Genomic DNA, 56,706 nt, shown 5'->3' on the forward strand with positions numbered 1-56,706 from the left:
GTGCGGATCGCGGGCGCGGGCGTGATGCGGAAGCGCTTGCCGGAGAGGTCTCCCACGTCCTCGATCGGCTCGCGCGTCATCAGCTGGCGCATGCCGGTCATGGCGAAGCAGGGTCCGACGGTGCCGGTGGCGGCGGGAAGCTTCTCCAGCATCTCCTCGGCGGGCGCGCTGCGCAGGATCGCGGCCGCGCCCGCGATGTCGTCGACGAGGAAGGGCGCGTGCAGGGCGGCGATGTCCGGCACGCGGGTCGTCACCTCCGCCGTCGTCAGGAAGGCCATGTCGAGCGCGCCGGTCTGGAGCTGCTGGAGCATGGTCGATTCGTTGCCGAGCTGCCCGGAGGGAAAGACGACGACGGAGAAGCGTCCGTCCGAGAGCTCGGAGAGCGTCTCGCTCATGGCGGCGGCTTCCTGGTTCCAGACGTGCGCCGGCGGGGTGATCATGCCGATGCGGAATTCGCGGGTCTCCTGCGCCTGCGCGCCGCCGGCGAGGCCGACGGTCGCGAGGACGACGGCGAGCGCCGTGCTGGTGAGATGCTTCATGGTCTTTGGCTCCCGTTCTCGTCTCGATCCCGCATTCTTTCGCGGGGTTCCCCTCTGCCGACGGGCCGCTCGACGAGCGGCGTCGTCGTTCAGCGTTGGCCGTCGCGCACCGTGATGCCCTCGGGCGTCAGCCCGCCGATGCGGGCGTGGACGCGCCCGCCGGTGGTCATCACGAGCACGTAGGCGAGCTCGTCCGGTCGAGGCCCGTCCGGGACGCCGACCTCCATCGCGTCGAAGTGCGAGCGCACGTAGGAGGCGTCGACATGGGTGATCGGCACGTCGAGCCGCGCGCCGACGGCGCCGACCTTCTTCGTCGAGGGCACGATGGCGAGCGCGCCGCCCAGCGCCTCGCGCATCGCGTAGCCGCCCGGCACGTGCCAGAGCGCGCCGTGCTCGATCTCGCCCGCGACGCCGACGATGGCGCCCTTGCCGTAGCCCTGGATCGCCTTCGGGTCGCCGCCGAGCGCATCGATGAGCTTCTTCGCCATGGCGACGCCGAGCGGCTTCAGGTCGTCCATGAAGCCGGCGATGTCCGGTGCATAGCCGCCCGCGAAGGGGTTCGCGATCACGGTGAGGATCGCGCCCTTCTTCTGCGGCTCGGCGGCCGCAGGGCCGCCCTCGTGCCGGATTTCCTCGATGATCAGGACGTCCTTGCGGACGGCGATGTCGGCCACGGCAGCATCCCCCTCTTCGTGTTCTCGTCGTCGATCCGCCGGAGCGGCGGGTTCCCCACCACGCGCGCGACGCCGCCGAGCACGACGAGTGCGCCCGCGATCAGCCCCGCCGCGACGTAGTCTTCGGCCATCCGCTCGCCCGCGTCGAGGGCGGATTCGACCTCTTTCGCGGACAAAGCTCCCACGCCGACGGTGACGAGCCGCTCGCCGAGATCGGAATCCGGCGAGAGCGTCGATGCGGGCGCGCGCCGCACCGCCGGGTGCCCGGGCAGGTCGACCGCATTGGCGATCAGCGTCGCGGCGACGTCGGCGACGGCGGCGGACGTGGCCACGACCGTGACGCTGTCGGCGATGCCGAGCGAATGGCTGCGCCCGTGCCGGCCGCTCGTCGCGATCCCGCGGATGGGCGATTCCGGCCCGACGACGAGGTCGCCCGGGCTCCGCGGCGTGCCGGGATCGACGGCGATGCGCGCCGTCAACGGCTCGGCCTCGGGGGCGACGTGGAGCGCGATGTCGCCGCCGTCGTTGACATAGGCGCGGGAGATCGCCGGGTCCGCGGTGATCGCCGCGAGCACGGTCTGCGCGACCGCGCCCGCGACGCCCGCCATCGGCGTGACGAAGGCCGGCCGGAAGCGCGCGGCCGCCGCCCACATGATCCGCGCCGTCTCGCCCCTCACGGGCGGCTCGCCCGCGGCGACGGGCCGGCGCAGGATCGGCAGCTCGGCGACGAGTTCGTCGAGCACCGTCTCGAACCGCGCGATGGCTCGGGCGTAAGCCGCCGCCACCGCGTCGTCCGGCCCGAACGCCTCGGCGACGACGTCGATCGGTCCGTGATGCAGGTGCAGGCGCCGCCCGTCCGGCAGGATGCGGTGAGCGGCGCGCTGCATCAGCGGGTCCCCCGGTCGCCGGCCAGCGCCTTAGGCGAAAGGGCTTTGGGGAAATGCCGCGCGTCGAACGGCCAGGCCTCGCCGTCCGCAGCGGGCAGGGCGACCTGCCGCTCGACGTCGCCGAGCGAGGAGAGCGGCCGCACCGCCTCCACGTAGCCGCCGAGCGCGCGGTAGTCCTCGAGAGTCATGGTGAACTCGATCGGCGCCACCAGCGCCGGCGTCGGCACGTAGCCGAAGGCGTTGTCGGGCAGGCGCGTTACGTCCACCATGTAGGTGATGCCGCCGCCCGGCCAGACGTAGACCTCCGCGCCGCCCGAGGTGACGCGGGTGAGTGCGTCCTTCACCGAGCGGGTGAGCCGCACGGGATTCTCGGTGACGCCCGCGCGCAGCGAGCCGCCGGCGCCGCCGATGAAGAGCACCGAACACAGAGCCGGCTCGCAATTCTCCTGCACCCGCTCGACGCTGGCGCGCACCGCCTCCGGCATCGGCGTCTCGACGGGGCTCAGGGCTCCGTCGAGCACGAAATAGGCCGCGTGGTCGCCGGTGGTCGAGACCATGAGCAGCGTCGTGCCGGGGCGTGCCACCTTCGGATCGAAGGGCTCGAGGATGGTCAGCGGGTCCTCGATGTTCGTGCCGCCCCAGCCGGAGCCCGGCTCGGCGACGCGGAAGTAGCGGCCCGGCGTCGAGCGGCGACCGCGCAGCTTGATCCCCGTCGGGGGCACGTCCAGCAGCTTGCCGGCCTGGTGCTCGGAGAGGACGCCGGTGATGTGGTCGTCGACGACGACGACCTCGTCCACGTGCTCGAACCATTGCTTGGCGAACATGCCGATCGCGGCCGAGCCGCAGCCGACCCGCATGCGGTGCTCGACGACCCCGTCGATGATCGGCGGCGCGCCGGCCTGCACCACGATCGAGACGCCGTCGTCGACAGCGAGCTCGACGGCCTGCTTGTTGCACAGCGCGAGCAGCGCCTCGCAGGTCATCCGGCCCTCTTTCTTCGAGCCGCCGGTGAGATGATGCACGCCGCCGAGCGAGAGCATCTGCGAGCCGTATTCGCCCGTCGTCACGTGCCCGATCGGCTCGCCGCCGTAGCGCACCAGCGCCCGCTCGGGCCCGAGATGCCGGTCGGTGTCGATCTTCGCCTTGACGCCGCAATAGCTGAAGATGCCCTCGGTCACGACCGTGACCATGTCGACGCCCTCGACCCGCGAGGACACGATGAAGGGCGCTGGCTTGTAGTCCGGATAGGTGGTGCCGGCGCCGATGGCGGTGACGAAGCGGGACGGGGAGGGGGCCAAGGCGCCGTCCCACTCGGCGCCCTCGCCGAGGAACGGCGTCACCGCGTCGCCGTGCTCCACCGCGCGCTCCAGCATCACCAGCGGATCGACGCGGGTGAGGACGCCCTCCACGTTGGCGTAGCGGTCGCACGCGCCCGAGCGACCCTCCGCGATGTAGCAGAGGACGGGGCAGGCGTCGCAGCGGATCTTGCCGGGGGGCGGGGGGGCGACCGTCCCGGCCCCGTCGATCTCGGGAGCGTCGCGGCTCATGGCCGGCCTCCCGCGGCACGGGCGGCGGCCAGCGCCGCGTGGATCTTGTCGGGCGTCGCCGGCAGGTCGCGCACGAGAACGCCCGTCGCGTCGCGGATGGCGTTGAGGATCGCCGGCGCGGTGGGGATCAGCACCTGCTCGCCGATGCCCTTGGCGCCGAACGGGCCGTGGGCGTCCGCCTCCTCGATCAGGATCGAGGTGACCCGCGGCATGTCGCCCACCGTGGGGATGAGGTAGTCGTGCAGGTTGTCGGTGCGGCCGGGGATGTATTCCTCCATCAGCGCGAGGCCCAGCCCCTGCGCCGAGCCGCCCTCGATCTGGCCCTCGATCAGCGTCGGGTTGACGGCACGTCCGACGTCGTGGGCGCAGACCAGCTCGAGCACCCGCACGCGGCCGAGCTCGATATCGACCTCGACCTCCGCGAGATGTGCGCCGAAGCCGAAGGCCGCGTAGGGCTCGCCCTGGCCGTTCGCGTCGAGCGGCGAGGTCGGCGGGTCGAAGGTCTCCTCCGCGCAGAAGGCGAAGCCGTCGGCATCGGGCTCGCGCGCCGCGAGATCGAGGCTCGCGTCGTCCGCGCGCAGGACCGTACCCTCGAGGGAAAGCCGCGCGTTCGGGCCCGCGTTGAGGCGGAGCAGCAGCGTCTCGCGCAGCCGCGCGCCGGTGCGCAGGGCGGCGGCGCCGGAGACGAAGGTCTGGCGCGAGGCGCTGGTCTTGCCGGCGTCCGGCGTCAGATCGGTATCCGCGCCGACCAGCGCGACCTGCCCGACCGGCAGCCCCAGCGCGTCGGCGAAGATCTGCGCGATCACGGTGTTCGAGCCCTGCCCGATATCGACGGCGCCCTGGTGCAGGACGAGCCGTCCGTCGGGCGTCAGCCCGGCGCGTATGGTGGAGGGGTTCGACATCGAGGTGTTGCCGCAGCCGTACCACATGCCCGCGACGCCGACGCCGCGGCGCAGTGGACCCGTCGTCGTCGCGTTGAACGCCCGCGCCGCCTCCCGCCGCTCCCGCCAATGCGGCACCAGCGCCTCGAAGCAGGCGCGGATGCCCACCCCCTGGGCGAAGACCTGGCCGGTCACGGTGGGTTTGCCGTTCGCCAACGCGTTGCGGATGCGGAAATCCAGCCGGTCGATGCCGAGGGCGTCGGCGAGCTCGTCGAGCAGCGTCTCCTGCGCCACGGCGGCCTGCGGCACGCCGAAGCCGCGGAAGGCGCCGGCGGGGACCGTGTGGGTGTGGATCGCCGCCGTGCGCGCCTCGTAGTTCGGAATCAGATACGGCCCCGAGGCGTGGACCGGCACGCGGTTCGCCACCGTCGGCCCCCAGGAGGCGTAGGCGCCGGTGTTGAAGGTGCCCTCGAAGTTCATGGCGTGGAGCGTGCCGTCCGCCTTCGCGCCGATCCGCGCGGTGATGGCGGAGGGATGGCGCTTCGTGGTGGATGCCATCGATTCGGTGCGCGAATAGACGATCCCCGCGGGCCGCCCGGTCACCCAGGCGGCGAGCGCCACGAAGGGCTGGAGCGAGAGGTCGAGCTTCGACCCGAAGCCGCCGCCGACCGCGGTGGGGACGATGCGCACGGCATCGACCGGCAGCGCCATGATGGCGGCGAGGTCGTCGCGGTCCATGTGCGGCGCCTGGGTGCAGGCCGACACCTCGATACGGTCGCCGACGCGCCGGGCGAAGCCGGCTTCGGGCTCGATGTAGGCGTGCTCGACGAAGCCCGTCGTGTAGGACCCCTCGACGACGACGTCGGCCTCGGCCAGCGCCGCATCCGCATCGCCGCGGCGCACGAAGCCGCGGACGAGGACATTACCGGCGCGGGTCTCGTGGACGAGGGGCGCGCCCTCGGTGCGGGCGACCGCCGGCGTCAGGACGGCGGGAAGTTCCGTCCAGGTCACGGGGAAGGTCGCGAGGTCCAGCGCGCGCACCGCGTCCCGCGCGCCGACGATCGCCGCCACCGCCTCGCCGCGGAAGCGCGCCACCCGCTCGGCGAAAACGGGCTGGTCCGCGAGCGGCGGGATCACGCCGTGGATATTGCGGCCGGGGATGTCGGCGGCGGTGAGGATCGCCTCGACGCCGGGGTTGGCGCGTCGCCAGGCGTCGAGATCGCCGAGCGCGAAGGCGGCGTGGTGGTGCGGGCTGCGGATCACCCGCACGAGGAGCGTGCCCTCCGGCCAGGCGTCGGCGCCGAAGACGTCCGTGCCCATCACCTTGGCGCGCCCGTCGAGGCGGTCGATACGCGCCCCGACGGCGGCGCCCGCTTCGGCGCCGAACGCGGGCGCGAGGGTCGCGCCCGCCGCGCAATCGAGCACGGCGTCGACGATCTTGGCGTAGCCCGTGCAGCGGCAGAGCACGCCGGCGAGCGCCTCCTCTACGTCCGCGCGGGTCGGGTTCGGGTTGGTGCGCAACAGCGCCTCGGCGCTCGTCAGCATGCCCGGCGTGCAGATGCCGCATTGCGCTGCGCCGCGCCGCCAGAACGCCTCCTGCAGCCGCCCCGGGCGCCCGCCCTCGGCGAGTCCCTCCACGGTGACGATTTCGACGCCGTCGCAGCGTGCGGCGGGCACGAGGCAGGCGCAGACGGCCTCGCCGTCCAGGATCACCGTGCACGCGCCGCAATCGCCGGCGTCACAGCCGACCTTGACGCCCTCGATCCGCAACCGCTCGCGCAGCACGTCCGACAGGCGGGCGGTGGGCGGGACGCGCAACGTGTGCGGCTTGCCGTCGACGGTGACGCTCACCTGCGGCTCGGCGGCGGCGGCGGTATCGCGATGCGACAGCGAGGTCATCGGGCGGCCTTTGCGCAGGCGGCGAGCGTGCGGCGCACGAGCGTGATCGCCGCCTCGCGGCGATAGCCGGCACGCGCACGCACGTCGTCGATGGGGGAGAGGGTGTCGGCGTCGCTCGGGAGAACGGCATCCGGCGCCTCGGAGAGCGGAACGCCGACGAGGCGTGCCTCGAGGTCCGGGAGCCGCCGTGCCACGGGCGAGCAGGCGCCCACCGCGACGCCGGCCTTCGCGATCGCGCCGGTCTCGTCGGTGTCGACGACGGCGGACACCATGGCGATCGAGATGACGAGATAGCGCCGCGCGCCGAGCTTCAGGAACCCCGCGCGGCTCGTTGCCGGGCGGTCCGGCACGAGGAGCGCGGTGACGATCTCGCCCGGCGCGAGCGCGACACTCCGCACGCCGGTGACGAAGTCCCCGAGCGGCACCACCCGCCGCCCGTCCCGCCCGGCGATCTCCACGGACGCGTCGAGCGCCATCAGCGCGACCGTGCCGTCGGCGGCGGGCGAGGCGTTGACGACGTTGCCGGCGAGCGTGCCGGCGTTCTGGATCTGGATCGCGCCGACCTCGCGGCCGGCGAGCTTCAGCCCGTCGAAGAAGGCGGGGAGGGGGGCGCGGACGACATCGCTCCAGGTCGTCGCCGCGCCGATGCGCCAGTGATCGCCGTCGCGGGCGATGCCGCGCAGGCCGGGGATGCGGGCGATGTCGAGGAAGGCTGCGCGGGCGGCGGCCTCGCCGAGGCTCGGATAGACGTCCGTGCCGCCGGCGACGATGCGCAGGGCGGCGTCCGTGGACAGCAGGCCCACGGCCTCGTCGATGCTCCCGGGTCGAAGATAACGGCTCATCGCGCACCCTCGAAGCGCGCCCCACGCACCGGCCGAACGCCCTGCGGGGAGGCGGATGATCGTCTGTGTACGACCATTCTAGGGTGGAGCATTCCAGACCCTCGACCCGCTGGCAAGCGCTTTTCCGTGGGGTGAGAGAAATTCGTTCGCGCTGCTCCCGACCCGTCCCCATGGTGCACGAATCCACGGCAGAGGGCCATGCCGTATGGGTTTCATCCGCCGATCCGCGACCCGAGGAGATCGCCTCGGCGAGCCGGGTCCGGCCTCCGGCGCCGTCGGCGGAGCCGGTGGCGAAAGCGGCGGCGCGTGTCGCGAATATTGTTTGTGTACGGACGAATTTTCTGCCACGATGCCCCCGTGCGACACGGGAGACACGACGATGCGCGCCGAGACCGCCTTCGAAACCGCCGCCGAGGTCATGGATCGCCCCGATTGCCACCTCGAGACCGCCACCGAGGTCGAGCACTACACCGATCGGCTCTTCCGCTTCCGGACGACGCGGCCGGCCTCTCTGCGCTTCCGCTCGGGGGAGTTCGTGATGATCGGGCTGCCGGGCGGCGAGAAACCGGTCTTTCGCGCCTACTCGATCGCCAGCCCCGCCTGGGACGACGCGCTCGAGTTCTACTCGATCAAGGTCCCCGGCGGGCCGCTGACCGAGCGGCTGCAGAAGATCGTCCCCGGCGATCGCCTGTGGGTGAAGAAGAAGCCCACCGGCACCCTCGTGCTCGACGCGCTCGCGCCGGGAAGACGGCTGTGGATGCTGTCCACGGGCACCGGCGTCGCGCCCTTCGCGAGCCTGCTGCGCGACCCGGAGACCTGGGAGAAATTCGAGGAGGTGATCCTCACCCAGAGCTGCCGCACCGCCGCCGAGCTGCGCTACGCCGAGGAGATCGTCGCCGCGCTCGCCGAGGACCCGCTCGTCTCGGAATTCGCCGCGGGCCGCGTGCGGCTCTACACGACGGTGACCCGCGAGCCGCATCCGCGGCCGATGCGGATCACGGCTGCGATCGAGTCCGGGCGGGTGTTCGCGGACCTGGGCATCGCCCCGTTCGCGGCGCAGACCGACCGCGTGATGATCTGCGGTTCGATGGAGATGCTGCGCGACTGCCGCGCGCTGTGCCTCGCCGCCGGCCTGACGGAGGGCTCGAACGCCCGCCCGGCGGAGTTCGTCGTCGAGCGCGCCTTCGCGGGCTGATCCAACGCGATCGGGCCGCGCCTCAGCGCAGCCCGTCCTCGCCCTTCGCCTCGTCCTTGGTCAGCCCGCCCACCCGCGGCAGCGGGCGCCCGGAATCGGCGACGGCGATGGCGACCATGATCTCGTTCGCGCGGGGCGCGTCGTTCACCCGCACCTCCATCCCGTCGAAGTGCGAGCGCACGTAGGCCGCGTCCTTGTGGCCGAGCGGGATGTCGAGGGGCTGGCCGGGGCCGCCCATCTTCTTCGAGGAGGGGACGAGCGCGGCACCCTTCTCCACCGCCGCGCGCAGGGGCTTGCCGAGCCGCGGATGCAGGATCGCGGCGGCGTGCTCGAGCTCGCCGTTCTCCCCCACCATCGCCGCCTTGCCGTAGCTCTCGATCGCGGCGGGCGCGACGCCGAGCGCGGCCACCGCGCGCCGGCCGAGCAGGTCGCCCAGTTCCTCGCCGATGGCCATGAGCGCCTCGAGATCCTCGACGTAGCGCCCGGCGAAGGGGTTCTCGATGATGGCGACGGCGGCGGCGCGGCGGGTCGGGGGCGCGATCTCGCGACCCATCTCGCGGCGGGTCTCCTCGACGACGACGACGATCTTGCGGATGTTCGCGGGCATGCTCGGTCTCCTCGTCCGCTCGCGCCTCAGGATACGACCGGCGCGCGGGCGGCCGGCGGCGTCGAGCGCGAGCGCCGCGCGCGGATGTTCCCGTCGATCATCACCATGCCGATGCCGGGGATGTCGCCCACCGCCATGGCGCCGAGCACGTCGGCGCCGGAGGACGCTTCGGGACGGTCGAGGAAGACGATGTCGGCGCAGCGCCCGGGCTCGAGCAGGCCCACGTCCGCGAGCCGGCGCTTCCTCGCGACGTTTCCGGTGGCGAGGCAGAGCGCCTGCTCGGCGGGCAGGCCGCCGAGGCTCGCGAGCAGGGTGACCATGCGCAGCATGCCGTTGGGCTGCACGCCCGAGCCGGCGGGCGCGTCCGTGCCGATCAGCATGTCGGCGAGGCGCCCGGCCGCGCGCACCGCCTCGAGGCAGGCGAGCGCGGCCTTCTCGTTGCCGTTGTGGACGACCTCGACGGCGCCGGTCGCCTTCTCGCACAGCACGCGCACGTCGGCCAGCGCGATGGAGGTCGGCCCGCCGTTGATGTGGCTCACCACGTCGGGCTGGGCTTCCAGCACGTCGTCACGGTCGACGAAGTGCGAGCCGGCGATGGAGGGGCCGCCCGTGTGCATGATGCTCTCGAGCCCGAACTCGCGGCACCACGCCGTCACCCGTGCCGCATCCGGCCCCTTGGCCACGGTGCCGAGCCCGATCTCGCCGATGTGGCGGATGCCGGCCGCGGCGAGCTGCTCGTACACCTCCCGCCCGAAGGCGAGCTCGGGCACCGGCGCGCCGGCCAGAACCTTCGCGCCGGCGGGCTTGAAGTTCTGGAAGCAGCGCTGCGCCGTCATCGCGAGCGCGACGACGCCGGCGGCGTCCTTGGGCCGCCCGGGCAGGTGCACCTCGCCGGCGGAGAGGAGCGAGGTGACCCCGCCGTTGACGCCCATCTCGATCCAGCCGAGCTGGTTCTGGCGCGGCGTCCAGTCCCCGAAGACCGGGTGGCAGTGCGAGTCGATCAGGCCGGGGCAGACGGCGGAGCCGGCGGCGTCGATCTCCATGGCGGGATCGGCGCAGTCGAGATCGGCGGCGCGGCCGATGCCGGCGATGCGCCCGTCGACGACGACGATCGCGTCCGCGTCGAGGATCGGCCGCGCGAGATCGCCCGAGAGGACGAGGCCGAGGTTGCGGATGACGATCTTGCCCGAAAACGGGCCTGAGGCGACCTCGGCGGCCATCGGCGTATCTCCCGAGTTTGTACGTACTCGAACGAGATCATGCGCCGCCGACGCGCCGGAGGCAAGCGCTCGATCGCGGCGATGCGCGCCGCCGGGACCGCGCTACCGGAAGCTTTCGGATATCGCGCGCAGGTGGTTCATGCCGCCCCCCGACGGGCCGGCGGCCCAGCCGCTTCCCCCGCTTCCCTCGGAGGGGCGCGGCGGCGGTGCCGTCGGCTCGGAGCCGTCGGCGAGGCGCATGCCGACGAATTCGCGGCGCCCATCGGGATGGACCCGATAGGTGCGGTAGAGCGCCTCTCCCGCCCAGGTCGTCTCCCCCGTGGGGCTCGGGCGCATCATCACGAACCCGCCGGAGCGCTGGAAAGCGATGTCGGCCGGGTCGAGCGCAGGCGCTGTCGCAGTGGCGACGGGCTCCGGCGGCGCGGCCATCCGTATCGCGACCACGCCGGCGACGGCGAGGATCGTCGCGGCGGCGATCCCGCCGAGCAGGATCGGCCGACCGAGGAGGGCCGGTCCCCGGCGGGCCTTCGGCGCCGAGCGGCGCTCCTTCGGGCGGCTCGTGATCACCGCCGTCCAGTACTCGCTCATCGCCGTGGCGAAGGCCGCGCGGACCGATGCAGGCGTGCGCGCGAGCGCGGCGACGCCGTCGCCGAGCGGGGCCTCGCCGTAGGATTCGACGAGGCGCGGCGGCGCGTCGTCGCGCTCGGCGACGACGATCACCGCGCCGCCGCCGCTCGCCACGAAGCCGGAGATCAGGCGCGCGCCGTCGCGGGCGCGCCGCTCGTCGGCATGCGCCTCGATCGCGCACCAGGTCGCCGGCGCCAGCCCGTCGACCGGCGGCGCGTCGTAGCGCACGGCGACGACGAAGGTCGTCTCCCCGCCGCGTGGCTCGCGTGTGCCCGTCTCGTGCTCGTGCTCCGCCATGGCGCACCTCTCGGGCCCGCGCGTGTGGCGGCGCGGGCGTGCTCCAGGGGAACGCTAGCACCGATACCTTGCGTCGACCTTGACGCGCTCCGACCAATGTGCCGCGGCGGCGCGCGCGCTCAGACCATCACGGCGCGGCGCACCGCCTCCCGGTCGAGCGTCGAGGCCGGGCCGGAGAGCACGACCTCGCCGCGGTCGAGCACGACGATCGCGTCGGCGAGCGCGGCGGCGAAGTCGAAATACTGCTCGACGAGGACGATCGCCATGTCGCCGCGATCGCGCAGGGTCTCGATGGCGCGGCCGATGTCCTGGATGATCGAGGGCTGGATGCCCTCGGTGGGCTCGTCGAGGATGAGGAGCGAGGGGCGCGTCACCAGCGCGCGGCCGATGGCGAGCTGCTGCTGCTGCCCGCCGGAGAGATCGCCGCCGCGCCGGCGCAGCATGGACTTCAGCACCGGGAAGAGCGTGAACACCTCCTCGGGCACGCGCTTCTCCGCGCGCCCGTCGAGCGCCGCGAAGCCCGTGCGCAGGTTCTCCTCCACGGTGAGCAGCGGGAAGATCTCGCGCCCCTGCGGCACGTAGGCGATGCCGCGGCGCGCGCGGGCGAAGGGCTCGAGCCGCGTCACGTCCTCGCCGCGCCAGGTGACGGTGCCGCCCGAGACCTTCACCTGCCCGACGAGGGCGCGCATCAGCGAGGTCTTGCCGACCCCGTTGCGGCCCATCACGCAGGTGACGCGGCCGGGCTCGGCGGCGAGCCCCACGCCGCGCAGGGCCTGGGCGGCGCCGTAGTGCAGGTCGATGTCGCGCGCGTCCAGCATGTGCTCACCGTCCGAGATAGACTTCGATGACCCGCTGCTCGGCGGAGACCTGGTCGAGCGAGCCCTCCGCGAGGACGGAGCCCTCGTGCAGGACCGTGACCTTCACCCCGAGCGCCCGCACGAAGCTCATGTCGTGCTCGACCACGACGACGGTGTGGTCGGCGTTGATGCGCCGCAGGAGATCGGCCGTCATCTCCGTCTCGGCGTCCGTCATGCCGGCGACGGGCTCGTCGACGAGGAGCAGCGACGGGTCCTGCGCGAGCAGCATGCCGATCTCGAGCCATTGCTTCTGGCCGTGCGAGAGCGCGCCGGCCGGCTCGAAGCGCCGGTCCTCCAGCTTGACGATCTCGAGGATCTCGGCGATGCGCCGCGCCTCCTCGGCGCTGCGGCGGTGGAAGAGCGTGGCGCGCACCCCGCGCTTCCCGGCCAGCGCCAGGACCAGGTTCTCCTCGACCGAGACCATCTCGAACACGGTCGGCTTCTGGAACTTGCGGCCGATGCCGAGCTCGGCGATCGCCGCCTCGTCGAGGCGCGTGAGGTCGTGCACGCCGCCCAGCAGGACGGTGCCCGTGTCCGGGCGCGTCTTGCCGGTGATCACGTCCATCATCGTGGTCTTGCCGGCGCCGTTGGGGCCGATCACGGCGCGCATCTCGCCGGGCTCGAGCACGAGGGAGAGGGCGTTGAGCGCCCTGAAGCCGTCGAAGGAGACGCTCACCGCGTCGAGGTAGAGCAGCGCGTCGGTGACGCGCGGGGCGGCGTCGCGGGGCTTCTCGAGCATCGTGGTCATCCGTCCTACTCCGCCGGCTGCGCGGACGTCGCCCGCGGCTCGCCGGCCCGCCGGCCGAGCCGCAGGCCGCGCAGGGCGCCGAGGATGCCCTTGGGCAGGAACAGCGTCACCGCCACGAACAGGAAGCCGAGCACGAACAGCCAGATCTCGGGATAGGCGCCCGTGAGGAAGCTCTTCGCCCAGTTCACCAGGAAGGCGCCGAGCGCGGCGCCCGACAGCGTGCCGCGCCCGCCGACCGCGACCCAGACCACCGCCTCGATCGAGTTCGCCGGCGAGAACTCGCTCGGATTGATGATGCCCACCTGCGGCACGTAGAGCGCCCCTGCGAACCCGGCCATCATGGCGGACACCGTGAAGACGAACAGCTTGAAGCGCTCGACTCGGTAGCCGAGGAAGCGCGTGCGCGTCTCCGCGTCGCGGATGGCGACGAGCACGAGGCCGAGCTTCGAGGTGACGATCGCCTGGGCGAGCAGGAGCCCGCCGGCGAGCGCCAGCGCGGAGAGCGCGAACAGGGCCGCACGGGTCCCGTCGGCCTGGAGCGAGAAGCCGAGCACGTCCTTGAAGTCGGTGAGCCCGTTGTTCCCGCCGAAGCCGAGCTCGTTGCGGAAGAACGAGAGCATGAGCGCGTAGGTGCCCGCCTGGGTGATGATCGAGAGGTAGACCCCCGTCACCCGCGAGCGGAAGGCGAGCCAGCCGAAGACGAAGGCGAGCAGGCCGGGCACGAACAGCGCCATGAAGGCCGCATAGGCGAAGACGTCGAAGCCCCACCAGGCGAGGGGCAGATCCTCGAAGCTGAGGAACACCATGAAGTCCGGCAGGACCGGGTGGCCGTAGACGCCGCGCGGGCCGATCTCGCGCATCAGGTGCATACCCATGGCGTAGCCGCCGAGCGCGAAGAACGCGCCGTGGCCGAGCGACAGGATGCCGCAATAGCCCCAGACGAGATCGAGCGCGACCGCGAGCAGCGCGTAGGTCAGCCACTTGCCGAGGAGCACGACGGTGCCGGTCGGGACGTGCAGCGCGTGCCCCGGCGGGAACGCGAGGTTGGCGATCGGCACGAGCGCGGCGGCGGCGACGAGGATAAGGACGGCGGGCGCGATGTGCGGCGCCATCAGCCGGAAGAGGATGGGCTTGCGGGTCATGGCGCGTGTCCCTCCTCAGCTCTCGACCGCGCGTCCCTTGAGGGCGAACAGGCCCCGCGGGCGCTTCTGAATGAAGAGGATGACGGCCACCAGGATGACGATCTTGGCGAGGACCGCCCCCGCCAAGGGCTCGACGAGCTTGTTCGCCACCCCCAGCGACAGCGCCGCGACGAAGGCGCCCCACAGGCTGCCCACCCCGCCGAAGACGACGACGAGGAACGAGTCGATGATGTAGCTCTGGCCGAGATTGGGCGAGACGTTGTCGATCTGCGACAGCGCGACGCCGGCGACGCCCGCGATGCCGGAGCCGAGCCCGAAGGTCATCGCGTCGATCCAGGGCGTGCGGATGCCCATCGAGGCGGCCATGCGCCGGTTCTGCACCACGGCGCGCATGCGCAGCCCGAAGGACGTCGCCTTCATCGCGACGAGCAGCGTGAAGAAGACCGCCAGCGCGAAGACGACGATCCACACCCGGCTCCAGGTCAGCGCGATGCCGAAGAGTTCCAGGGAACCCGACATCCAGGATGGGTTCGTCACCTCCCGGTTGGTGGGCCCGAAGAGCGAGCGCACGGCCTGCTGGAGGATCAGCGACACGCCCCAGGTCGCGAGCAACGTCTCCAGCGGACGGCCGTAGAGATGGCGGATCACGAGCCGCTCCAGCACCACGCCGACGAGCCCGGCGGAGAGGAAGGCGAGCGGCAGGGCGACGAGCAGCGACAGGTCGAGGAGCCCGGGCGCGAAGGCGCGCATCAGCTCCTGCACGACGAAGGTCGCGTAGGCCCCGATCATCACCATCTCGCCGTGGGCCATGTTGATCACGCCCATCACCCCGAAGGTGATGGCGAGCCCGATGGCGGCGAGCAGCAGCACCGAGCCGAGCGACAGGCCGAAGAAGACGTTCTGCACGTGGCTCTGGATAGCGAGCCGCCGGTCGATGGCGGCGATCGCCTCCGAGGCCGCCTCCCGCAGAGCGTCCGGCGCGTCGGCGGGCAGCCCGAGCAGCAGCGCCCGCGCCGAGGCGTCGCCCCGGGCGGCGAGCCGCTCGATCGCCGCCATGCGAACGCCTTCCGATGCGCTGGCGTCGGCGATGGCGAGGCCGGCGAGCGTGTCGTCGAAGGCGCGCTGAACGGTCGGGTCGGCCTCGTCGGCGCGGGCCTGAGCCAGCGCGTCGCGCTGGGAGAGGTCGCGGGCGCGCAGGATCGCGGCGGCCGCCTCGATGCGCCGCCGCGGGTCGGGCGCGCGCAGGGTGAGGCTCGCCATCGCGGTCTGCACCGATCGGCGCACCGCGTTGGAGATCCGCACCTCGGTGGTGGCGCCCGGCGTCGCGACCGGCTCTCCCGTGAGGGCGTCGAAATGGGCGCCGGACGCGTCCTTCCAGAGCACGCGGCGGCCGGCCGTCTCGAACACGAGCCGGCGGTTCTCGAGCGCCGTCAGGATCTCGGCGGCGCGCGGATGGCCCGACGCCGCGAGCGCGTCGATCGCCGCGAGCGTCGCGGGGAACTGACCGCGGGTGAAGCCCGCGAGGATGGTCGCGACCTCGTCGGGCGACGCCTGCGCTGCGGCGGGGGTCGGTGCCGTCAGCGCGGCGGGCGCGAGGACGAGCGTGAACGCGAGGAGGACGAGCCGCACGAGGCGGATCGGCGTCCGGGCGAGATGCGCCATGTGTGCGGCCTTCGCGAGATGCCTCTGATCGGTCGGCGGAGGGCGGCGCCCGCGTGGGCGCCGCCCGCCTCGGGCGAGGGTCAGGACCCGCCGCACGAGCCGGTGGCGACGTTGAAGTTGCCGCAGCTCATCGGGGCCTGCCAGTCTGACATCAGGTCCTTCGAGCCCTCGAGATGGTCCGACCACGCGTCGCCCGGAACGAGGCCGGCGGTCTCCCACACGACGGCGAACTGGCCGTCGTCCTGGATCTCGCCGACGAAGACCGGCTTGGTGATGTGGTGGTTGGGCATCATCGCCGAGAGGCCGCCGGTGAGGTTGGGCACGGCGACGCCGACCATCGCGTCGATCACCGCGTCCGCATCGGTGGTGCCGGCCGCCTCGACCGCCTTCACCCACATGTTGAAGCCGATGTAATGGGCCTCCATGGGGTCGTTGGTGACGCGGTTCGTGTCGCCGGTGAAGGCGTGCCAGGCCTCGATGAAGGCGCGGTTCTCCGGCGTGTCGATCGACATGAAGTAGTTCCACGCCGCGAGATGGCCGACGAGCGGGCCGGTGTCGATGCCGGCGAGCTCCTCCTCGCCCACCGAGAAGGCGACGACGGGGATGTCGGTCGCCGCCACGCCCTGGTTGGCGAGCTCGCGGTAGAAGGGCACGTTGGCGTCGCCGTTGATGGTCGAGACCACCGCGGTGCGCTTGCCCTCGCCGCCGAAGCGACGGATGTCGGAGACGATGGTCTGCCAGTCGGAATGACCGAAGGGCGTGTAGTTGATCAGGATGTCCTCGGGCGCCACGCCCTTGGCCTGGAGGTAGGCCTCGAGGATGCGGTTCGTGGTGCGCGGATAGACGTAGTCGGTGCCCGCCAGCACCCAGCGCTCGACGCCCTCGACGTCCATCAGGTAGTCGACGGCGGGTATCGCCTGCTGGTTCGGCGCGGCGCCGGTGTAGAAGACGTTGCGCTGGCTCTCCTCGCCTTCGTACTGGACCGGGTAGAACAGGATCGAGTTCAGCTCCTCGAAGACCGGCAGGACGGACTTGCGCGAAACGGACGTCCAGCAGCCGAAGGTCGCGGCGCAGCCGCCGGTGATCAGCTCGCGCGCCTTCTCCGCGAAGAGAGGCCAGTCGGAGGCGGGATCCGTCACGACCGCCTCGAGCGGACGCCCGAGCAGGCCGCCCTTTGCGTTCTGCTGCTCGATGAGCATGAGCATGACGTCCTTCAGCGTCGTTTCCGAGATCGCCATCGTCCCCGAGAGCGAGTGCAGCACGCCCACCTTGATCGGCTCGCCCTGGGCGAGGGCGGGCACGCCGCGGAACATCGAGGCGCCGGCGAGCGCCGCGCCGAGGCCGAGCACGTGTCTACGCGTGAAGGTCATGGAAGCCGTCCCCCTGTCGTTGCATTCGAGCGCCGCCCCCCGCGGCGTCTCGTCGGCGTTGCGCTGCAAGAGGGAGGCCAGCGCCGACGCCTCCGGGTTTCCCCTGGGTTCGCCGCCGAAACGGGCAGGATCGCCCGGGACCGTTGCGCAACGGCTGCGCTGTTGCACAGGGAAGCGGCGGTGCGCGGGAGGGGCACGGCGAGGCGCCGTCACGACGGCGCGTTCACGACAAGGTGTCTTCCGGGCGCGGGCGCGGCCCGCCAGGATGGGGGGGACACGCCGGAACCGGGAGCCTCGCATGACCACGCCGCAGCACGACCCGCTGACGATCCTCGTCCTCTACGGCTCGGTGCGCACCGCGCGCCGCGGGATCGGCCTCGCCCGGCTCCTCGTGGGCGCGATCGAGGCGCGGGGCCATCGCGCGCTCCTCGCCGACGCCGCCGAGATCCCGCTGCCGTTCCTCGACCGCATGTACAAGGAGTTCGCCGCCGGCGAGGCGCCCGAGCCGATGGAGCGGCTCGCGGGGATGATTCGCGCCAGCGACGCGGTCGTCGTCGTCTCCGGCGAGTACAACCACGGCATCCCGCCGGCCCTGAAGAACATGCTCGACCACTATCTGGAGGAATGGTTCTTCAAGCCCGCCGGCATCGCCTGCTATTCCGCCGGGCGCTACGGCGGCGTGCGCGCGGCGATGCAGCTGCGCATGACGCTCGCCGAGCTCGGCATGCCGACGATCTCGTCGCTGCTGCCGGTCCCGCAGGTCCAGGACGCGGTCTCGCTCGAGGGCGAGGACCGCACGCCCTTCCTGGCCAAGGCGCTCGCGAAGTTCCTCGGCGATCTCGAGTTCTGGGCGCTCGCCGCACGGGCGCGCAGGCGGGAGGCCGGGACGCCTTACTGATCCGCGTCGGATTCGACCAACCCGCGCAACGGAATCGCCACCCGGGTGGGGCACGATCGGGCGAGAGGATCGACGACAGGAGACCGCCCATGGATCTCGGCACGCTCGCGCCCGGCGACATCGTCCTGCTCGCCGTCGCCGGAGCGGGGCTCCTGCTCCTCGTCGTCGCGCTCCTCGGCGGGCGGATCGGCTTCGAACTCGACTGGCTCGACGCCGACGGGGACGGCGGCGGCGACTGACGCCGCGCGTCACGCCAGCCGCGAGCGAGCGATCCGGTCGAGCAGGCTCGCGCCCACGGGCAGGACCGCGTCGTCGAAGACGAAGCCCGGATTGTGCAGGGGCACGTCCCCGCCGTGGCCGATCCAGACGTAGGCGCCGGGCACCACGCGCAGCATGTCGGCGAAGTCCTCGCTCGCGACGCTCGGCGGGTAGGCGGTGTTCACGCCCGCCTCGCCGAGGATCTCCCGTGCCGCCGCCGCGGCGGCCGCGATCGCGCCGGCGTCGTTCTCGAGCACGGTGAAGACCTCGCGGACCGACACCTCGATCTCCACCGCGTAGGCCTGCGCCAGGCCCCGCGCCAGCGCCTCCAGCCGGTCGACGAGGACGCCGCGGGTTCCGTCCGAGAAGTAGCGCAGGGTCCCTCCGAGCCGGGCCTCGTCGGGGATGACGTTGTAGGCCGCGCCCGCCGCGATCCGGGTGATGGAGAGGACCGCCGGCTGGAGCGGGTCGACGTCGCGGGCGACGACGCTCTGGGCGGCCTGGGCGAGTGCGGTGGCGACGAGGACGGGATCGCGCGCGTGGTGCGGTATCGCGCCGTGGCCTCCACGCCCGCGCACCAGGACGTCGAAGAAGCTCGCCCCGGCCATGCCGGCCCCCGGCGTGATCCCGACCGAGCCGAGCGGCAGGGCGGGAGCGTTGTGGAGGGCGTAGACCTCGTCACAGGGAAAGCGCGCGAACAGCCCGTCCGCCAGCATCGCGCGCGCCCCGCCGAGCCCCTCCTCGGCGGGCTGGAAGATCAGCACGACGCTGCCGGCGAAGTCGCGGTCCTGCGCCAGCGCGCGCGCGGCGCCGAGCAGCATCGTCGTGTGCCCGTCGTGGCCGCAGCCGTGGAAGAGACCCGGGCGCGTCGAGCGGAAGGGGAGGTTCGTCGCCTCCTCCATCGGCAGCGCGTCCATGTCGGCGCGCAGCCCGATGCCGCGCGTGCCGGGCCGCGCGCCGCGCAGCACGCCGACGACGCCGGTGCCGCCGACGCCCTCGTGCACCTCGTCGACGCCCCACTCGCGCAGGAGGGCTGCGACGCGCCCGGCGGTGCGCGTCTCCTCGAAGCCGAGTTCGGGATGCGCGTGGAAATCCCGCCGGATCGCGGTGAGCGCGTCGGCGAAGCCCGCGATGGCGGGCGGGATCGTCGGGGTTGCGGTGCTCACGGGGCGTCTCCTGTGGACGGGGGCGCGAAGGCGGGACCGTTCGGCGCGAGCCGCAGGCCCGGGCGCAGGCGGCCGAAGGGGAGGTCGGCGGGTTCGACCGGCATCGGGCCGGGCGCGGCGGCGACGAGGATCGCGGTCGCGATCGGCGCGAAATCGGCGCGGAAGTGCACCGAACTCTTCACGCAGACGATGTCCGTCGCTTCCGGCGCGATGCCGACGTAGCGGAACATCGCCCGGTCGGCGGCCTGCGCCTTGTGCGAGGCGACGACGACGCGCACGCCGCCGATGCGCAGCGCCGCGCTCGGGCCGAGCCACATCGTGGTGCCGCCGTAGTAGGGTCCGTCGGCCACGAAGACGCCGTCGGAGAGCCGTTCGACGATCGCCTCCGCCGCGAAGGGCAGATCGCCCGGGAGCCCGCTGCCGGGGAGCGAGAGGCTCATCCGCGCGCCTTCCCCCGCCGCGTGCGCCGCCGCGGCGGCGGCGGGGTCGACCATCACGCCGATGGCCGCGCTCGGCACGCCCGCGGCGACGAGGGCCCGGAGCATGCCCGTGGTGTTCGCGTCGCCGCCCGCGCCGGGATTGTCCTGCGTGTCCGCGATCACCACGGGCCCGCCCCGCTCCGCGACGATGGCGCCGGCGCGGGCGACCGCCGCGTCGGGGGCGAGCGCCTCGCCGGCGAAGGCGTCCTCGGCCGCGAGGAAGGCGGTCTCCAGCGCCTGCGCGGCCGCCGCGGCGGTCGCGGCGTCCGTCGCGTAGGCGAGGACGCCGGGGCCGCAGTCCGGGATGTCGGCGGCGGGAAAACCCATCATCAGCGAGAGCGCCGCCACGGCCGGGTCCGCCTCGAGCGCGTCCAGCCCCGCGTAGAGCGTGCGGGCGGGCTCGACGAGCGAGCATTGCCACGGCACCGGCACCAGGAAGGGGAGGGGGCGGAAGACGCGCGCCAGCCGCTCGCCCGCCATCAGCCGCCCGAGGAGGGCCGCCGCGCGCTCGCCCGTGCGTGCCATGTCGACGTGGGGATAGGTGCGGTAGGCCACGAGCGCGTCCGCGGTCTCGACGAGGCGCGGTCCGATGTTGCCGTGCAGGTCGAGGCTCGCGACGATCGGCACGTGGGGCCCCACCAGGGCGCGCACCCGCGCGACGATCTCGCCCTCGCCGTCGTCGAGATGCTCGGCGACCATGGCGCCGTGCAGGTCGAGCAGCACGCCGTCGAGGGGCGCGGCCGCCTGCGCCTGCGCGATGCGGGCGAGCAGGCGTTCGGCGATCGTCTCGTAGGCGTCCCGCGTGACGTGGGCCGACGGGCTCGCCGCCGCCCACAGCGTCGGCACGATCTCCCAGCCGGCCGCCTCGGCGGCGGCGACGGCCCCCGCCATGCCGACGTTGACGCCGCGCGTCGCCGCGATCGCGTCCGCCCCCTCCGACAGGGGCGGCCAGCCGCCGCCGTGGCGGAAGGCGTCGAGATCCGCTTTCGTCGCCGCGAACGTGTTCGTCTCGTGCATGAAGCCGCCGATGGCGACCCGCCTCGCGCCGGCTCCTGTGGCCTTCCCGGTCATCGGCGCTGTTCTCCCGACGTGAGTCGTTGGCGGATCGCTTTCCCGAGAGGAAGGTAGCGTCGACGCACCGGCACGTCGATGTCGGGGGGTCTGCGCGTGCGCCAATACGCATTCGGTCATGCGCGTATTTCGCCGCGCGCCCGGCTCGGTCTAGCCTACGCTCGCGTGAACGACCGGGCGGAGGGCACCGCGATGGCCGACATCCATCAGATGACCGCAGCCGAGCTGACGGCGGCCTACGCCGCGGGACGCTGCTCGCCGGTGGACGTCGCCGAGGCGGTCATCGCCCGGCGCGACCGCTTCGAGGGGGCGATCAACGCCTTCGTCCACGTCGACGACGCCGCCGCGATGGAGGCGGCCCGCGCGTCGGAGGCGCGCTGGCGTGCCGGCGTGCCGCTCGGCCCCGCCGACGGCGTTCCCGCCACGATGAAGGGCAACGTCGCCGTCGCCGGATGGGAGATGCGGCGCGGCTCGCGGGCGCTGCCACCGACCACGCCCGACTTCGACGCGCCGGCGACGCGGCGCCTCCGGGAAGCCGGCGCCGTTCTCGTCGGCTACACGAGCCTGCCCGAACTCGGCTGGAAGGGCCTGGGCGACAGCCCCGCCCACGGCGTCACGCGAAACCCCTGGGACCTCGCGCGCACCACGGGCGGCTCGTCGGCCGGCGCGGCGGCGGCGGCGGCGCTCGGCATCGGCGTGCTGCACGTGGGCACCGACGGGCTCGGCTCGGTGCGCATCCCCTGCGCCTTCTGCGGTCTCGCCGGCCTCAAGCCGACGTCCGGCCGCATCCCCGCCTTCCCGGCCTCGCCGATGGGCGTGCTCGCGATCCTCGGGCCGATGGCGCGCACGGTCGCCGACGTCGCGCTCCTCTTCGAGCTGATGGCGATCCCCGACGCGCGCGACACGCTCGCCACCGGCGAGGCGCCGCCGGCGGCCCGGGCGCTGCTCGGCCGCTCGCTCGCGGGGCTGACCGCGGCGTTCAGCCCGACTCTCGGCACCGCGAAGTTCGTGGACGCGGACGTCGAGGCCGCCTGCCGCGCGGCGCTCGCGCCCCTCGAGGCCGCGGGCGTGCGGGTGAGCGACGGCGATCCCGGCATCGAGGACCCGCTCGACGTCTGCAACGTCTTCTGGCTCGCGGGCTCGGCCAGCCTGTGGGCGAAGATGCCCGAGGACCGCCGGCACCTGTGCGATCCCGGCTTCGCCGCCTCGGCGCAGGCCGGGGAGCGGCTGCCGGCATCCGCCTACGTGGACGCGCTCGCGGCGCGCCAGGCCTTCGCCGAGCGCATGCGCCGCTTCCACGACGGGGTCGACCTCCTGATCACGCCGACCATGCCGATCGGCGCGCCGACGGTGGAGGGCCGCCCGACCGGTATCGGCGTGCCGGAGCGCTTCGAGGGGCCGTGGAGCGACTGGTCGCCCTTCACCTACCCGTTCAATCTCTCCGGCCAGCCCGCCGCGACCGTGCCCGTCGGGCTCACCCGCGAAGGCCTGCCGATCGGCCTCCAGATCGTCGCGCGCCGCGGCGAGGACGCGCTCGTCCTCGCCGCCGCCGCCGCGGTGGAGGCCGCCGTGAATTTCCCCGCGCTCGATGCACCGCGGGGGAGAGCCGATGGCGTGCCGCTTGCATGACCATCGTCACCGGATGGGTGATCGGCGCGCTGGGGAGGACATCGCGCAAGTCTCCGATCCGTCTGCGGCTCGTCCGCACACGAACGAACCAAGAGGGGAACCGACGATGACCTTCAAGCTGACCAGGCGCGAGCTGCTCGCGGGTGCCGCCGCGACGGCGGGCATGACTGCCTTACCTTTCGGCATGGGCCGCGCGCGGGCCGCGCCGAGCGGCATCCTCAAGGTGATTCCGCACGCCTCGCTGACGATCCTCGATCCGGTGGCGACGACGGGCTACATCGTCCGGAACCACGGCTACCTGATCTACGACACGCTGTTCGCGCAGGACGCGAACCTCGACGTCAGGCCGCAGATGGCGAGCGGCGTCGAGGTCTCCGACGACGGGTTGACCTACCGAATCTCGCTGCGCGACGGCCTCGCCTGGCACGACGGCAGCCCCGTCACGGCGGAGGATTGCGCGCTCTCGCTGATCCGCTGGGGCCAGGTCGACGGCATGGGCCGGCGGCTGTTCTCCTACATGGAGAGCTGCACGCACGACGGTACCGGCACGATCGTGCTGACGCTCTCGCGTCCCTACGGCCTCGTGCTGCAGTCGATCGGCAAGCTCTCCACGAACGTGCCCTTCATGATGCCCAAGCGCTTCGCCGAGAAGCCGACTTCCGAGCGCCTGACGGCGGAGGAGCAGGTGGGCTCCGGGCCGTTCCGCTTCGTGGCGAGCGAGTTCCGCCCGGGCGCCCGCGTCGTCTACGAGCGCAACCCGGACTACGTCCCGCGCGACGAGCCCGCGTCCAACGCCGCCGGCGGCAAGGTGGTGCATCTCGACGGCGTCGAGTGGATCAACTTCCCCGACCCGAACACCCAGCTCAACGCCCTCATGACCGGCGAGGTCGACTACTGGGAGCAGGTGCCCGCGGACCTCGCGCCGATCGTCGCCGGCATGCCCGGCGTGAGGGTCGAGAACTTCAACCCGCTCGGCAACGTGGGCATGGCGCGCTTCAACAGCCTGGTCGGCGCGAGCGCCAATCCCGGCGTGCGCAGGGCGATCGTGAGGGCGCTCGATCAGACGGCGCTGCTGCAGGCGGCGGTGGGCTCGCCGGACTACTACAAGGAGTGCTTCTCGGTCTTCCCCTGCGAGACGACCTTCGCCAACGACGCGTCGTCCTCCTTCATCCAGGAGCCGGATCTCGAGGACGCCAAGCGTCTCCTCGCGGAGAGCGGCTACGACGGAGAGCCCTTCGTCGTGCTGGCGACGACCGACATCCCGGTCCAGACCAACTACATCCAGGTCATCGTCGACACGATGCGCCGCATGGGCATCAACGTCGATGCCCAGGCCATGGACTGGGCGACCGTGCTCCAGCGCCGCGCCAGCAGGAACCCGGTCGAGGACGGCGGCTGGAACATGTTCGTGACCTGGTGGGAGGGCGCGGACCTGCTCGACCCGGTCGTGCAGTTCGCCATGTCGGCGGCGGGTGACGGCGCCTGGGTCGGCTGGGCGCAGGACGACGTCATCGAGGGGCTGCGCACCGAGTTCGCCGAGGCCGGCTCGATCGACGACCAGAAGGAGATCGCGCGCAAGATCCAGTCGCGGTTCTTCGAGCAGAACTTCCACGCGGTGCTGGGCCAGTTCTTCACGCCCACCGGCTATCGCGACAACGTCTCGGGGATCCTCGAGGCGCCGCCGTTCTTCTGGAACATCCAGAAGAGCTGAGGGACCGGCTCCCCGGCGGTGGCGCCGGGGAGCCTCTCCCGTCCGACGCGGCGAGGAAGCGATGCGTACGCCCCGAAACGACCCACGCGAGCCCGCGATGCCGGCTCTCCCCTCTCCCGAGAGAGCGTTCTCCCGGAGAGGGGCCGGGGGTGTCGGGCGTGCAGGATGCGCGCGCCGCCGATGCAGCCCTGCACGGGCGACGTGCCACACCGAAGAACCGCGCCCTCCCGCCCGACGCCCCCAACCCCTAGCTCCTCTCCACGAGGGAGAGGGGAACTCCGTCGCGTGTTCCGTCACGCGTCGAGACTGGTGAGGACCCCCGATGCCCCTGCTCGTCCTGCAGCGCCTCGCGTCCACGATCCCCGTCCTCCTGATCGTGGCGGTGATCGTCTTCCTGATGCTGCGCGTCTCCGGCGATCCCGCCGCGATCCTCGCCGGTGATACCGCCACGAGCGAGCAGATCGAGGCCGTGCGCCAGGCCTTCGGCTTCGACCGGCCGATCTGGGAGCAGTTCCTCGGCTGGATCGGCCAGGTCCTCCAGGGCGACCTCGGCGAGAGCCTGTTCACGGGGCTTCCCGTGACGACGCTGATCGCCCAGCGCATCGAGCCGACCCTCATGCTGGCGCTCACCACGATCGTCTTCTCGGTCGCCGTCGCGGTGCCGCTCGGCGTGCTCGCCGCCTGGCGCTCGGGCACCTGGATCGACCGGGCCGTGATGGTCTTCGCCGTGCTCGGCTTCTCGGTTCCGGTCTTCGTCCTCGGCTACGGCTTCATGTACTTCTTCTCGATCCAGCTGCGGCTCCTGCCGGTGCAGGGCTACACGAGCCCCTTCACCGATTTCGGCGCCTTCCTTAAGGGCATCATCCTGCCGACGCTGACGCTCTCGTGCATCTACATCGCGCTGATCGCCCGCATCACCCGCGCGAGCGTGCTGGAGACCCTGAACGAGGACTACATCCGCACCGCCCGCGCCAAGGGCCAGATCGAGCGGATCGTGCTCTTCCGCCACGCGCTGCGCAACGCGGCCGTGCCGATCGTCACCGTGATCGGGCTCGGCGTCGCGCTCCTCATCGGCGGCGTGGTGGTGACGGAGAGCGTCTTCAACATTCCCGGCCTCGGCCGCCTCGTCGTCGACGCCATCACCCGGCGCGACTACCCGATCATCCAGGGGCTGATCCTGTTCTTCGCGCTGATCTACGTGGTGCTGAACCTGATCATCGATCTCGCCTACACCCTGCTCGACCCGAGGATCCGCTATTGACCGCCGTTCTCGACAAGATCGCCGAGGGGGCGATCCCGCCGGGCGACGCGCCGACGCCGGCTCCCGGCGCGCCCGTCTCCGGCCTCGCCGGGACGCTCAAGCGCTACCCGCTCGCGGCCCTCGCCGCGCTCGTCCTCGCGCTGATCGCGTTCGGCGCCCTCTTCGCGCCGCTCGTCGGCACGACGGACCCGACGGCACTCGACCCGGCGAACCGCCTCCAGGGTGCATCGGCGGCGCATTGGCTCGGAACCGACCATCTCGGCCGCGACATCTGGAGCCGGCTCGTCTACGGCGCGCGGGTCTCGGTCGTCGTCGGTCTCGCGGTGGCGGCGCTCGCCGTGGTGATCGGTCTCGTGATCGGCCTGTTCACCGGCTTCATCCGTTGGCTCGACCCGATCGTCATGCGTGTCATGGACGGGTTGATGGCGATCCCGGGCATCCTCCTCGCCATCGCGCTCGTCTCGGTGTCGGGCGCGAGCATCCTCACCGTCATCGCCGCGATCGTCGTGCCGGAAGTGCCCCGCGTCGTGCGGCTCGTGCGCTCGGTCGTGCTGTCGGTCCGCGAGGAGCCCTACGTCGAGGCCGCGGTCTCCGTGGGCACGCCGCTGCCCAAGCTCCTGTGGCGCCACGTGCTCCCCAATTGCGTGCCCCCGCTCATCGTGCAGGCGACCTACGTCGCCGCCTCCGCCATGCTGACGGAGGCGATCCTCTCCTTCCTCGGCGCCGGCACGCCGCCGATCGTGCCCTCCTGGGGCAACATGGTGGCGGAGGGGCGGCTGCTCTTCCAGATCGCGCCGATGAACCTGCTCTATCCCGGCATCGCGCTCGCGATCACCATCCTGGCGGTGAACATCCTCGGCGATGCCCTGCGCGACCGGCTCGACCCGAAGCTCGCCAAGCGCGTCGGCCAGCGGTGAGGAGGACACGATGACGACGACCGAAGGGAACGCCCCCGTCCTCTCCATCCGCGACCTCGCGGTGGCGCTCCCCGCCGGCGCCGACCGGCGCTGGGCGGTCGAAGGCGTGAGCTTCGACGTCGGCCCCGGCGAGATCGTCTGCGTCGTCGGCGAATCCGGCTCCGGCAAGTCCGTCACAGCCTTCTCGGTCATGGGCCTCCTCGCCAAGGGCGAGCTCCACGCCGAGCGCGGCGAGATCCTGCTCGAGGGCGAGGACGTGCTGAAGGCGTCGCCGGAGCGCCTGCGGGACCTGCGCGGCACGCGCATGGCGATGATCTTCCAGGAGCCCGCGACCGCACTCAACCCGGTCATGACCATCGGCGACCAGATCGACGAGGTGCTCCAGATCCACACCGAGCTCTCGCCGGCCGAGCGCCGGGAGAAGGTGATCGCGATCATGGAGGCGATGCACCTGCCCGATCCGCAGGCGCTCTACGATCGCTACCCGCATCAGCTCTCGGGCGGCCAGCGGCAGCGCGTCATGATCGCCGCGGCGATGGTGCTCGACCCCGTCATCCTCATCGCCGACGAGCCCACGACGGCGCTCGACGTGACCACGCAGGCGCAGATCCTCCAACTGATCAAGGAGATGCAGGAGCGCCGTCGCACGGGCGTGCTCTTCATCACCCACGATTTCGGCGTCGTCGCCGAGATCGCCGACAAGGTCGTGGTGATGCGCCACGGCGAGGTCGTGGAGCAGGGGCCGGCGCGGGAGATCTTCGCGAACCCGAAGGTCGACTACACCCGCATGCTGATCGCGTCCGTGCCGAGCCTCGAGCCGCCGACGCGCACGGCGGCGTCGGGCGAGGTCGCCGTGCGCACCCGCGATCTCGTCAAGGGCTACGGCGGCAGGAGCTGGCTCGGCCGCGCCACGCGACCCTCCGTGCTCGCGGCGAAGGACGTGAACATCGTCGTGCGCCGCGGCGAGACGCTGGGCGTCGTCGGCGAATCGGGCTCGGGCAAGTCGACGGTGGCGCGCTGCATCGTGCGGCTCGTGGACCCGACCAGCGGGGCGATCGAGATCGCCGGCGTCGACATCGCCGGCCTGTCCACGCGCGCGCTCACGCCCTACCGCCGGCGCGTGCAGATGGTCTTCCAGGACCCCTACCGTTCGCTCAACCCGCGCCGGACGGTCGGGGCGTCGGTGATGGAGGGGCCGATGAACTTCGGCCTCTCCCGCGAGGACGCGCTCGCCCGCGCCCGGCGCCTGATGGGCCTCGTCGGCCTCTCGCCGGACGCGCTCGACCGCTATCCGCACCAGTTCTCCGGCGGCCAGCGCCAGCGACTCGCCATCGCCCGCGCGCTCGCCATGGAGCCCGACGTGCTGATCGCCGACGAGGCGGTCTCCGCGCTCGACGTCTCGGTGCAGAAACAGGTGCTCGAGCTCCTCGACCAGGTGAAGCGCGAGTTCGACCTCGCGCTGCTGTTCATCACCCACGACCTGCGCGTCGCCGCCCAGATCTGCGACCGCATCGCGGTGATGCGCCGGGGCGAGGTGGTGGAGGAGGGGCCGACGCGCGAGCTGTTCCTGAACCCGCGGCACGAGTACACCCGCACGCTGCTGGCGGCGGCGCCGGGGCGGCATCTCGGGCATCCGCAGGCGGCGGAGTAGGGGCTCGGGCGCGATCGTCGACGGCGGCGCTGCGTGAAGGTCAGCTCCCGATGAAGCCCGGCGCAGCGGCGTTCGGCATGTCGTCTGCCACGTCCTCCTGTACAGCCAGCTCAGGCGACGCGGCGAGGTCACGCACCAGGGCCACCATGCGGTGAATGGCGGCGGGATTGACCGTCGTCTGCAGGTCGCCATGAGCGACGGCGTTCCGCGACGCGGCCATCTCACGAAGGAATGCCGCGTCGCCAGGCAATACGATCCCTTCGGCCGCGAGATGCTCGACGATCCGGGCGGGCGATTGCGCTCGGGCGAACGTCTCGGGCCGGCGCCTGCGCACGAGGGCTTCGAGAGCAGACCAGGCGAGCATGACCGCCGCGGGCGGCGCCACACCTGCGATCTGCGAGACGCTTTGCAGCACGGCGTGAATTTCGTCGTCGGCGACACTGGGCATGGTCGAGGCCGGCGACGTGCGGTCGAGCACCACATGCAGCTTCCAGCCCGGTGCGGCTTCGAGAGCTTCCCTCAGCGCCGCCATGCGCGACGCGCTTTCCGAGCGCTCGCTCACGATTTCGATCACGAGCTTCGGGTCACGACCGACGGCGATCGCGTCTGGGCGCCGGGCGCGTAGCGCCGCGGGCAGCAGCGAGTTGTCGGGCCCGACGATCACGTCGTAGCCCTCCGCCGAGAGCCGCCGGCCCGCGGCGGCCAGCAGCTCGGCTTGCGTGCGCGAGCCAATCGTCACCGGTTCAGCTCCTCGTTCAGATCGGTCGATATCCGTATGTAGAGTGCGGGCTTGGGGCCGGCCATGCAAGCTACGAGCGTTTCGCTCGGATCGGTGAACGTGAAATCGCGATCGCGCTCGAATTTCTGGATGACGATGCGCTCGACCTGATCGTCGTCGAGATAGACGTGCCTCCGCAGAGCGTCGAGCGTGAGCTTGATGATGTTGTCGATGTCGCCCACCATGCGGTCTTCCGGAAAATAGTACATCGTCACCGCAAGAGGTTGGTCGGTGGCGAAATGCCCCTCCGGGAGCTTCCGAGCGCTAGCGTCACGCACCTGCTCCCGCCACGCCTGCCGCGCAGCGGAGTTTGCGCGTTGAAAGGAGACGGGCGTTCCGAGCACGATGAACTCGAACGGAAACTCGGGCTCCACCCTTCGGTCCTATGCTCGTTCAGCGGTCGCCCGCCTTGGTCGATCGACATCTCATATTGCATTCAGGACGTATGTCAATCTTGTACCGGGTTGCCACCTGTGGTGCCCCGACGGTCGATCGTGCCGGGCGCATACCCGAACGCCAACACCGGGCTTTCCGCCGTCTCGATCCACAGGCTCTTCGCCTGGGTGTACTCCGCCATGACCTCGGCGCCCGACGAGCGGCCGAAGCCGGAGCCGCGCATGCCGCCGAACGGGGCCTGGACGGAGAGCGTGCGGTAGCCGTTCACCCACACCGAGCCCGCCCGCAGGCGGCGGGCCACCCGCAGGGCCTTGGCGCCGTCGCGGGACCAGACGGCGCCGGCGAGGTCGAACTCGGTCGCGTTGGCGAGCGCGACCGCCTCCTCCTCGCCCTCGAAGGGGATCACGGCGAGGACCGGGCCGAAGATCTCCTCGCGCGCGATGGGCATCTCCGGCGCGACGTCGGCGAAGATGGTCGGCGCGACGAAGTAGCCGGGGCCCTCGCCCAGCGCCGCCGGTCGCCCGCCGCCCAGCACGAGCCGCGCTCCGGCGTCCCGCGCGGCGGCGATGGCGGCACGCACGCTCGCGTATTGCCGTGCGTTCTGCAGCGGCCCGACCTCGGTCGCCGGATCGAGCGGATCGCCGACGCGCAGCTTCGCGGCACCCTCGACGAGCCAGCTCAGCACCCGCTCGTAGACGGGCCGCTCGACCAGGAGCCGCGAGCCGGCGGTGCAGCTCTGCCCGGCGGCGGCGAAGATCGCGCCCTGCGCGCAGGTGGCGGCGCCGGCGAGATCGGCGTCGGCGAAGACCACCATGGCCGACTTGCCGCCGAGCTCCAACAGGGAGGGCCGCCCCGCCGCGGCGGCGAGCGCAGCGACCTTGCGCCCGCTCGGCACCGAGCCCACGAACACAGCCTTGCCGCAGCGCGGATCGGAGACGAGCGCGGCGCCCGCCGTGTGCCCGAAGCCGGCGACGACGCCGACCGCGCCCGCCGGCACACCCGCCTCGATCAGGAGGCGGCCGAGCATGAGCGAGGTGACGGGCGTCCATTCCGACGGCTTGAGGATCGCCGCGTTGCCGGCGGCGAGCGCCGGGGCGAGCTGCCAGCCCGCCGTGAAGAGCGGGGCGTTCCAGGGCGTGATCTGCACGATCGTGCCGAGCGGCTCGGGCGTGACCAGGGTCAGGTGCCCCGAGGCGACGGGTACGACGCGGCCCTCGATCTTGTCGGCGAAGCCGGCGTAGTACCGGAACATCTCCGCCACCCGCCCGGCCTCCGCCCGCGCGTCGCGGATCGGCTTGCCGGCGACGAGCGCCTCGACGGTCGCCAGCGCCTCCGCGTCGCGCGCGACGAGGTCGGCGGCGCGCATCAGGATCTCGCCGCGCTTCGAGGCCGCGAGCGCCCGCCACGCCGCGCCGCCGCGCTCCGCGGCGGCGTGCGCGCGGGCCGCGATCGCGGCGCCGGCGTCGGCATAGGTCGCGAGCGGCTCCTCGGTGGCGGGACACACGAGCCCGATCGGCGCGCCTTCGCCGGGCACGATCGCGCCGTCGATCAGGCTGCCGATCGGCCCCGACCAGTGCTTCGCCAGGATGTCCGCGCGCATCACGCCTCTCCCCGTCCGAGATCGACCAGCCGGTTGAAGTCCGCCGCCGCGCCGAAGCGCGCCTCGCCGCGCGCCACCGTCGCCGCGGCCTCCCGCGAGAGCGGCCCGAGCGCGTCGACCGCCTCGCCGAGCGCGCGGGCGAGGCGCACGTCCTTCGCCATCAGCCCCATGGTGAAGCCGCTGTCGTAGGTGCCGGAGAGCACCCAGGTCGGCAGGTTCGTCTCGATGGCCGCCGAGCGTCCGGAGCCGGCCGCGAGCACGGCGGCGAGCGCCCGGGGGGCGATTCCCGCCGCCTCGCCGAGCGCCAGCGCCTCTCCTGCGAGCAGCAGATGCGCCGAGCAGAGCAGGTTGTTGACGAGCTTCGCCACGTTCCCCGCGCCGGGCCCGCCGCAGCGCACGACCTGCCGCGTCAGCGGCGCGAGCAGCGCCTCGGCGCGCGCGAGATCGGCGTCGCGGCCGCCGAGCATGGCCAGCAGCCGCCCCTCGGCCGCGCCCGTCGCGCCGCCCGAGACCGGCGCGTCCACGAAGGCGACGCCCCGCTCGGCCGCACGGGCCTGGATCGCGCGCGTCGAGAGCGGATCGGCGGTGGAGGTGTCGACCACGAGGAGCCCGGGCGCGGCCGCCGCGAGGACGCCCTCCATCACGGCCTCCACCGCCGGGCTGTCCGGGAGCGACAGGAGGAGCGCGTCGGCGCCCGCGACGACCTCCGCGAGATTCTCCGCAGGCGTTACGCCGACGGCACGGCGGGCCGGATCGCGGTCGAGCCCTGCCACCGCGTGCCCCGCGGCGGCGAGCCGCTCGGCCATCGGCCGCCCCATCGCCCCGAGCCCGATCGATCCGATCCGCATGCCGTCCTCCTGCCCGCCGCGCCGCGCCGGAGCGAGCGTAGCAGAGAGCGTGCCGCGGGCGGCGCGATCGCATGCACTGCCCGGATCGGGAGCGGTGCACGAGGGGAGAGGGGACGACCAGCCTATCGGTCCACCGGCAGCCCGCTCGGCACGCGCTCTGGGATGCCGAGCCGGCCGGCGATCGCGGCCTCGTCGGTGAGGCTCTCGAGGAAGGCGAGGAGGGCCTCGATCTCCTCTGCGGCGAGGGCTCGGCCCGGCCGGGAGGCGACCGCGGCGCCGATGGCGGCGGTCTCCGTCGGGTCCTCCAGCGCGGCGAAATCGGGCTTGGCCGGCTCGAAGGCGGGGAGGGTCGCGTCGGGGGCGTAGGCGGCGAGGCCGGCAGCGGGGTCCGCGTGGAAGCGCAGGAAGCCGGCGAGATCCGAATGCCCCCCGGCATGGCCCCACGGCCCCGTGCGCGCGACGTTGCGCAGCGAGGGGGTGCGGAAGGCGTAGGCGTCGGCGGGGTCGTTGGTCACGCGCATGCGGCCGACGTCGCGGGCATGGCTCTCGAAGCGCTCGGCCTTGCCGGGGCCGAGCTGCGGCGCGCCCATGGCGTGGAAGCCGTGGTCGGTCTGGAACGGGCCGGCATGGCAGGCGGCGCAACCGGCCTCGCCGTAGAACAGGTCCATGCCGGCCCGGGCCCGCGCGGGGAGGGGGGCCTCGCCGCGTAGCCAGGCGTCGAAGGGCGAGGCGTCGGAGCGCCATTCGAGTTCGACGAAGGCGCCGATGGCGTTCGAGATGTCGGTGAAGGCGACGGCGCGCCCCGCCGCGATCTCGGGATAGGTCGCCTCGAACATCCCCTGGTATTCCGGGATCGCCGCGACCCGCTCGGAGATCAGGTCCCAGGCCCCGCCCTCGCCGGTGATCAGGCCCTGGCGCACCGCGCGCGAGATCTCGTTCTCGGAATAATGCCCGGCCATCTCGTCCGGGGAGAGCACGGGGAACATGGTCTGCGCCGACAGCAGCGTGGCGAAGCCCGCGACCATCTCGTCCTCGAGCGGCGTGCGCAGGCCGGACGGGCGCGACGGGTCCTCCTCGATCCGCCCGTCGTGGAACATGACGGTGAACTCCCGGGCGCCGAGGTTGAACAGTGCGGGAGCATTGCGCGGGATGCGCTGCTCGGGCGGGTTCTCCGGATCGACGACGCGCTCGGGTCCGAGCCCGGTCCCGCCCTCGCCCATGCCGAGAGAGAGTCCGTCGGAGGTGGCGAACCTCGGGTGATGGCAGGTGCCGCAGGAGATGTTGCGGTTGCCCGACAGGATCGGGTCCCAGAACAGCAGCCGGCCGAGCTCGGCCTCCGCGCGGGAGACGGGGCGGTAATCGGCATCGGTCGGCGCGCGGGGGAGGTCGAGGGCCAGGGTAGGGGACGCGACGAGCAGGAGGGCGGCGAGCGGTGCGATGCTCCCTCCTTCCCTGTAGGGGAAGGTGGACCGGCGCGAAGCGACGGGACGGATGGGGCACGCCGCAGGCGTGTTCCGCGCAGCGGAAACCTCGGTGTCCGGTAACGCGCCGACGTTTCGGCTTCGCCGAACGCGCTGCGCGCGCCCCATCCGTCTCGGCTTCGCCGAGCCACCTTCCCCTACAGGGAAGGAGAGTCCGTCGCGGCCGTCATCCATCCCCGCCTCCCGTCACACGAACCGGTTCACCCAGTTTTCCAGCCGCTCCTGCCGGCCCGAGCGCGGCTGCGGATCGAGGCCATCGGCTTCCACCCGTGCGGCGATCGCGGCGAGGTCGGAGGACAGCATCGCCTTCGCTTCCGGCCGGTCCCAGCCCGCGTAGCGCTCGGCGCGCATGCGCTCGAGCCCGCCGTCCTCGAGCATGGCGGCGGCGGCGATCAGGCCGCGGGCGCACACGTCCATGCCGCCGACATGGGCGGCGACGAGGTCGACTGGGTCGAGCGACTGGCGGCGCAGCTTGGCGTCGAAGTTCGTGCCGCCCGTGGTGAAGCCACCGGCGCGCAGGATCTCGTAATAGGCGAGCGCCACCTCGGGCGCGCTGTTCGGGAACTGGTCCGTGTCCCAGCCCGACTGGTAGTCGTTACGGTTCATGTCGATCGAGCCGAAGATGCCCAGGCTCGCGGCGAGCGCGATCTCGTGCTCGAAGGAATGGCCGGCGAGGATGGCGTGGCCCTGCTCGATGTTGACCTTGACCTCGCCCTCGAGCCCGAAGCGCTTCAGGAAGCCGTACACCGTGGCGACGTCGTAGTCGTACTGGTGCTTCGTCGGCTCCTGGGGCTTGGGCTCGATCAGGATCGTGCCAGAGAAGCCGATCCTGTGCTTGTAGTCGACGACCATCGACAGGAACCGCCCCGCCTGCTCGCTCTCACGGCCGAGATCGGTGTTGAGCAGCGTCTCGTAGCCCTCGCGACCGCCCCAGAGCACGTAGTTCCGCCCGCCGAGCCGGTGGGTGGCGTCCATGCAGGACTTCACTGTCGCCGCCGCGTAGGCGAAGACGTCGGGATCGGGGTTCGTCGCCGCGCCCGCCATGAAGCGGCGGTGCGAGAACAGGTTCGCCGTGCCCCAGAGCAGCTTCGTCTTCGACGTCTCCATCTTGGCTGCGAAGTAGTCGACGATCTCCTCGAGATTGCGCCGGCTTTCGGCGAAGGTGGCGCCCTCGGGGCGCACGTCCGCGTCGTGGAAGCAGAAGAAGGGGACGTCGAGGATCTCGAACAGGCGGAAGGCGACGTCGGCCTTCGTCTTCGCCGCCTGCATACCGTCCCCGAACCACGGCCGCTCGAAGGTCTGGCCACCGAACGGGTCGCCGCCCGGCCAGGCGAAGGAGTGCCAGTAGGCGACCGCGAAGCGCAGGTGGTCCTCGAGCCGCTTGCCCATGACGACCCGGTCCGGGTCGTACCAGCGGAAGGCGAGCTCCGCGTCGCTGTCGGGCCCGGCGTAGCGGACCTTGTCGATTCCGGCGAAGAAGTCGGTCATCAGAAGCTCCCGATGGCTCGCGCGGCGGCGCCGTAGCGCGCGTGCGCGTCGTCGTAGGCGGCGCCGAGATCGGCGTCCGGAGTGATTCGTCGGGCGATCGGCGGAGGGCCGGCGATCTCCGGCCCTGCTCCGGTCGCCGCCATGAGCGCGAGGCGGGCGGCGCCGAAGGCCGCGCCGAAATCGCCGGCGGCGGGGACGTCGACCGGCACGTCGAGGGCGGTGGCGATCGTCGCGAGCCAGGTCTCGGAGCGGCTGCCGCCGCCGAGCGCGATCAGCCGGTCGATGCGGGTGCCGGTCGCCGCGAGGGCGTCGCGGCAGTCCCTGAGCGCGAAGGCGACGCCGTCGAGGACGGCGCGGGTGCCGGCCTCGCGATCGGTCTCGTGCTCGAGGCCGAGGAAGGCGCCGCGGATGCCGGCGTCGTTGAGCGGCGTGCGCTCCCCGCCGAGATACGGCAGGAACAGGGTTCGCCCGGGCCTCTTCGGCGCGCCGAGGCCCCCGGTGAGCGTCGCCGCGTCCGCGCCGACGAGGCGGGCGTACCACTCGAGAGCGTCGGTGGCCGCGAGGACGACGCCCATCTGGTGCCAGGCATTCGGCAGCGCGTGGCAGAACGTGTGCACGGCGGTCTCGGGAGCCGGCGCATAGCCCTCCGCGGCCGCGAAGAGCACGCCCGAGGTGCCCAGCGAGACGAAGGCCTCGCCGGCCTTCACCACCCCCGCGCCGACGCCGGACGCCGCATTGTCGCCGCCGCCGCCGGCGACGACGACGCCCTCCGCGAGGCCCCAGCGGGCGGCGAGCGCGGGGCGCAGCCGCCCCGAGACCTCCGAGCCCTCGACGAGGCGGGGCATGTGCGCGCGCGACAGGCCCGTCGCCGCGAGGAGATCGTCCGACCAGTCGCGCGCGCCGGTGTCGAGCCAGCTCGTGCCGGCGGCGTCCGACATCTCGGCGACGTGCTCGCCGGTGAGCCAGAGGCGCAGGTAGTCCTTGGGCAGGAGCACCTTGGCCACCTTCTCGAACACGCCGGGCTCCCGCCGCGCCACCCAGGCGAGCTTGGGCGCGGTGAAGCCGGGAAAGACGATGTTGCCGGTCGTCGCGCGAAAGCGCGGGTCGGCGTCGAGCGCGGCGGCCTCGGCATGCGAACGCCCGTCGTTCCACAGGATGCAGGGGCGAAGCACCTCGTCGGCGGCGTCGAGCAGCGTCGCGCCGTGCATCTGGCCGGAGAGGCCGATGCCGCGCACGTCGGACAGCCCGTGCCGCGCGAGCGCGTCCATGACGCTCTCGGCGGCGGCGAGCCAATCCGTCGGGTTCTGTTCGGACCAGCCCTCCCGCGGGCGCGACACCGCGAGCGGCGCCGTCGCCTCGGCGAGGACGGCCTGGTCCTCGCCGACGAGGACGCCCTTGAGCCCGGACGTGCCGAGATCGAGCCCGATGACCTGCATGTTGCGCCGCCTCTTCGTGCCGCAGGGGTCCGCCGCGCCGCCGCTCAGGCGGCGAGATGCTCGGGGCGCTTGCCCGCGATGATCATGCCGAGCAGGTCGTCCTCGGTGACGTCCGCGACGTTCACGATGCCGACGAGCGCGCCGTTCTTCATCACGGCGGCGCGGTCGCAGAGCTCCTTGACCTGATGGATGTCGTGATCGATCAGGAAGATGCCGAGCCCCTGGCGCTTGAGCTCGTCGATGAGTTCGGCGACCATGCGTGTCTCCTGCGGCCCGAGCGCCGCGGTCGGCTCGTCCATGATCAGGATCCTGGCGTTGAAGTAGACCGCCCGCGCGATCGCGACCGACTGCCGCTGCCCGCCCGAGAGCGCCGAGACGGGGGCGGAGAACTTGCGGAAGTTCGGGTTGAGCCGGCCCATGATCTTGCGCGTCTCGGACTCCATCTGCGCCTCGTCGATCATGCCGATCGCGTTCGTGAGCTCGCGTCCCAGGAAGAGGTTGGCGGAGGCGTCGAGGTTGTCGGCGAGCGCGAGCGTCTGGTAGATCGTCTCGATGTTGTGCCGGCGCGCGTCGCGGGGATTGTTGATCTCGACCGTCTCGCCGTTGATCCGGATCTCACCGGAATCCATCCGGTAGGCGCCCGAGAGGCACTTGATCAGCGTGGACTTGCCCGCGCCGTTGTGGCCGAGCAGTCCGACGACCTCGCCGGGATAGAGGTCGACGGTGACGTGGTCGACAGCCTGGATGCCGCCGAAGGCGAGCGAGATGTCGCGCATCTCGACGAGGGGTGTCCCGCGATCGGCGCTCATCCCTTCCCTCCCGTGCGCTTGCGATAGAGGATGTCGACGAGCACGGCGACGACGAGCACCATGCCCACGACGATGTTCTGGAAGGGCGCGTCGACTCCCACCATCGCCATCCCCGATTGGAGCGACTGCATGATCAGGGCCCCGAGGATCGCGCCGTAGATCGTGCCGACGCCGCCCGAGAGCGCCGTCCCGCCGATGACGGCGGCGGCGATGACGCGCAGCTCGTCGAGCGTGCCGATGTCGTTGGTGTGGTTCGTCAGGCGCGCGGAAGCGACGACCGCCGAGAGCGCGCACAGGAAGCCCATCAGCGCGAACACCTTGACGGTGAGCATCCGTGTGTTGATGCCCGACAGCTCCGCGGCGTCCGGGTTGCCGCCGGTGGCGAAGACGTAACGGCCGAAGCGCGTCTTGCGGGAGACGACGGTCATGACGACCGCCAGCACGATGAGCATCAGTACCGATATCGGGATGCCGTATCCCTGCGAGAAGCCCTCCGGCATCACCTCGCCGCGGGCCGCGAACATGCGCTCCAGCCGCCCCGAGGGGATCTGGTAGGCGACGAGGAGCGCGACGAAGCCGAAGATCGTCACCGCGATCAGCAGGCCGATGGCGCCCTCGGCCCAGAGCGGCTTCACCGGCATCTCGTGGGCGACCTTGTCTCGCCTCGTGGCGACCAGCGCCCACAGCGCCGCCACGGTGGCGACGAGGGCGAAGGCCCAGGACAGCGTCTCGCCCAGCGTGCCGTTGATGCCGCCGAAGAGCAGGTAGGTCTCGTTCAAGGGCCCGATCGTCTGGCCGCTCGTGAGGTACCAGGCGACGTTGCGCCACACGAGCAGCCCGCCGAGCGTGACGATGAAGGCGGGGATCACGAGGTAGCCGACGAGCCAGCCCTGGAAGGCGCCGATCGCGGTGCCGGTCATCAGGCCGACGACAACCGCCAGCGCCGCGACCATCGGGCTGTCGAGCCCGACGCCCAGCAGGCCCGGCAGGATCGCCGTCTGCGCCACCGCCATCACCGCCGAGCAGGTGGCGAGCAGCGAGCCGACCGAGAGGTCGATGTGGCGCGTGACGATGATGAAGACCATGCCGGTCGCCATGATGGCGACCGAGACGGTCTGGATCGTCAGGTTGAAGATATTGCGCGGGGTGAGGAAGCGCCCGTCGGTGACGAAATTGAAGGCGAGGCACAGGACCAGGAAGGCGCCGATCATGCCGAGAAGGCGCGTGTCGATCTCCAGGGCGGCGAAGACGCTCTTCTTCTTGGGTGTCGCGGGGGCCTGGGCGGTGGCTGCGGTCATCGGCGCGTCCTTCGCGGAGGGGCGACTATGTCGTCGACGGTCGCGCCCGCGCGGCCCGGGCCGAAGGCGCCCCGCCGGAGCGGGGCGCCTCGCGGGAGGCGGCGCGGTGCGTGTCGTCGCGGATCAGTTGCAGGGCGAGGGACCGTCGTCGACGCCCTGGCAGAGCGCGTCGCGGGTGATCCAGCCGGCATCGACGACGACGTCGAGGTTCTCCTGGGTGATCGGCATGGGCTCGAGGAACTTCGCCCACAGCGTCGTGCCGCTCGGCGAGGTCCACTCCTCGGCGCCCTCGACCGCCGACATCTCGGCGCCGCGCGCCATGGCGACCGCGATCTCGCCGGCCTCGCGGCCCAGATCGCGTGCGTCCTTCCACACCGACACGGTCTGCGTTCCACGGGCGATCCGGTTGAGGGCGGCGTGATCGCCGTCCTGGCCCGACACGGGGACCGTGCCGTCGAGGCCCTGGGCCGTCAGCGCCGCGACCGCGCCGCCGGCGGTGCCGTCGTTAGAGGCCACGACCGCGTCGACCTCGTTGTTCTGCGCGGTGAGGATCTGCTCCATGTTGCGCTGGGCGTTGGCCGGGAGCCAGCCGTCGGTGTAGGCCTCGCCGACGATCGTGATGCGCCCGGCGTCGATCGCCTCCTGGAGCACCTCCTGCTGGCCACCGCGCAGGAAGTCCGCGTTCGGGTCGGTGGGCGAGCCCTTGATCATGACGTAATTGCCCTCGGGCTGGGCCGCCAGCACCGCGCGGGCCTGCATGCGCCCGACCTCGACGTTGTCGAAGGTCAGGTAGAAGGCGCGCGGGTCCTCGATCAGGCGGTCGTAGCCGACGACCGGAATGCCCTCGTCGGCGGCGGCCTGCACGGCCGGGCCGATCGCCTGCGAATCCTGCGCCAGAATGATGAGCGCGTCGACGCCCTGGGCGATCAGGCTCTCGATGTCGGAGAGCTGCTTGGCCGAGGACGATTGGGCATCGGCCGAGACGTACTGCGCGCCGGCGGCCTCGAGCGCGGCGCGGATGGCCGCCTCGTCGGTCTTCCAGCGCTCCTCCTGGAAGTTCGACCAGCTCACGCCGACGGTAATCTGGTCCTGGGCGTGAGCGGCCCCGGCGAAGCCGACCGCGGCGACCGCGGCCATGAGCACGAATTTCGTGGGTGCGAACTTGCGCATCGCGTTTCCTCCCGTAGCGCGCGACCCTTGCCGGGCCGCGTCCGGCCTTGCGCCGTGCCGCGCAGACTGTCGCGGATAATTTCAGTTGTCAAAATAAAAATGGCGCTCCATCGTGTTCGTCCTTCGACGAATGCGGTCGGTTTTTCCCGCACTGCACAAAAATCGATACAATCGCCCAAGACGTGGCGTCCCGAGGTGTGACTTTAGTTCAGGAGTGGTAATTAATGCGGGCCGATGCCGTCGCCGTTCGCAGCGAAGAGGAGCGCCAGGGCGTCGGCCCGCTGCTGCGCCCCCTCGCCGAGGGCCAGCGGCCGCTGCGCCAGCAGGTGTTCGAGCGCATCCGCTCCGCCGGCACGCTCGCGCGGGTGCAGATCGCCAAGGATCTCGGGGTGAGCCCCGCCAGCGTCACAGCGGTCACGTCCGAGCTGATGGAGGCGGGACTGATCGAGGAGGTCGCCGTCTCCCGCGACGGCGACGCGGCGGGTCGCGGGCGCCCGCCGGTGGCGCTCGGCGTGCGGCCGCACGCGCGTCACGTCGCCGGCATCAAGATCTCCGACCGCGAGCACACGGCGGTCGTCGTCGACCTCGCCGGCCGCCTCGTCGCCTCCGCGAGCGTGACCGAGCGGCTCGGCGGCCGCAGCCTGCCGGACCTGCTGGAGGCGGCGGACGCGCTCCTCGTGCGCGTCTGCGCCGCGGCGGGCGTCGCGCGTGGGGATCTGAGCGCGGTCGGACTCGGCGTGCCCGGTTTCGTCGACGCCGCCGCGGGCGTGGTGCACTGGTCGCCGGTGCTGCGCGAGCGCGACGTGCCGCTCGCCGTCGCCGTCGCGGAACGGCTCGGCCTGCCGGTCCACGTCGACAACGACGCGAACCTCGTGGCGCTCGCCGAGCTGTGGTTCGGTGCCGGGCGGGCCCTGTCGGACTTCGCGGTGGTGACGATCGAGCACGGGGTGGGCATGGGCCTCGTCGTCAACCACCGGCTCTACCGGGGCGCCCGGGGGCTCGGGACCGAGCTCGGCCACACCAAGGTCCACCTCGACGGCGCGCTCTGCCGCTGCGGCCAGCGCGGCTGCCTCGAGGCCTACGTCGCCGACTACGCGCTCGCCCGCGAGGCGACGACCGCGCTCGACTGGAGCTGGGCCGACGGGCGGCCGATGGGCGTCGTGCTCGAGTCGCTGTTCGACCACGCCAAGGCGGGCAACGGCGCGGCGCGCTCGATCTTCCGCCGGGCCGGGCGCTATCTCGCCATCGGCCTCGCCAACGTCGTCAACCTGTTCGACCCCGACCTGATCATCCTCTCGGGAGAGCGCATGCGCTACGACTACCTCTACGCCGCGGACACGCTGGCCGAGCTCTCCAGCCTCGTCCTCCCCGCGAGCCGCCCGCTGCCGCCGATCGAGGTCCACGCCTGGGGCGATCTGCTCTGGGCTCACGGCGCGGCGGCGCTCGCGCTGTCGGCGGTCACGGAGGGGATGCTCGGCACGGGCGTCACGCGGGAGGGCGCGCCGGCATGACGAACGCGACGTTGCTCGCTCCTCCCCCATCGGCGGCGGTGGATCGGAGGCGCAGCCGACGAGACGGAGGGGGTGCGCCGGCAGGCGCGTCGGCGCAGCCGAAATCTCCGCCGACGTCGCGCCGGGGGACCCCGCCCCTGATCCGCTGCGCGGATCGTCCCCGCCCCGAGGGGGCGGGAGCTCGTGTGCTCGCCGTCCTCCTCCTCGCGCTCCTCGCCGTACCGGCGGCGGCTGCCGAGCCGCGCTTCGTCGATCGTGCGGGCGATCTCCCCGCGCCGCACGTCTACGACGGCGGATGGGAGCACTTCGTCGGCGGCGGGGTGGCGGTGCTCGACTGCAACGGCGACGGGAAGCCCGACCTCTACGTCGCCGGCGGCACGAACCCGGCGCGGCTCCTCGTCAACGTCACCGACGGCCCGGGCGCGCCGATCCGCTTCGTCGAGGGCGCCTCCGCGCCGACTCCGACCGGCGTCACGGGCGCCTACCCCCTCGATGTCGACGGGGATGGCCTCGTCGACCTCGCGGTGCTGCGGGTCGGGCCGAACCTGCTCCTGAAGGGGGGGCCGGATTGCGGCTTCGAGGACGCGACCGTGGCGTGGGGCTTCGAGGCGGGGGATCACTGGTCGACCGCCTTCTCCGCCACCTGGGAGCCGCGTCGGGCGCGCCCGACGCTGGCGATCGGCAACTACGTCGACCGCGCCGACCCCGACGGCCCGTTCGAGGCCTGCGACGCCAACGAGCTGCACCGGCCCGAGGGCGCGGCGTACACCACGCCGATCCCGCTCGAGCCCGGCTTCTGCGCGCTCTCCATGTTGTTCTCGGACTGGCGCCGCACCGGCACGCCCGAGCTGCGCGTCTCGAACGACCGGCACTACTACGTCCGCGGCGGCTGGGAGCAGATGTGGCGGCTCGATCCGCTGGAGGAGCGCGTCGCCGCAGACGGCTGGCCGCGGATCTCGCTGTGGGGCATGGGCATCGCCAGCCGCGACGTCACCGGCGACGGGCTGCCGGAGGTGATGCTCACCTCGATGGGCGACCAGCTGATGAAGCTCAACCGCGGCGACGGGTGGGAGAACGCCCCCTATTCCATCGGCACCTACGCCCAGCGGCCCTTCCTCGGCGACGACGGGCGCCCCTCCACCGGCTGGCACGCCGAGTTCGGCGACGTCGACAACGACGGGCGCGCGGACCTCTTCATCGCCAAGGGCAACGTCGACCAGATGCCGTCGAACGCCATGAAGGACCCCAACAACCTGCTCATGCAGACGCCCGACGGCACCTTCGTCGAGCGCGCCGGGGAGGCGGGCGTCGCCACCACCGATCGCGCGCGGGGCGCGGCGCTCGTCGACCTCGACGGCGACGGGCGCCTCGACCTCGTCGTCGTCAACCGGAGGGCGCCGCTGGAGATCTGGCAGAACACGACGGAGGGCACCGGCGCGTGGATCGCCGTGACGCCGCGCCAGGAGGGGCCGAACGGCTTCGCCGTCGGCGCGTTCGTCGAGGTGCGTGCGGGCGCCGCCGATACGGTCCAGGTGCAGGAGGTCACCGTCGGCGGCGGGCACGTCGGTGGGCGCGCCGGGCCGCTGCATTTCGGGCTCGGCGACGCGCAGGGCGCGGAAATCCGCGTCGTCTGGCCCGACGGCGCGGTCTCGCCCTGGACGCCGGCGCCGCTCGGCGCGCGGCTCGAGGCGCGCCGGACGGGCGAGGGGCTCGATGTGGGGCTCGGCGCGGGAGAGGCACTCGCGATCCGCTGAGCGGCGGGGGAGAGCGGCAGGACGATGACGACGACAGGCAGCGCCCACGCGTCGATCCACGCGGCGATCCTCGACATGGACGGCGTCGTCACCGACACCGCGCGGGCGCATTTCGACGCCTGGGCGGAGACCTTCGACGCCGTGCTGGCGCGCCACGCCGCCGGCGCGGCGGCGCGTCCCTTCGCCATGAGCGACTACCGTGCCCACGTGGACGGAGTGCCGCGCCTCGCCGGCGTGCGGGGCTTCCTCGCCGCGCGGGGCGTCGCCCTGCCCGAAGGCGAGGCGGGGGAGGCGGGGCTCGACAGCGTCCAGGGCATCGCCGCCGCCAAGAACGCGCGCTTTCGCGCCTGGCTCGCGGCGACGCCCGTCCCCGCCTACGGGGATACGATCGACCTGATCCGGATGCTGAAGGCCCGCGGGATCGCGGTCGGCATCTTCTCGGCGAGCCGCAACGCGCCGGCGGTGCTCGCGAGCGCGGGCGTGCGCGACCTCTTCGACGTCGCGATCGACGGCACCGCCGCCCACGAGGCCGGCCTTCCGGGCAAGCCCGCGCCCGACGTCCTCGTCGAGACCGCGCGGCGGCTCGGCGTCGGGCCCGAGCACGCGATGGTCGTGGAGGACGCGGTCTCCGGGGTCACCGCCGCCCGCGCCGGCGGGTTCGCGCTCGTGGTCGGCGTCGATCGCGAGGACGAGGCGTCCGGCCACGGCGCCGCGCTGCGGGAGGCGGGGGCGGACGTCGTGACGCGCGACCTGCGTACGCTGCTCCGCGCCCCGGCCGGCTTCGGCGCGGAGGAGCCGGCGCCGCGCGGGTGAGACTTCGCGGGCGACCCGCGCAGCGGACTCTCCGCTTGCCCGCCCTGGAAATCTGACATAAAGATATCTTTATATCTACCTTTCCGCCGAGAAGGGTGCTATGGTGCGGGCACCGATGATGGTCCGCCCGCCGGGGAGACGCCGATGCCGAGCGCCGAGATCGAGACGATGCTGACCCTGCCCGCCGCGCTGGCGGCGCTGCGCGCCGCGGGCGAGGAGACGCGGCTGCGCATCCTCTCGCTCGTGGCGCAGGGCGAGCTCTCGGTCACGGACCTCACGGACATCCTCGGCCAGTCGCAGCCGCGGATCTCGCGCCATCTCAAGCTCCTCGTCGAGGCGGGCCTCGTCGAGCGCCACCGCGAGGGGGCGTGGGCCTTCTTCCGCCTCGCGGAGCGGGATCCGGCGGCGGCGCTTCTGCGCCCGCTGCTCGACGCGCTCGACGCCGACGACGCCACCGCCGCCGGCGACCGCGAGCGGCTCGCCGCCGTGCGCGCCGCCCGGGCCGAGGCGGCGCAGGCCTATTTCGCGCGACTCGCGCCGGACTGGGACCGGCTGCGCTCCCTGCACGCCCCCGCCGACGAGGTCGAGGCCGCGATCGTGGCGGCGCTCGGCGACGCGCCGATCCGCGCGCTCGTCGATCTCGGCACCGGCACCGGGCGCATGCTCGGCCTGCTCGCCCCGCGTGCCGGCCGCGCGGTGGGGCTCGACGCCTCCCACGCCATGCTGTCCGTCGCGCGCGCGAACCTGGAGAAGGCCGGCGTGCGCGGCGTCGAGTTGCGCCAGGGCGACATCCACGCCCCGCCGGTGGAGGCGAACGCCTTCGACCTCGTGATCATCCACCAGGTCCTGCATTATCTGGACGACCCGGCGCGCGCCCTGCGCGAGGCCGCGCGCCTCGTCGCGCCGGGCGGGCGGCTCCTGGTCGTCGATTTCGCGCCGCACGATCTCGAATTCCTGCGCGCGGACCACGCCCACCGCCGCCTCGGCTTTTCGCGCGAGCAGGTCGCGCATTGGCTCGCCGAGGCCGGCCTCGACTGCCCGCTCCATCGCGATCTCGCCCCGCCGCGCGCGGGGGGGGACGCGCTCACCGTGTCGCTGTGGGTCGGCCGCGATCGCCGCCGGATCACCGACATGCCGTTCCGCACGCACGACAGAGAGGTCGCCTGATGTCGCCCGCGAACGCCCGCCCCGCCATCGACGTCTCCTTCGAGTTCTTCCCGCCGAAGACCGAGGCGATGGACGAGACGCTCTGGGCCTCGATCGAGCGGCTCGCGCCGCTCGCGCCCCGCTTCGTCTCGGTGACCTACGGCGCCGGCGGCTCGACCCGCGAGCGCACCCACGCGACGGTGGCGCGCATCGTGCGCGATACGAAGCTCGAGCCCGCCGCCCACCTCACCTGCGTCGCCGCGACGCGCGAGGAGGTGGACGAGGTCGTGCGCGGCTATTGGGAGGCGGGCGTGCGCCACATCGTGGCGCTGCGCGGCGACCCCGTCGGCGGGCCCGGCACGGCCTACGAGGCGCATCCGGGCGGCTACGCCCAGGCCTGCGACCTCGTCGCCGGCATCCGCAAGGTGGGCGACTTCGAGGTGTCCGTCTCGGCCTATCCCGAGAAGCACCCCGAGGCCTCGACCTTCGACGCGGACATCGACGCGCTGGAGAAGAAGGTCGACGCGGGCGCCACCCGGGCGATCACGCAGTTCTTCTTCGACAACGCCATCTACTATCGCTACCTGGAGCGCGTCCGCGCGCGGGGGATCCGCATCCCGATCGTGCCGGGCATCGTGCCGGTGCAGAACTTCAAGCAGACGGCGAGCTTCGCCAAGCGCACGGGCGCGTCCGTCCCGGACTGGCTGGCCGCGCGCTTCGAGGGGCTCGACGACGACGTCGAGACCCGCAAGCTCGTCGCCGCCGCGGTCGCCTGCGAGCAGGTCACGGACCTGCGCGCCAACGGGGTGAGCGAGTTCCACATCTACACGATGAACCGCGCCGAACTCGCCTATGCCATCTGCCACATGCTGGGCCTGCGCCCGGCCGAGACCACCGCCGCCGCGGCCTGACGCGGCGCGCCGACCGCCCGCCCCGAGACGCCCGAAACTCCGCGACCGACCCGAGAGAGCGCATCCCCATGTCCGACGTCCGCTCCGACATCCGCCCCGCCGACGGCGCCGAGGTCCTGGCCGCCCTGAAGGAGGCCGCCCGCGAGCGCATCCTCGTGCTCGACGGCGCGATGGGGACCGAGATCCAGAACCGCAAGTTCTCGGAGGCCGACTTCCGCGGGGACCGGTTCCACAACCATCCCAACGACCAGAAGGGCAACAACGACCTCCTGATCCTCACCCAGCCCGACGCGATGCGCGACATCCACCTGGACTATTTCCGGGCGGGGTCGGACATCGTCGAGACGAACACCTTCTCGGGCACGCGCATCGCCCAGGCCGACTACGGCATGGAGGACATCGTCTACGAGCTGAACCGGGAGGGCGCGCGCCTCGCCCGCGAGGCGGCGGCGATCGCGGCCGCCGAGGACGGGCGCCGGCGCTTCGTCGCGGGGGCGGTCGGGCCGACCAACCGCACGCTCTCGATCTCGCCGGACGTCAACAACCCCGGCTATCGCGCGGTGACGTTCGAGCAGGTGCGCGACGCCTATGCCGAGCAGATCCGCGGGCTCGTCGACGGCGGCGCGGAACTGATCCTCGTCGAGACGATCTTCGACACGCTGAACGCCAAGGCCGCCATCGCGGCGGCGCGCGCGGTCTTCGCCGAGCGCGGGGCGGAGCTGCCGCTGATGATCTCGGGCACGATCACGGATCTGTCCGGGCGCACGCTCTCGGGCCAGACGCCCGAGGCCTTCTGGCACTCGGTGCGGCACGCCGCGCCCTTCACGATCGGGCTGAACTGCGCGCTCGGCGCGAAGGAGATGCGCGCCCACATCGCGGAGATTTCGCGCGTCGCCGACACGTTCGTGTGCGCCTACCCGAATGCGGGGCTCCCCAACGAGTTCGGCCTCTACGACGAGAGCCCGGAGGCGACCGCCGCCATGGTCGGCGAGTTCGCGCAGGCCGGGCTCGTCAACATGGTCGGCGGCTGCTGCGGCACCACCCCGGCGCACATCCGCGCGATCGCTCAGGCCGTGAAGGGCAAGGCGCCGCGCGTCGTCTCCGAGAAGCCGCCGTTGATGCGGCTGTCCGGCCTCGAGCCCTTCACGCTGACGAAGGACATCCCCTTCGTCAACGTGGGCGAGCGCACCAATGTCACCGGCTCGGCCAAGTTCAGGAAGCTGATCACCAACGGCGACTACGCGGCCGCCCTCGACGTGGCCCGCGACCAGGTGGCGGCCGGCGCGCAGGTGATCGACGTCAACATGGACGAGGGCCTGCTCGATTCGAAGAAGGCGATGGTCGAGTTCCTCAACCTCGTCGCCGCCGAGCCGGACATCGCCCGCGTGCCGGTGATGATCGACTCGTCGAAGTTCGAGGTGATCGAGGCCGGGCTGAAGTGCGTCCAGGGCAAGGCCATCGTCAACTCGATCTCGATGAAGGAGGGCGAGGACGCCTTCCGGGCGCAGGCGCGCATCTGCCGCGACTACGGCGCGGCGGTCGTCGTCATGGCCTTCGACGAGCAGGGCCAGGCCGACACGGCGGCGCGCAAGATCGAGATCTGCGGGCGCGCCTACCGCATCCTCGTCGACGAGGTCGGCTTCCCGCCCGAGGACATCGTCTTCGACCCGAACGTCTTCGCGGTGGCGACCGGCATCGAGGAGCACGACAATTACGGCGTCGACTTCATCGACGCGGTGCGCGCCATCCGTACGACCCTGCCGCACGCCCACGTCTCGGGCGGCGTGTCGAACCTGTCGTTCTCCTTCCGCGGCAACGAGCCGGTGCGCGAGGCGATGCACACCGTTTTCCTCTACCACGCCATCCAGGCGGGGATGGACATGGGCATCGTCAACGCCGGCCAGCTCGGCGTGTACGACAAGCTCGACCCGGAGCTGCGCGACCTGTGCGAGGACGTCGTCCTCAACCGCCGTTCCGACGCCACCGAGCGCCTGCTCGAGGCCGCCCCGCGCTTCAAGGGCGACGGCTCCGGCGCGGCGCGGGTGCAGAACCTCGAATGGCGCGGCTGGCCGGTGGAGAAGCGGCTCGAGCACGCGCTCGTCAACGGCATCACCGACTTCATCGTGGAGGACGTGGAGGAGGCGCGGCAGGCGGCCGAGCGTCCGCTGCACGTCATCGAGGGCCCGCTGATGGCGGGCATGAACGTCGTCGGCGACCTGTTCGGCGCGGGCAAGATGTTCCTGCCGCAGGTGGTGAAGTCGGCGCGCGTGATGAAGCAGGCGGTCGCGCACCTCACCCCGTACATGGACAAGGAAAAGGAGGAGATGGGCCTCGTCGACAAGCCGGCGGCGGGCAAGATCCTCATGGCCACCGTCAAGGGCGACGTGCACGACATCGGCAAGAACATCGTCGGCGTGGTGCTGGCCTGCAACAATTACGAGGTGATCGACCTCGGCGTCATGGTGCCCGCCGCGAAGATCCTCGACGAGGCGAAGAAGCACGGCGTCGACATCATCGGCCTGTCGGGCCTGATCACGCCCTCCCTCGACGAGATGGTCCACGTCGCCTCCGAGATGGAGCGCGAGGGCTTCGACATCCCGCTCCTCATCGGCGGCGCAACCACGAGCCGGGTGCACACGGCGGTGAAGATCCACCCGTCCTACGCCAAGGGCCAGACGGTCTACGTGACCGACGCGAGCCGCGCGGTGGGCGTCGTCTCGAGCCTGCTCTCGGACGAGCAGAAGGGTCCCTACGTCGAGACCCTGCGCAAGGAATACGCCCGCGTGGCGGACGCCCACGCCCGCGCGGAGCAGGACAAGCAGCGCCTGCCCATCGCCAAGGCGCGCGAGAACGCGACGAAGATCGACTGGTCGGGCTATTCGCCGACCAGGCCGAGCTTCACCGGCGCGCGGGTGTTCCGCACCTACGACCTCGCCGACCTCGTCTCCTGCATCGACTGGACGCCCTTCTTCCAGACCTGGGAGATGAAGGGCCGCTACCCCGCGATCCTGGAGGACGAGAACCAGGGTCCGGCGGCGCGCCAGCTCTTCGAGGACGCGCAGGTGATGCTGCGCGACATCGTCGAGAACCGCTGGTTCACGCCCAAGGCGGTGATCGGCTTCTGGCCGGCGAACAGCGTCGGCGACGACATCCGCCTCTATACCGGCGAGAGCCGGCAGGAGACGCTCGCCACCTTCCACGGCCTGCGCCAGCAGCTCGTCAAGCGCGACGGGCGGCCCAACCAGTGCATCTCCGACTTCGTGGCCCCGGCCGAGACGGGGATCGCGGACTATGTCGGCGCCTTCGTGGTGACGGCCGGCCTCGAGGAGGTGCGCATCGCCGAGCGCTTCGAGCGGGCCAACGACGACTACCGCTCGATCCTGGTCAAGGCGCTCGCGGACCGCATCGCCGAAGCCATGGCCGAGCGCATGCACCAGCGGGTGCGCACCGAGTTCTGGGGCTATGCGCCCGACGAGGCGCTCACCGGCGAGGAGCTGATCCAGGAGACCTACCAGGGCATCCGCCCGGCGCCCGGCTACCCGGCCCAGCCCGACCACACCGAGAAGGAGACGCTGTTCTCGCTGCTGGGCGCCTCGAAGGCGATCGGGGTGACGCTGACCGAGAGCTACGCCATGTGGCCGGGCTCGTCGGTCTCGGGCCTCTACCTGGCGCACCCGCAGGCGCATTATTTCGGCGTCGCCAAGATCGAGCGCGACCAGGTCGAGGACTACGCCGCGCGCAAGGGCATGGACGTGCGCGAGGTCGAGCGCTGGCTCGCGCCGGTGCTGAACTACGACCCTTCACGGTATCTCGCGGCGGCCGCGGAGTAGGGGTGCGATAGGCGGCGCAATCCGAGTGAAGTCGCAGCTGACGCCGCGCTCGTGAAAACTCTGTCAGTTGCCTGGTGTTCAATTCAAGTGCGGCTGTCCGCACGAGCAGCCAAGGGCGGGAACCAACACATTGCTTTGCAATGGCTTTTTTGGGTGTCACGCCACACGCCCACGTGCATTCTATGGGCATTGCCTCAATGCTGCTTCATGGGTTGCAAATTTTGGCAACTCGTCATATTGCTGACGTCGCGTATCGTTCATAGCTGGGGTTTCGGGATGGCAACCTATCCAACTGACCGGAAGTTCGAATCGTCGGATGCCGAGTTCGGGTTAATCATCAGTTCCGAAGCGGGGCTCTCGTACGGCGACTTCGCCAGTGCTCTCAAGGATATCGAGAAGATTTTCTCCGCGTGTGCGAAAGAATTATCGGTCCGATCGAAGACTTCGAACAAGAAAAAGAGCGCGATGCTTGTCATAAAGGACTATAAACACGGTTCGATCGAGATCATTTCTAATCCGTATTTTCAAGGTATCATATCGGGCGTCGCTGTGCATGCGATTTGCTTGCTGTTCATTCACGTCCTAAGCAAGACCAATGATGCAAAGAAGAACAACGATACTTTACTCCAAAAAATTAGTAAGGATGTGATTTCTGGAGAGAAGCTTGCTGATGCAAGCGGTAAAGCTGTGGTTGCGACAACTTCGAGCCGGAAGGCCTTGAAAGAAAAGAAAAGGGCGTTCGGTCTACAATTGAGCATTAGATTCGAAGGCGAAATTTATGAACTTGGCGATGATTGAATTCGATCCCTCGACACCCGAAGGCGACATTCTTACTTTCGGTGACCTGAGATCAGAAGTCGGCCGCCGATAGTCAAATCACCCCACCTTCCCGTATCCGGCGAACTTCGCCGCCACCCGGTCCATCTCCTCGTCGTCGAGCACCACCGGCTCCAGGCCGGCGGCGAGGAGCGCGAGGTACTGCCCGGCGAGGTTCTCCACCTCGCCGGCGATGGCGAGCGCACCCTCCAGGCTCGCGCCGAGCGCGATCACGCCGTGGTTGGCGAGCAGCACCGCCTTGCGGCCCTCGAGCGCCCGCACGGCGTTGCCGGCGAGATCCGCCGAGCCGAAGGTGGCGTAGTCGGCGACGCGGACGTCACGCCCGCCGCAATAGGCGACCATGTAGTGGAAGGCGGGGATCGGACGGCGCGCGCAGGCGAGCGCGGTCGCCTTGGGGCTGTGGGTGTGGACGATGGCGCGGATCTCCGGCCGCGCCCGGTAGATCGCCGTGTGGAACGGCCATTCCGAGGACGGCCGCAGGCCACCCTCCGCCAGCGGCGCGCCGTCGAGATCGATCGCGACGATGTCGGCGGGCGTCGTCGCCGCGTAGGGCAGGCCGGAGGGCGTGATCAGGAGGCCCTCGTCCGTGCGCGCCGAGACGTTGCCGGATTTCGTCGGGCAGAAGCCGGCGCGATCCATCGCCTGCGCCACGCGCACGATCTCGGCACGCAGGCTCCCCGCATCGTGGCCCGTCATTCCGCCGCCGTCTGCACGTAGTCGGGATAGAGCCCGGCGATCCCCTCGCGGGAGGCCGGGCAGATGCCGCGCTCGGTGACGAGACCCGTCACCAGCCGGGCCGGCGTGACGTCGAAGGCGGGGTTGGCCGCCGGGCTGCCCGGGGCGACGACCCGCACGTCGCGCACGACGCCGTCGTCGTCGATCCCGACGAGGTTCGTCACCTCGCGCTCGGCCCGCTCCTCGATCGGGATCTCGGCCACGCCGTCGTGGAGCGACCAGTCGATCGTGGTCACCGGCAGCGTCACGTAGAACGGCACGCCGTTGTCGCGGGCGGCCAGAGCCTTGAGATAGGTCCCGATCTTGTTGCAGACGTCGCCGGAGGCGGTGGTGCGGTCCGATCCGACGAAGCAGATGTCGACGCGCCCGCGCTGCATGAGATGGCCGCCGGCGTTGTCGACGACGACCGTGTGCGGCACGCCGTGGGCGCCGAGCTCGTAGGCGGTGAGTGCCGCACCCTGGTTGCGCGGCCGGGTCTCGTCGACCCAGACGTGGACCGGCACGCCCGCATCGTGGGCCTGGTAGATCGGCGAGAGCGCGGTGCCCCAGTCCACCGTCGCGAGCCAGCCGGCGTTGCAGTGCGTGAGCACGTTCACGGTGCGGCCCGTGCGTCCGTGGATCTCGGCGAGCAGCCGCGCGCCGTGGATGCCGATGGCGTGGTTCTGCTCGACGTCCTCGTCGCAGATCGCCTCCGCCTCCGTCCAGGCGGCGCGCACGCGCTCGCGGCCCGACAGCGGGGCGAGCCGGCGCTCGACCCGCGCGAGCGCCCAGTGCAGGTTGACCGCGGTGGGCCGGGTCGCGCCGAGCACGCGCACGGCCTCGGCGAGCGCCGCGTCGGAGGAGTCGCGCTGCACGGCGAGCGCGACGCCGAAGGCGGCGGTGGCGCCGATCAGCGGCGCGCCGCGCACCTGCATCGTGCGGATGGCGGCGGCCGCCTCCTCCATCGTGGAGAGCCGCGTCAGCGTGAAGTCGAATGGCAGCTTCGTCTGGTCGATGATCGACACGCCCTCGCCGTCCTCGGCGGGGAAGATGGTGCGGTAGTGCCGTCCGTGAATCCGCATCGCGCGCCTCCGTTCCGCCGCCGTGCCCCCCGCGATCCGCCACCATAGGGACGCAGGGTCGCGGGCGCGTCAAGGCCGCTGGCGGCTTAACCCCGCGTTAACCATTGGCGGCGACCCTGTGCTCATGGCGAACCCGACGCGATCCAGGAACAGGCCCGATCACCCTCGTTCCGAAGGCGAGAGCCGGACGCGTCGCACCTCTAAGGCGGACCTCCGATGAAGATCTTCGTCACGACCCTCCTCGGAGCGTCCGCCATTCTCGCCTTCACCGGCGTGACGCTGTTCGGCCTCGGCGCGGGGGCGATCGTCCTCGTGGCGCTCTGACCGGTGCCCCGGGCAGCGCCCCGAGCGCCCGCCCTGAAAAGACCGTTTCACCGCGTGCCGAACGGCGGGGTTGAAACCGCGGCGCGGCGGGTCGACAATAGGGGCATGATCGAAGCCTCGCTTCCAGAGCCCATCTCGAAGAAGCCCGTCCTGGTCGTCCTGCATCAGGAGACCTCGGTTCCCGGGCGGGTCGGCACGCTGCTGCGCGAGCGCGGGCACCCGCTCGACATCCGCCGTCCACGCTACGGCGACCCGCTGCCGGGGACGCTCGCCGACCACGCCGGCGCGGTGATCTTCGGCGGCCCGATGAGCGCCAACGACCCGGACGACTTCGTCTCCCGCGAGATCGACTGGTGCGCCGTGCCGCTCTCCGAGGGAAAGCCCTTCCTCGGCCTGTGCCTGGGCGCGCAGATGCTCGCGCGCCACCTCGGCGCCCGGGTCTACCCCCACGCCGACGGCCGCTGCGAGATCGGCTACTACCCGCTCCTCCCCACCCGCGAGGGCATGCGCCTCTCCGAGCGGCTCGGCGTCGACTGGCCCGGGCACGTCTACCATTGGCACCGGGAGGGCTTCGACTGCCCGTCGGGTGCGGCGACGCTCGCCACGGGGGACGACTTCCCGGTCCAGGCGATCCGCGTCGGTCCCGCCGCCTACGGGTTCCAGTTCCACCCGGAGGTCACCTACGCGATGACCTGCCGCTGGACGACGCGCGCCCACGAGCGGCTGTCGCTGCCCGGCGCGAAGCCGCGCCAGGCGCATCTCGAGGGTCGGCTGATCCACGACGGCGCGGTGCGCGCGTGGCTGGACGCCTTCCTCGACCATTGGCTCGCCGGCGGCATGAGCGGGAGCGCGGAACGCGACGCGACACGGAGCGGCGGACATGCCATGATCGCACGTGCGGCAGCCGCGACCTCGCGCTGAGTCCGCCGGAACGAGTGCGGGCCGCTCCCCGTTGCCTGCGAGGGCCGCGTCACGGCCCGGAGCAACGACAACGGAAGGCGCGACCATCATGCGTGGCAATCCCATCACCGGCGCGGCGCGCGGCGTGAGCATCACGGACGCCGTCGAGCGCGGGCAGCGGATCCTCGAGGAGCGGCCCGAGCCGCGCGGGCGCGAGCGCTATGCCGGGCGCACCAACCGCCCGCCGCGCCCCGCCCCCCGCTCCACCGAGGGCGACGACGCCCCGGCGGACGAGGCCGCACAGACCGAGACCAACGGCGAGGAGACCTGAGCCATGGCCGAGAAGAAAGCCAATTCCGCCCTGATGAAGCCCCTGACCCCCTCGCCCGAGCTCGCCGCCGTGGTCGGCTCCGACCCGCTGCCGCGGCCGGAGGTGGTGAGCAAGGTCTGGGACTACATCAAGAAGCACGACCTGCAGAACCCGCAGAACAAGCGCGAGATCATCGCCGACGAGAAGCTGCAGCCGGTCTTCGGCAAGGACCGCGTGACCATGTTCGAGATGAACAAGCACCTCTCGCGCCACCTGCAGTGACCTCCCCCGGGGCGAGCACGGTGCTCGACAGCGCCGCGCCCGCCCGGCATGGTGCGCGTCCCGCCCCGCGAGACGCGTCCGCCCATGCCCGCCTTCGATACAGCCCTCGCCGTCCTAGACTGGCTCGGCCTCGTCGTCTTCGCCGTGACCGGCGCGCTCGTCGCCTCGCGCAAGGAGATGGACATCGTCGGCTTCGTGCTGCTCGGCACGGCGACGGGCATCGGTGGGGGGACGCTGCGGGACCTCGTGCTCGACGTGCCGGTGTTCTGGACGGTCGAGCCCGCCTACCTGACGACCTGCGTCGCCGTCTCCTGCCTCGTCTTCTTCACCGCCCACATCCCGCAGTCGCGCTGGGTGCTGCTGCTGTGGTTCGACGCCGCGGGGCTGGCGCTGTTCGCCGTGGCGGGCGCCGAGAAGGCGCTCGCGGCGGGCACGGGGCCGGCGGTGGCGATCTTCCTCGGGGTGGCCACCGCCACCTTCGGCGGCATTCTGCGCGACGTCATCGGCGCGGAGCCCTCGATCGCGCTCCGGCGCGAGATCTACGTGACCGCGGCCCTGCTCGCGGCGGCCGCCTACGTCTCGCTGGAGGCGGCGGGCGCGCCCCGCGAGGTGGCGATCGGCACGGGCCTCGCCGCCGGCTTCGCGCTCCGCGGCGCCGCCCTGCGCTATGGCTGGTCGCTGCCGCGCTACCGCCCGCGGCCGGGGCGAACGCCCGACGAGATCGGGCGGTGAATTCTCACGCCACCGCCCGCCCCCGCGCCGCCTCTAGCAGCGCGAACCAGTCCTGCCGCTCCATGACGACCGCAGCCGCCGCCGCGAGGTCGGCGATACGCGCGGGGCTCGTCGTGCCGATCACCGGAACGGGGCGCGACGGCAGGCGCATGAGCCAGGCGAGGGCGAGCGGGCCTGGGCCGGAGAGGGCATACGTCGCGCACAGCTCCGCCATGGTGCGCCCGAGCGGCCCCTCCGGCGGGCTCGCGAACAGGCGCCCGCCGCCGAGCGGCGACCAGATCATGGGGGCGATGCGCTCGGCCTGGAGATGGTCGAGAAGCCCGCTCTCGAGCGGGTCCGTGTGCAGGAGCGAGAGCTCGATCTGGTTCGTCACGAGCGGGAACGGCAGCCGTGCGGCGAGGAGGCGCATCTGCTCGACCGTGTGGTTCGACACGCCCGCATGCGCGATCTTGCCCTCCGCGACGAGCCCGGCGAGGACGCCGGCGACCTCGTCGGCGTCCATCAAGGGGTCGGGGCGGTGGAGGAGGAGCACGTCGATGCGCTCCACGCCGAGGTCTGCGAGCGAGCGCTCGACGCTGGCGCGGACGTGGGCCGCGCTGGTGTCGTAGTGCTTGACCCGGTGCGCGGGGCGCGCCGGCGAGGCGAGGGCGATGCCGCACTTCGTCACGACCTCGATGCGCGCCCGCAGGGCGGGCGCGAGCCGCAGCGCCTCCCCGAACAGCACCTCGACCCCGTACTGCCCGTAGATGTCGGCGTGGTCGAAGGTGGTGATGCCGTGGTCGAGGCAGGTCTCGATCATCCGCAGGAGCCCCTGCGGCGTGCGTGTCGCCTCCGCGTCGCGGGCGCGCCAGGCGCCCCAGACGAGTCGCGAGAGCGTGGGGCCGCCCGGGTGGAGGCGCTGACGCTGGACCATGGTCGACCTTTCCTGCACGACGGATCATCGGTGCCGCCGCCGACCGTCACGCGCGTGATCGTATGCACGCGCGGCCGGCGGAGCGCTTTCTCCTTCCCCTACAGGGAAGGAGAGTCGGCTGCATTCGGCCTCGTCGAGGTTCTGGCTACCCCGCAGACGCGGTCGGCGCAAGGACGGCGGGCCGGTTGCGCCGGGCCGGAAAATTCTTCTACGGTGCCGGCTCGAACGCCGGCCGGAGGGAAGCGCGATGGAGCTCGTGGCGATATCCGAGGAGCGGCCGGGGCCGAAGTGGCGGGCGCGCTTCGAGGCGCTCTGGCCGCGGTATCGTCCCTGGTTCGCGCCCGCCGCCGACGACCCGCCGCTCGCCGTGCGCCGCGCCGCGCTCGCCGCGCACATGCCCGAACTCGTGCCGGCTTGGGAGTGTGCCTGCGAGCTGGCGGGCGACGATCCCGTCGCGCACGCCCTCCTCACGGGCTGGTCGCCCCCGCCGGTGGTGACCGGCTGCTCGGTGGCGATCTCGCCGGAGGCGGAGCCGGTGATGATCCGCAACTACGACTTCGGCTCCGGCTTCTTCGAGGGCACGCTCCAGCACGGGCGCTGGGCCGGGGGGCCGCGGGTGATCGCGTCGAGCGAGGCGCTGTTCGGCGCGCTCGACGGCGTCAACGACGCCGGGCTCGCCGCCGCGCTCACCTTCGGCGGGCGGCCGGTGGTCGGGGCGGGCTTCGGCAATCCCTGGCTCGTGCGCTACGTGCTCGAGACCTGCGCCACCGTGCCCGAGGCGATCGCGGCGCTCACGCGGATCCCCTCCGCCATGGCGACGAACATCGTCGTGCTCGATCGCACCGGCGCCCATGCCGTGGCCCTGCTCGCGCCGGATCGCGAGCCGGTCGTGCTCGAGCGCCCGGTCGTGACCAACCACCAGCGCGTCCCGGAATGGCCGGCGGGGGACACGGCGAGCGAGACGGTCGAGCGCTGCGAGCTCCTGACCCGCCTGCGCGAGACGCCCGGCACCGGGCGCGCGGAGATGATCCGCGCCTTCCTCGCCCCGCCGATCCTGCGGCGGGACTTCGCGGGCGTGATGGGCACGTTCTACACCGCCGTCTACCGCCCCGCCGCCGGCGCCGTCGACTTCCTCTGGCCGGACCGGCCGGCGTGGGCGCAAGCGGTCGGGGCCTTCGCGGAGGGCGTGCGGGAGATCCCGGGCTGAGGCGTCCGCCACGGGCGCGCTCAGACGTGCTGACCGCCGTTGATGTGCAGCTCCGCGCCGTTCACGTAGGAGCTCGCGTCCGTGCACAGGAAGTAGATCGC

At 72.0% G+C, this 56,706-nt stretch carries 50 protein-coding genes (2 of these 50 only partly in view); 20 read left to right on the top strand and 30 right to left on the bottom strand.

Translation table 11 applies throughout. The features are described 5' to 3' along the window. The 6 genes from AB9M23_RS01080 to AB9M23_RS01105 form a co-directional block, all read right to left on the bottom strand. Positions 1 to 539: the 5' portion of a TRAP transporter substrate-binding protein gene (locus AB9M23_RS01080; RefSeq protein ID WP_372421779.1), read on the bottom strand. 451 nt of this gene lie to the left of the window's left edge; 539 of the gene's 990 nt are visible here — the first part of the coding sequence; its start codon is at positions 537 to 539; its stop codon lies off the left edge, out of view. An 89-nt stretch (positions 540 to 628) separates the two neighbouring features. Then, positions 629 to 1,213, bottom strand: a complete 585-nt coding sequence (locus AB9M23_RS01085; RefSeq protein WP_372421781.1) for an amino acid synthesis family protein — start codon at positions 1,211 to 1,213, stop codon at positions 629 to 631. Further along, complete coding sequence (locus AB9M23_RS01090) at positions 1,180 to 2,100, bottom strand: UPF0280 family protein (protein ID WP_372421783.1); 921 nt, start codon at positions 2,098 to 2,100, stop codon at positions 1,180 to 1,182. Before AB9M23_RS01090 ends, AB9M23_RS01085 begins: the two co-directional genes overlap by 34 nt. Continuing rightward, positions 2,100 to 3,647, bottom strand: a complete 1,548-nt coding sequence (locus AB9M23_RS01095) for a 6-hydroxynicotinate reductase (RefSeq protein WP_372421784.1) — start codon at positions 3,645 to 3,647, stop codon at positions 2,100 to 2,102. Before AB9M23_RS01095 ends, AB9M23_RS01090 begins: the two co-directional genes overlap by 1 nt. Next, entirely contained in the window at positions 3,644 to 6,427 is a 2,784-nt protein-coding gene (locus AB9M23_RS01100; protein ID WP_372421785.1) for a molybdopterin-dependent oxidoreductase, read from the bottom strand. The genes AB9M23_RS01095 and AB9M23_RS01100 overlap by 4 nt, the downstream gene beginning before the upstream one ends. After that, positions 6,424 to 7,269, bottom strand: a complete 846-nt coding sequence (locus AB9M23_RS01105; protein WP_372421787.1) for an FAD binding domain-containing protein — start codon at positions 7,267 to 7,269, stop codon at positions 6,424 to 6,426. The genes AB9M23_RS01100 and AB9M23_RS01105 overlap by 4 nt, the downstream gene beginning before the upstream one ends. A gap of 379 nt (positions 7,270 to 7,648) precedes the next feature. On the opposite strand from AB9M23_RS01105, the gene AB9M23_RS01110 reads away from it, so the two are divergent. Beyond that, positions 7,649 to 8,464: a ferredoxin--NADP reductase gene (locus AB9M23_RS01110; protein ID WP_372421789.1), complete on the top strand. Its 816-nt coding sequence runs from the start codon at positions 7,649 to 7,651 to the stop codon at positions 8,462 to 8,464. A 22-nt stretch (positions 8,465 to 8,486) separates the two neighbouring features. Here AB9M23_RS01110 and AB9M23_RS01115 read toward each other — a convergent pair whose 3' ends face one another. The 8 genes from AB9M23_RS01115 to urtA form a co-directional block, all read right to left on the bottom strand. Then, positions 8,487 to 9,071, bottom strand: a complete 585-nt coding sequence (locus AB9M23_RS01115) for an amino acid synthesis family protein (RefSeq protein ID WP_372421791.1) — start codon at positions 9,069 to 9,071, stop codon at positions 8,487 to 8,489. Between the two features lie 26 nt (positions 9,072 to 9,097). Next, positions 9,098 to 10,291, bottom strand: a complete 1,194-nt coding sequence (locus AB9M23_RS01120) for an amidohydrolase family protein (protein WP_372421793.1) — start codon at positions 10,289 to 10,291, stop codon at positions 9,098 to 9,100. 102 nt (positions 10,292 to 10,393) lie between these two features. Next, positions 10,394 to 11,215, bottom strand: a complete 822-nt coding sequence (locus tag AB9M23_RS01125; protein WP_372421795.1) for a hypothetical protein — start codon at positions 11,213 to 11,215, stop codon at positions 10,394 to 10,396. A gap of 119 nt (positions 11,216 to 11,334) precedes the next feature. Next, entirely contained in the window at positions 11,335 to 12,033 is a 699-nt protein-coding gene (gene urtE, locus AB9M23_RS01130; RefSeq protein WP_372421797.1) for an urea ABC transporter ATP-binding subunit UrtE, read from the bottom strand. Between the two features lie 4 nt (positions 12,034 to 12,037). Then, on the bottom strand, positions 12,038 to 12,811 hold the full coding sequence (urtD, locus tag AB9M23_RS01135; RefSeq protein WP_372422594.1) for an urea ABC transporter ATP-binding protein UrtD: 774 nt from the start codon (positions 12,809 to 12,811) through the stop codon (positions 12,038 to 12,040). 14 nt (positions 12,812 to 12,825) lie between these two features. Then, positions 12,826 to 13,962 (bottom strand): urea ABC transporter permease subunit UrtC, encoded by a 1,137-nt coding sequence (gene urtC, locus AB9M23_RS01140; RefSeq protein WP_372421799.1) that lies wholly within the window; start codon positions 13,960 to 13,962, stop codon positions 12,826 to 12,828. Between the two features lie 15 nt (positions 13,963 to 13,977). Continuing rightward, entirely contained in the window at positions 13,978 to 15,624 is a 1,647-nt protein-coding gene (gene urtB / locus AB9M23_RS01145; protein ID WP_372421800.1) for an urea ABC transporter permease subunit UrtB, read from the bottom strand. Positions 15,625 to 15,704: 80 nt separating this feature from the next. Beyond that, a complete protein-coding gene (urtA, locus tag AB9M23_RS01150) occupies positions 15,705 to 16,994 on the bottom strand; it encodes an urea ABC transporter substrate-binding protein (protein ID WP_372421801.1) in 1,290 nt (429 codons plus the stop codon). 298 nt (positions 16,995 to 17,292) lie between these two features. Between urtA and AB9M23_RS01155 the strand changes: the two genes are divergently transcribed. Continuing rightward, positions 17,293 to 17,892 (top strand): NADPH-dependent FMN reductase, encoded by a 600-nt coding sequence (locus AB9M23_RS01155; RefSeq protein ID WP_372421802.1) that lies wholly within the window; start codon positions 17,293 to 17,295, stop codon positions 17,890 to 17,892. 89 nt (positions 17,893 to 17,981) lie between these two features. Then, a complete protein-coding gene (locus AB9M23_RS01160; RefSeq protein WP_372421803.1) occupies positions 17,982 to 18,131 on the top strand; it encodes a hypothetical protein in 150 nt (49 codons plus the stop codon). Positions 18,132 to 18,140: 9 nt separating this feature from the next. On the opposite strand, the gene AB9M23_RS01165 is transcribed toward AB9M23_RS01160, so the two are convergent. Both AB9M23_RS01165 and AB9M23_RS01170 read right to left on the bottom strand, forming a co-directional pair. Further along, positions 18,141 to 19,316: an amidohydrolase gene (locus AB9M23_RS01165; RefSeq protein WP_372421804.1), complete on the bottom strand. Its 1,176-nt coding sequence runs from the start codon at positions 19,314 to 19,316 to the stop codon at positions 18,141 to 18,143. Beyond that, the gene (locus AB9M23_RS01170; RefSeq protein WP_372421806.1) at positions 19,313 to 20,866 is read right to left on the bottom strand and encodes a M81 family metallopeptidase; all 1,554 of its coding nucleotides are present in this window, start codon (positions 20,864 to 20,866) and stop codon (positions 19,313 to 19,315) included. Before AB9M23_RS01170 ends, AB9M23_RS01165 begins: the two co-directional genes overlap by 4 nt. Positions 20,867 to 21,058: 192 nt before the next feature. On the opposite strand from AB9M23_RS01170, the gene AB9M23_RS01175 reads away from it, so the two are divergent. From AB9M23_RS01175 to AB9M23_RS01195, 5 genes are all read left to right on the top strand, one after another. Next, positions 21,059 to 22,495, top strand: a complete 1,437-nt coding sequence (locus AB9M23_RS01175; RefSeq protein ID WP_372421808.1) for an amidase — start codon at positions 21,059 to 21,061, stop codon at positions 22,493 to 22,495. A 106-nt stretch (positions 22,496 to 22,601) separates the two neighbouring features. Then, positions 22,602 to 24,206, top strand: a complete 1,605-nt coding sequence (locus tag AB9M23_RS01180) for an ABC transporter substrate-binding protein (RefSeq protein ID WP_372421809.1) — start codon at positions 22,602 to 22,604, stop codon at positions 24,204 to 24,206. A gap of 322 nt (positions 24,207 to 24,528) precedes the next feature. Next, positions 24,529 to 25,467: an ABC transporter permease gene (locus AB9M23_RS01185; protein WP_372421810.1), complete on the top strand. Its 939-nt coding sequence runs from the start codon at positions 24,529 to 24,531 to the stop codon at positions 25,465 to 25,467. 17 nt (positions 25,468 to 25,484) lie between these two features. Next, entirely contained in the window at positions 25,485 to 26,384 is a 900-nt protein-coding gene (locus AB9M23_RS01190) for an ABC transporter permease (protein ID WP_372422596.1), read from the top strand. 10 nt (positions 26,385 to 26,394) lie between these two features. After that, the gene (locus AB9M23_RS01195; protein ID WP_372421812.1) at positions 26,395 to 28,035 is read left to right on the top strand and encodes an ABC transporter ATP-binding protein; all 1,641 of its coding nucleotides are present in this window, start codon (positions 26,395 to 26,397) and stop codon (positions 28,033 to 28,035) included. A gap of 40 nt (positions 28,036 to 28,075) precedes the next feature. Here the strand turns inward: AB9M23_RS01195 and AB9M23_RS01200 are convergent, their stop codons facing one another. From AB9M23_RS01200 to xylF, 10 genes are all read right to left on the bottom strand, one after another. Beyond that, a complete protein-coding gene (locus AB9M23_RS01200) occupies positions 28,076 to 28,774 on the bottom strand; it encodes a hypothetical protein (protein WP_372421813.1) in 699 nt (232 codons plus the stop codon). Next, on the bottom strand, positions 28,771 to 29,187 hold the full coding sequence (locus AB9M23_RS01205) for a RusA family crossover junction endodeoxyribonuclease (protein ID WP_372421815.1): 417 nt from the start codon (positions 29,185 to 29,187) through the stop codon (positions 28,771 to 28,773). Before AB9M23_RS01205 ends, AB9M23_RS01200 begins: the two co-directional genes overlap by 4 nt. A gap of 74 nt (positions 29,188 to 29,261) precedes the next feature. Beyond that, the gene (locus AB9M23_RS01210) at positions 29,262 to 30,809 is read right to left on the bottom strand and encodes an aldehyde dehydrogenase family protein (protein WP_372421817.1); all 1,548 of its coding nucleotides are present in this window, start codon (positions 30,807 to 30,809) and stop codon (positions 29,262 to 29,264) included. After that, entirely contained in the window at positions 30,809 to 31,783 is a 975-nt protein-coding gene (locus AB9M23_RS01215; protein ID WP_372422598.1) for an NAD(P)-dependent oxidoreductase, read from the bottom strand. Before AB9M23_RS01215 ends, AB9M23_RS01210 begins: the two co-directional genes overlap by 1 nt. Beyond that, positions 31,780 to 33,246 (bottom strand): cytochrome-c peroxidase, encoded by a 1,467-nt coding sequence (locus AB9M23_RS01220; protein WP_372422600.1) that lies wholly within the window; start codon positions 33,244 to 33,246, stop codon positions 31,780 to 31,782. The genes AB9M23_RS01215 and AB9M23_RS01220 overlap by 4 nt, the downstream gene beginning before the upstream one ends. Before the next feature lie 78 nt (positions 33,247 to 33,324). Further along, a complete protein-coding gene (xylA, locus tag AB9M23_RS01225; RefSeq protein ID WP_372421818.1) occupies positions 33,325 to 34,626 on the bottom strand; it encodes a xylose isomerase in 1,302 nt (433 codons plus the stop codon). Further along, positions 34,626 to 36,062, bottom strand: a complete 1,437-nt coding sequence (gene xylB / locus AB9M23_RS01230; RefSeq protein WP_372421820.1) for a xylulokinase — start codon at positions 36,060 to 36,062, stop codon at positions 34,626 to 34,628. The genes xylA and xylB overlap by 1 nt, the downstream gene beginning before the upstream one ends. A 44-nt stretch (positions 36,063 to 36,106) precedes the next feature. Then, complete coding sequence (locus tag AB9M23_RS01235) at positions 36,107 to 36,871, bottom strand: ATP-binding cassette domain-containing protein (protein WP_372421822.1); 765 nt, start codon at positions 36,869 to 36,871, stop codon at positions 36,107 to 36,109. After that, a complete protein-coding gene (locus AB9M23_RS01240; protein WP_372421824.1) occupies positions 36,868 to 38,169 on the bottom strand; it encodes a sugar ABC transporter permease in 1,302 nt (433 codons plus the stop codon). Before AB9M23_RS01240 ends, AB9M23_RS01235 begins: the two co-directional genes overlap by 4 nt. 123 nt (positions 38,170 to 38,292) lie before the next feature. Beyond that, the gene (xylF, locus tag AB9M23_RS01245; protein WP_372421825.1) at positions 38,293 to 39,339 is read right to left on the bottom strand and encodes a D-xylose ABC transporter substrate-binding protein; all 1,047 of its coding nucleotides are present in this window, start codon (positions 39,337 to 39,339) and stop codon (positions 38,293 to 38,295) included. A gap of 224 nt (positions 39,340 to 39,563) precedes the next feature. Between xylF and AB9M23_RS01250 the strand changes: the two genes are divergently transcribed. The 7 genes from AB9M23_RS01250 to AB9M23_RS01280 all read left to right on the top strand — a co-directional run bounded on the left by AB9M23_RS01250 (position 39,564) and on the right by AB9M23_RS01280 (position 50,102). Continuing rightward, entirely contained in the window at positions 39,564 to 40,850 is a 1,287-nt protein-coding gene (locus AB9M23_RS01250; RefSeq protein WP_372421827.1) for an ROK family transcriptional regulator, read from the top strand. Positions 40,851 to 41,035: 185 nt separating this feature from the next. Then, a complete protein-coding gene (locus AB9M23_RS01255) occupies positions 41,036 to 42,604 on the top strand; it encodes a CRTAC1 family protein (protein ID WP_372421829.1) in 1,569 nt (522 codons plus the stop codon). Positions 42,605 to 42,628: 24 nt separating this feature from the next. Next, positions 42,629 to 43,417 (top strand): HAD family hydrolase, encoded by a 789-nt coding sequence (locus AB9M23_RS01260; RefSeq protein WP_372421831.1) that lies wholly within the window; start codon positions 42,629 to 42,631, stop codon positions 43,415 to 43,417. A 144-nt stretch (positions 43,418 to 43,561) separates the two neighbouring features. Further along, a complete protein-coding gene (locus AB9M23_RS01265; protein ID WP_372421833.1) occupies positions 43,562 to 44,584 on the top strand; it encodes an ArsR/SmtB family transcription factor in 1,023 nt (340 codons plus the stop codon). Then, positions 44,584 to 45,474 carry a methylenetetrahydrofolate reductase [NAD(P)H] gene (gene metF, locus AB9M23_RS01270; protein WP_372421834.1) on the top strand — a complete coding sequence of 297 codons (891 nt, stop codon included), beginning with the start codon at positions 44,584 to 44,586 and terminating at the stop codon, positions 45,472 to 45,474. The genes AB9M23_RS01265 and metF overlap by 1 nt, the downstream gene beginning before the upstream one ends. 68 nt (positions 45,475 to 45,542) lie before the next feature. Next, a complete protein-coding gene (gene metH / locus AB9M23_RS01275) occupies positions 45,543 to 49,304 on the top strand; it encodes a methionine synthase (protein ID WP_372421836.1) in 3,762 nt (1,253 codons plus the stop codon). Between the two features lie 276 nt (positions 49,305 to 49,580). Then, positions 49,581 to 50,102, top strand: a complete 522-nt coding sequence (locus AB9M23_RS01280) for a hypothetical protein (RefSeq protein ID WP_372421837.1) — start codon at positions 49,581 to 49,583, stop codon at positions 50,100 to 50,102. Between the two features lie 78 nt (positions 50,103 to 50,180). Here the strand turns inward: AB9M23_RS01280 and AB9M23_RS01285 are convergent, their stop codons facing one another. Together AB9M23_RS01285 and mtnA are read right to left on the bottom strand one after the other, a co-directional pair. Next, the gene (locus AB9M23_RS01285) at positions 50,181 to 50,837 is read right to left on the bottom strand and encodes a class II aldolase/adducin family protein (protein ID WP_372421839.1); all 657 of its coding nucleotides are present in this window, start codon (positions 50,835 to 50,837) and stop codon (positions 50,181 to 50,183) included. Further along, positions 50,834 to 51,937, bottom strand: a complete 1,104-nt coding sequence (mtnA, locus tag AB9M23_RS01290; RefSeq protein ID WP_372421841.1) for an S-methyl-5-thioribose-1-phosphate isomerase — start codon at positions 51,935 to 51,937, stop codon at positions 50,834 to 50,836. The genes AB9M23_RS01285 and mtnA overlap by 4 nt, the downstream gene beginning before the upstream one ends. Before the next feature lie 429 nt (positions 51,938 to 52,366). On the opposite strand from mtnA, the gene AB9M23_RS01295 reads away from it, so the two are divergent. From AB9M23_RS01295 to AB9M23_RS01310, 4 genes are all read left to right on the top strand, one after another. Then, positions 52,367 to 53,182, top strand: a complete 816-nt coding sequence (locus tag AB9M23_RS01295; RefSeq protein WP_372421843.1) for a glutamine amidotransferase — start codon at positions 52,367 to 52,369, stop codon at positions 53,180 to 53,182. Between the two features lie 88 nt (positions 53,183 to 53,270). Continuing rightward, complete coding sequence (locus AB9M23_RS01300) at positions 53,271 to 53,492, top strand: hypothetical protein (RefSeq protein WP_372421844.1); 222 nt, start codon at positions 53,271 to 53,273, stop codon at positions 53,490 to 53,492. Between the two features lie 3 nt (positions 53,493 to 53,495). Next, positions 53,496 to 53,753 (top strand): SWIB/MDM2 domain-containing protein, encoded by a 258-nt coding sequence (locus AB9M23_RS01305; RefSeq protein WP_372421846.1) that lies wholly within the window; start codon positions 53,496 to 53,498, stop codon positions 53,751 to 53,753. 84 nt (positions 53,754 to 53,837) lie between these two features. After that, a complete protein-coding gene (locus tag AB9M23_RS01310; RefSeq protein ID WP_372421848.1) occupies positions 53,838 to 54,485 on the top strand; it encodes a trimeric intracellular cation channel family protein in 648 nt (215 codons plus the stop codon). A 4-nt stretch (positions 54,486 to 54,489) separates the two neighbouring features. On the opposite strand, the gene AB9M23_RS01315 is transcribed toward AB9M23_RS01310, so the two are convergent. Further along, positions 54,490 to 55,398: an aldo/keto reductase gene (locus tag AB9M23_RS01315; protein ID WP_372421850.1), complete on the bottom strand. Its 909-nt coding sequence runs from the start codon at positions 55,396 to 55,398 to the stop codon at positions 54,490 to 54,492. 247 nt (positions 55,399 to 55,645) lie between these two features. Between AB9M23_RS01315 and AB9M23_RS01320 the strand changes: the two genes are divergently transcribed. Next, positions 55,646 to 56,605 carry a C45 family autoproteolytic acyltransferase/hydrolase gene (locus tag AB9M23_RS01320; protein WP_372421851.1) on the top strand — a complete coding sequence of 320 codons (960 nt, stop codon included), beginning with the start codon at positions 55,646 to 55,648 and terminating at the stop codon, positions 56,603 to 56,605. Between the two features lie 20 nt (positions 56,606 to 56,625). Here AB9M23_RS01320 and AB9M23_RS01325 read toward each other — a convergent pair whose 3' ends face one another. Continuing rightward, positions 56,626 to 56,706, bottom strand: the end of a protein-coding gene (locus AB9M23_RS01325; RefSeq protein WP_372422601.1) for an SDR family NAD(P)-dependent oxidoreductase. The gene runs 642 nt beyond the window's last position; 81 of the gene's 723 nt are visible here — the last part of the coding sequence; the start codon falls outside the window, past its right edge; its stop codon occupies positions 56,626 to 56,628.

This window comes from Salinarimonas chemoclinalis (assembly GCF_041514305.1).
GTDB lineage: Bacteria > Pseudomonadota > Alphaproteobacteria > Rhizobiales > Beijerinckiaceae > Salinarimonas > Salinarimonas chemoclinalis.

Bases quoted from the DNA above. Each gene is read 5' to 3' on its own strand.
- AB9M23_RS01090 (WP_372421783.1), bottom strand. From the start codon at position 2,100: ATGCAGCGCGCCGCTCACCGCATCCTGCCGGACGGGCGGCGCCTGCAC.
- AB9M23_RS01095 (WP_372421784.1), bottom strand. From the start codon at position 3,647: ATGAGCCGCGACGCTCCCGAGATCGACGGGGCCGGGACGGTCGCCCCC.
- AB9M23_RS01100 (WP_372421785.1), bottom strand. From the start codon at position 6,427: ATGACCTCGCTGTCGCATCGCGATACCGCCGCCGCCGCCGAGCCGCAG.
- AB9M23_RS01105 (WP_372421787.1), bottom strand. From the start codon at position 7,269: ATGAGCCGTTATCTTCGACCCGGGAGCATCGACGAGGCCGTGGGCCTG.
- AB9M23_RS01110 (WP_372421789.1), top strand. From the start codon at position 7,649: ATGCGCGCCGAGACCGCCTTCGAAACCGCCGCCGAGGTCATGGATCGC.
- AB9M23_RS01115 (WP_372421791.1), bottom strand. From the start codon at position 9,071: ATGCCCGCGAACATCCGCAAGATCGTCGTCGTCGTCGAGGAGACCCGC.
- AB9M23_RS01120 (WP_372421793.1), bottom strand. From the start codon at position 10,291: ATGGCCGCCGAGGTCGCCTCAGGCCCGTTTTCGGGCAAGATCGTCATC.
- AB9M23_RS01125 (WP_372421795.1), bottom strand. From the start codon at position 11,215: ATGGCGGAGCACGAGCACGAGACGGGCACACGCGAGCCACGCGGCGGG.
- urtE (WP_372421797.1), bottom strand. From the start codon at position 12,033: ATGCTGGACGCGCGCGACATCGACCTGCACTACGGCGCCGCCCAGGCC.
- urtD (WP_372422594.1), bottom strand. From the start codon at position 12,811: ATGCTCGAGAAGCCCCGCGACGCCGCCCCGCGCGTCACCGACGCGCTG.
- urtC (WP_372421799.1), bottom strand. From the start codon at position 13,962: ATGACCCGCAAGCCCATCCTCTTCCGGCTGATGGCGCCGCACATCGCG.
- urtB (WP_372421800.1), bottom strand. From the start codon at position 15,624: ATGGCGCATCTCGCCCGGACGCCGATCCGCCTCGTGCGGCTCGTCCTC.
- urtA (WP_372421801.1), bottom strand. From the start codon at position 16,994: ATGACCTTCACGCGTAGACACGTGCTCGGCCTCGGCGCGGCGCTCGCC.
- AB9M23_RS01155 (WP_372421802.1), top strand. From the start codon at position 17,293: ATGACCACGCCGCAGCACGACCCGCTGACGATCCTCGTCCTCTACGGC.
- AB9M23_RS01160 (WP_372421803.1), top strand. From the start codon at position 17,982: ATGGATCTCGGCACGCTCGCGCCCGGCGACATCGTCCTGCTCGCCGTC.
- AB9M23_RS01170 (WP_372421806.1), bottom strand. From the start codon at position 20,866: ATGACCGGGAAGGCCACAGGAGCCGGCGCGAGGCGGGTCGCCATCGGC.
- AB9M23_RS01175 (WP_372421808.1), top strand. From the start codon at position 21,059: ATGGCCGACATCCATCAGATGACCGCAGCCGAGCTGACGGCGGCCTAC.
- AB9M23_RS01180 (WP_372421809.1), top strand. From the start codon at position 22,602: ATGACCTTCAAGCTGACCAGGCGCGAGCTGCTCGCGGGTGCCGCCGCG.
- AB9M23_RS01185 (WP_372421810.1), top strand. From the start codon at position 24,529: ATGCCCCTGCTCGTCCTGCAGCGCCTCGCGTCCACGATCCCCGTCCTC.
- AB9M23_RS01195 (WP_372421812.1), top strand. From the start codon at position 26,395: ATGACGACGACCGAAGGGAACGCCCCCGTCCTCTCCATCCGCGACCTC.
- AB9M23_RS01210 (WP_372421817.1), bottom strand. From the start codon at position 30,809: ATGCGCGCGGACATCCTGGCGAAGCACTGGTCGGGGCCGATCGGCAGC.
- AB9M23_RS01220 (WP_372422600.1), bottom strand. From the start codon at position 33,246: ATGGGGCGCGCGCAGCGCGTTCGGCGAAGCCGAAACGTCGGCGCGTTA.
- xylA (WP_372421818.1), bottom strand. From the start codon at position 34,626: ATGACCGACTTCTTCGCCGGAATCGACAAGGTCCGCTACGCCGGGCCC.
- xylB (WP_372421820.1), bottom strand. From the start codon at position 36,062: ATGCAGGTCATCGGGCTCGATCTCGGCACGTCCGGGCTCAAGGGCGTC.
- AB9M23_RS01235 (WP_372421822.1), bottom strand. From the start codon at position 36,871: ATGAGCGCCGATCGCGGGACACCCCTCGTCGAGATGCGCGACATCTCG.
- AB9M23_RS01240 (WP_372421824.1), bottom strand. From the start codon at position 38,169: ATGACCGCAGCCACCGCCCAGGCCCCCGCGACACCCAAGAAGAAGAGC.
- xylF (WP_372421825.1), bottom strand. From the start codon at position 39,339: ATGCGCAAGTTCGCACCCACGAAATTCGTGCTCATGGCCGCGGTCGCC.
- AB9M23_RS01250 (WP_372421827.1), top strand. From the start codon at position 39,564: ATGCGGGCCGATGCCGTCGCCGTTCGCAGCGAAGAGGAGCGCCAGGGC.
- AB9M23_RS01260 (WP_372421831.1), top strand. From the start codon at position 42,629: ATGACGACGACAGGCAGCGCCCACGCGTCGATCCACGCGGCGATCCTC.
- AB9M23_RS01265 (WP_372421833.1), top strand. From the start codon at position 43,562: ATGCCGAGCGCCGAGATCGAGACGATGCTGACCCTGCCCGCCGCGCTG.
- metF (WP_372421834.1), top strand. From the start codon at position 44,584: ATGTCGCCCGCGAACGCCCGCCCCGCCATCGACGTCTCCTTCGAGTTC.
- metH (WP_372421836.1), top strand. From the start codon at position 45,543: ATGTCCGACGTCCGCTCCGACATCCGCCCCGCCGACGGCGCCGAGGTC.
- AB9M23_RS01280 (WP_372421837.1), top strand. From the start codon at position 49,581: ATGGCAACCTATCCAACTGACCGGAAGTTCGAATCGTCGGATGCCGAG.
- AB9M23_RS01285 (WP_372421839.1), bottom strand. From the start codon at position 50,837: ATGACGGGCCACGATGCGGGGAGCCTGCGTGCCGAGATCGTGCGCGTG.
- mtnA (WP_372421841.1), bottom strand. From the start codon at position 51,937: ATGCGGATTCACGGACGGCACTACCGCACCATCTTCCCCGCCGAGGAC.
- AB9M23_RS01295 (WP_372421843.1), top strand. From the start codon at position 52,367: ATGATCGAAGCCTCGCTTCCAGAGCCCATCTCGAAGAAGCCCGTCCTG.
- AB9M23_RS01300 (WP_372421844.1), top strand. From the start codon at position 53,271: ATGCGTGGCAATCCCATCACCGGCGCGGCGCGCGGCGTGAGCATCACG.
- AB9M23_RS01305 (WP_372421846.1), top strand. From the start codon at position 53,496: ATGGCCGAGAAGAAAGCCAATTCCGCCCTGATGAAGCCCCTGACCCCC.
- AB9M23_RS01310 (WP_372421848.1), top strand. From the start codon at position 53,838: ATGCCCGCCTTCGATACAGCCCTCGCCGTCCTAGACTGGCTCGGCCTC.
- AB9M23_RS01315 (WP_372421850.1), bottom strand. From the start codon at position 55,398: ATGGTCCAGCGTCAGCGCCTCCACCCGGGCGGCCCCACGCTCTCGCGA.
- AB9M23_RS01320 (WP_372421851.1), top strand. From the start codon at position 55,646: ATGGAGCTCGTGGCGATATCCGAGGAGCGGCCGGGGCCGAAGTGGCGG.